General features: G+C 72.2%; 54 protein-coding genes (2 of these 54 cut by a window edge). 22 read left to right on the top strand and 32 right to left on the bottom strand.

Features of this window, described 5'->3' with window-relative positions; genetic code table 11:
* The 4 genes from ACYVF4_RS08430 to ACYVF4_RS08415 all read right to left on the bottom strand — a co-directional run.
* Nucleotides 1-937, bottom strand: the 5' portion of a protein-coding gene (locus ACYVF4_RS08430; protein ID WP_460721659.1) for a thiolase family protein. It extends 239 nt beyond the left edge of the window; the window shows 937 of its 1,176 coding nt (coding positions 1-937); the start codon lies at nucleotides 935-937; its stop codon lies beyond the left edge, outside the window.
* Entirely contained in the window at nucleotides 934-1,638 is a 705-nt protein-coding gene (locus tag ACYVF4_RS08425; protein ID WP_460721657.1) for a 3-oxoacid CoA-transferase subunit B, read from the bottom strand. Before ACYVF4_RS08425 ends, ACYVF4_RS08430 begins: the two co-directional genes overlap by 4 nt.
* A complete protein-coding gene (locus ACYVF4_RS08420; RefSeq protein ID WP_460721655.1) occupies nucleotides 1,635-2,378 on the bottom strand; it encodes a 3-oxoacid CoA-transferase subunit A in 744 nt (247 codons plus the stop codon). The genes ACYVF4_RS08425 and ACYVF4_RS08420 overlap by 4 nt, the downstream gene beginning before the upstream one ends.
* A gap of 78 nt (nucleotides 2,379-2,456) precedes the next feature.
* Entirely contained in the window at nucleotides 2,457-3,110 is a 654-nt protein-coding gene (locus tag ACYVF4_RS08415; protein ID WP_460721653.1) for a nucleotidyltransferase domain-containing protein, read from the bottom strand.
* 208 nt (nucleotides 3,111-3,318) lie between these two features.
* On the opposite strand from ACYVF4_RS08415, the gene purU reads away from it, so the two are divergent.
* Nucleotides 3,319-4,197 carry a formyltetrahydrofolate deformylase gene (gene purU / locus ACYVF4_RS08410; RefSeq protein ID WP_460721651.1) on the top strand — a complete coding sequence of 293 codons (879 nt, stop codon included), beginning with the start codon at nucleotides 3,319-3,321 and terminating at the stop codon, nucleotides 4,195-4,197.
* 17 nt (nucleotides 4,198-4,214) lie between these two features.
* Here the strand turns inward: purU and ACYVF4_RS08405 are convergent, their stop codons facing one another.
* Entirely contained in the window at nucleotides 4,215-5,135 is a 921-nt protein-coding gene (locus ACYVF4_RS08405; protein ID WP_460721649.1) for a serine hydrolase, read from the bottom strand.
* Between the two features lie 75 nt (nucleotides 5,136-5,210).
* The gene (locus ACYVF4_RS08400; protein ID WP_460721647.1) at nucleotides 5,211-7,187 is read right to left on the bottom strand and encodes a M13 family metallopeptidase; all 1,977 of its coding nucleotides are present in this window, start codon (nucleotides 7,185-7,187) and stop codon (nucleotides 5,211-5,213) included.
* Nucleotides 7,188-7,270: 83 nt separating this feature from the next.
* Here ACYVF4_RS08400 and ACYVF4_RS08395 point away from each other — a divergent pair, with 83 nt between their 5' ends.
* Nucleotides 7,271-8,596, top strand: coding sequence for an MATE family efflux transporter (locus ACYVF4_RS08395; RefSeq protein ID WP_460721645.1), 1,326 nt, complete (start codon nucleotides 7,271-7,273; stop codon nucleotides 8,594-8,596).
* A 106-nt stretch (nucleotides 8,597-8,702) separates the two neighbouring features.
* On the opposite strand, the gene ACYVF4_RS08390 is transcribed toward ACYVF4_RS08395, so the two are convergent.
* Entirely contained in the window at nucleotides 8,703-9,353 is a 651-nt protein-coding gene (locus ACYVF4_RS08390) for a TrmH family RNA methyltransferase (RefSeq protein WP_460721643.1), read from the bottom strand.
* Between the two features lie 87 nt (nucleotides 9,354-9,440).
* On the opposite strand from ACYVF4_RS08390, the gene ACYVF4_RS08385 reads away from it, so the two are divergent.
* The 3 genes from ACYVF4_RS08385 to ACYVF4_RS08375 are packed head-to-tail and all read left to right on the top strand — an operon-like array spanning nucleotide 9,441 to nucleotide 12,630.
* Nucleotides 9,441-10,586 carry a PP2C family protein-serine/threonine phosphatase gene (locus tag ACYVF4_RS08385; RefSeq protein ID WP_460721641.1) on the top strand — a complete coding sequence of 382 codons (1,146 nt, stop codon included), beginning with the start codon at nucleotides 9,441-9,443 and terminating at the stop codon, nucleotides 10,584-10,586.
* A 56-nt stretch (nucleotides 10,587-10,642) separates the two neighbouring features.
* A complete protein-coding gene (locus tag ACYVF4_RS08380) occupies nucleotides 10,643-11,962 on the top strand; it encodes an Nramp family divalent metal transporter (RefSeq protein WP_460721639.1) in 1,320 nt (439 codons plus the stop codon).
* A gap of 32 nt (nucleotides 11,963-11,994) precedes the next feature.
* Nucleotides 11,995-12,630: a metal-dependent transcriptional regulator gene (locus ACYVF4_RS08375; RefSeq protein ID WP_460721637.1), complete on the top strand. Its 636-nt coding sequence runs from the start codon at nucleotides 11,995-11,997 to the stop codon at nucleotides 12,628-12,630.
* Here ACYVF4_RS08375 and ACYVF4_RS08370 read toward each other — a convergent pair.
* A complete protein-coding gene (locus tag ACYVF4_RS08370) occupies nucleotides 12,620-13,579 on the bottom strand; it encodes an SDR family NAD(P)-dependent oxidoreductase (protein ID WP_460721635.1) in 960 nt (319 codons plus the stop codon). The two genes, ACYVF4_RS08375 and ACYVF4_RS08370, sit on opposite strands and share 11 nt — an antisense overlap.
* 100 nt (nucleotides 13,580-13,679) lie before the next feature.
* On the opposite strand from ACYVF4_RS08370, the gene ACYVF4_RS08365 reads away from it, so the two are divergent.
* Both ACYVF4_RS08365 and ACYVF4_RS08360 read left to right on the top strand, forming a co-directional pair.
* Nucleotides 13,680-14,489, top strand: coding sequence for an HAD-IIA family hydrolase (locus tag ACYVF4_RS08365; RefSeq protein WP_460721633.1), 810 nt, complete (start codon nucleotides 13,680-13,682; stop codon nucleotides 14,487-14,489).
* An 8-nt stretch (nucleotides 14,490-14,497) separates the two neighbouring features.
* A complete protein-coding gene (locus ACYVF4_RS08360) occupies nucleotides 14,498-15,070 on the top strand; it encodes a YdeI/OmpD-associated family protein (RefSeq protein WP_460721631.1) in 573 nt (190 codons plus the stop codon).
* A gap of 119 nt (nucleotides 15,071-15,189) precedes the next feature.
* Here the strand turns inward: ACYVF4_RS08360 and pyrE are convergent, their stop codons facing one another.
* Nucleotides 15,190-15,768 (bottom strand): orotate phosphoribosyltransferase, encoded by a 579-nt coding sequence (gene pyrE / locus ACYVF4_RS08355; RefSeq protein ID WP_460721629.1) that lies wholly within the window; start codon nucleotides 15,766-15,768, stop codon nucleotides 15,190-15,192.
* Between the two features lie 138 nt (nucleotides 15,769-15,906).
* Here pyrE and ACYVF4_RS08350 point away from each other — a divergent pair, with 138 nt between their 5' ends.
* From ACYVF4_RS08350 to ACYVF4_RS08340, 3 genes are all read left to right on the top strand, one after another.
* On the top strand, nucleotides 15,907-17,451 hold the full coding sequence (locus tag ACYVF4_RS08350; protein ID WP_460721627.1) for a Re/Si-specific NAD(P)(+) transhydrogenase subunit alpha: 1,545 nt from the start codon (nucleotides 15,907-15,909) through the stop codon (nucleotides 17,449-17,451).
* On the top strand, nucleotides 17,448-18,848 hold the full coding sequence (gene pntB / locus ACYVF4_RS08345) for a Re/Si-specific NAD(P)(+) transhydrogenase subunit beta (RefSeq protein WP_460721625.1): 1,401 nt from the start codon (nucleotides 17,448-17,450) through the stop codon (nucleotides 18,846-18,848). The genes ACYVF4_RS08350 and pntB overlap by 4 nt, the downstream gene beginning before the upstream one ends.
* 237 nt (nucleotides 18,849-19,085) lie before the next feature.
* Nucleotides 19,086-19,925, top strand: coding sequence for an exodeoxyribonuclease III (locus ACYVF4_RS08340; protein WP_460721623.1), 840 nt, complete (start codon nucleotides 19,086-19,088; stop codon nucleotides 19,923-19,925).
* Here ACYVF4_RS08340 and ACYVF4_RS08335 read toward each other — a convergent pair.
* Entirely contained in the window at nucleotides 19,922-20,521 is a 600-nt protein-coding gene (locus tag ACYVF4_RS08335; protein ID WP_460721621.1) for a DUF1016 N-terminal domain-containing protein, read from the bottom strand. The two genes, ACYVF4_RS08340 and ACYVF4_RS08335, sit on opposite strands and share 4 nt — an antisense overlap.
* A 62-nt stretch (nucleotides 20,522-20,583) precedes the next feature.
* On the opposite strand from ACYVF4_RS08335, the gene ACYVF4_RS08330 reads away from it, so the two are divergent.
* Together ACYVF4_RS08330 and ACYVF4_RS08325 are read left to right on the top strand one after the other, a co-directional pair.
* Nucleotides 20,584-21,468 carry an ABC transporter ATP-binding protein gene (locus ACYVF4_RS08330; RefSeq protein ID WP_460721619.1) on the top strand — a complete coding sequence of 295 codons (885 nt, stop codon included), beginning with the start codon at nucleotides 20,584-20,586 and terminating at the stop codon, nucleotides 21,466-21,468.
* Nucleotides 21,465-22,559, top strand: coding sequence for an ABC transporter permease (locus ACYVF4_RS08325; RefSeq protein ID WP_460721617.1), 1,095 nt, complete (start codon nucleotides 21,465-21,467; stop codon nucleotides 22,557-22,559). Before ACYVF4_RS08330 ends, ACYVF4_RS08325 begins: the two co-directional genes overlap by 4 nt.
* A gap of 247 nt (nucleotides 22,560-22,806) precedes the next feature.
* Here ACYVF4_RS08325 and ACYVF4_RS08320 read toward each other — a convergent pair whose 3' ends face one another.
* Both ACYVF4_RS08320 and ACYVF4_RS08315 read right to left on the bottom strand, forming a co-directional pair.
* Complete coding sequence (locus ACYVF4_RS08320) at nucleotides 22,807-23,211, bottom strand: VOC family protein (protein ID WP_460721615.1); 405 nt, start codon at nucleotides 23,209-23,211, stop codon at nucleotides 22,807-22,809.
* 87 nt (nucleotides 23,212-23,298) lie between these two features.
* Entirely contained in the window at nucleotides 23,299-23,814 is a 516-nt protein-coding gene (locus ACYVF4_RS08315; protein WP_460721613.1) for an ArsR/SmtB family transcription factor, read from the bottom strand.
* Nucleotides 23,815-23,871: 57 nt separating this feature from the next.
* Between ACYVF4_RS08315 and ACYVF4_RS08310 the strand changes: the two genes are divergently transcribed.
* From ACYVF4_RS08310 to ACYVF4_RS08290, 5 genes are all read left to right on the top strand, one after another.
* A complete protein-coding gene (locus tag ACYVF4_RS08310) occupies nucleotides 23,872-25,182 on the top strand; it encodes an MFS transporter (protein WP_460721611.1) in 1,311 nt (436 codons plus the stop codon).
* Between the two features lie 74 nt (nucleotides 25,183-25,256).
* Nucleotides 25,257-25,838 (top strand): nitroreductase family protein, encoded by a 582-nt coding sequence (locus ACYVF4_RS08305; RefSeq protein ID WP_460721609.1) that lies wholly within the window; start codon nucleotides 25,257-25,259, stop codon nucleotides 25,836-25,838.
* A gap of 151 nt (nucleotides 25,839-25,989) precedes the next feature.
* Nucleotides 25,990-27,120, top strand: coding sequence for a type III polyketide synthase (locus ACYVF4_RS08300; protein WP_460721607.1), 1,131 nt, complete (start codon nucleotides 25,990-25,992; stop codon nucleotides 27,118-27,120).
* Between the two features lie 143 nt (nucleotides 27,121-27,263).
* A complete protein-coding gene (locus tag ACYVF4_RS08295) occupies nucleotides 27,264-27,920 on the top strand; it encodes a methyltransferase domain-containing protein (RefSeq protein WP_460723086.1) in 657 nt (218 codons plus the stop codon).
* Nucleotides 27,913-29,157 carry an FAD-dependent oxidoreductase gene (locus tag ACYVF4_RS08290; protein ID WP_460721605.1) on the top strand — a complete coding sequence of 415 codons (1,245 nt, stop codon included), beginning with the start codon at nucleotides 27,913-27,915 and terminating at the stop codon, nucleotides 29,155-29,157. The genes ACYVF4_RS08295 and ACYVF4_RS08290 overlap by 8 nt, the downstream gene beginning before the upstream one ends.
* Nucleotides 29,158-29,338: 181 nt before the next feature.
* Here the strand turns inward: ACYVF4_RS08290 and ACYVF4_RS08285 are convergent, their stop codons facing one another.
* The 5 genes from ACYVF4_RS08285 to ACYVF4_RS08265 form a co-directional block, all read right to left on the bottom strand.
* A complete protein-coding gene (locus tag ACYVF4_RS08285) occupies nucleotides 29,339-30,181 on the bottom strand; it encodes a UbiA family prenyltransferase (protein WP_460721603.1) in 843 nt (280 codons plus the stop codon).
* A 20-nt stretch (nucleotides 30,182-30,201) separates the two neighbouring features.
* Entirely contained in the window at nucleotides 30,202-32,418 is a 2,217-nt protein-coding gene (locus ACYVF4_RS08280) for an ATP-dependent Clp protease ATP-binding subunit (protein WP_460721601.1), read from the bottom strand.
* A gap of 85 nt (nucleotides 32,419-32,503) precedes the next feature.
* Complete coding sequence (locus ACYVF4_RS08275) at nucleotides 32,504-33,469, bottom strand: GlxA family transcriptional regulator (RefSeq protein WP_460723084.1); 966 nt, start codon at nucleotides 33,467-33,469, stop codon at nucleotides 32,504-32,506.
* A gap of 213 nt (nucleotides 33,470-33,682) precedes the next feature.
* Nucleotides 33,683-34,936, bottom strand: a complete 1,254-nt coding sequence (locus ACYVF4_RS08270) for a glycosyltransferase (protein WP_460721599.1) — start codon at nucleotides 34,934-34,936, stop codon at nucleotides 33,683-33,685.
* Between the two features lie 5 nt (nucleotides 34,937-34,941).
* Nucleotides 34,942-36,159, bottom strand: coding sequence for a glycosyltransferase (locus tag ACYVF4_RS08265; protein ID WP_460721597.1), 1,218 nt, complete (start codon nucleotides 36,157-36,159; stop codon nucleotides 34,942-34,944).
* A 150-nt stretch (nucleotides 36,160-36,309) separates the two neighbouring features.
* On the opposite strand from ACYVF4_RS08265, the gene ACYVF4_RS08260 reads away from it, so the two are divergent.
* Nucleotides 36,310-36,903 carry a hypothetical protein gene (locus ACYVF4_RS08260; RefSeq protein ID WP_460721595.1) on the top strand — a complete coding sequence of 198 codons (594 nt, stop codon included), beginning with the start codon at nucleotides 36,310-36,312 and terminating at the stop codon, nucleotides 36,901-36,903.
* Complete coding sequence (locus ACYVF4_RS08255) at nucleotides 36,900-37,592, top strand: hypothetical protein (protein WP_460721593.1); 693 nt, start codon at nucleotides 36,900-36,902, stop codon at nucleotides 37,590-37,592. The genes ACYVF4_RS08260 and ACYVF4_RS08255 overlap by 4 nt, the downstream gene beginning before the upstream one ends.
* Before the next feature lie 199 nt (nucleotides 37,593-37,791).
* Here the strand turns inward: ACYVF4_RS08255 and ACYVF4_RS08250 are convergent, their stop codons facing one another.
* The 12 genes from ACYVF4_RS08250 to ACYVF4_RS08195 form a co-directional block, all read right to left on the bottom strand.
* Complete coding sequence (locus ACYVF4_RS08250) at nucleotides 37,792-39,426, bottom strand: fucose isomerase (protein WP_460721591.1); 1,635 nt, start codon at nucleotides 39,424-39,426, stop codon at nucleotides 37,792-37,794.
* Nucleotides 39,423-40,940 carry an FGGY-family carbohydrate kinase gene (locus ACYVF4_RS08245; RefSeq protein ID WP_460721589.1) on the bottom strand — a complete coding sequence of 506 codons (1,518 nt, stop codon included), beginning with the start codon at nucleotides 40,938-40,940 and terminating at the stop codon, nucleotides 39,423-39,425. The genes ACYVF4_RS08250 and ACYVF4_RS08245 overlap by 4 nt, the downstream gene beginning before the upstream one ends.
* A gap of 90 nt (nucleotides 40,941-41,030) precedes the next feature.
* Entirely contained in the window at nucleotides 41,031-41,927 is an 897-nt protein-coding gene (locus ACYVF4_RS08240; RefSeq protein ID WP_460721587.1) for a ribokinase, read from the bottom strand.
* A gap of 4 nt (nucleotides 41,928-41,931) precedes the next feature.
* Nucleotides 41,932-42,801, bottom strand: coding sequence for a dihydrodipicolinate synthase family protein (locus ACYVF4_RS08235; RefSeq protein ID WP_460721585.1), 870 nt, complete (start codon nucleotides 42,799-42,801; stop codon nucleotides 41,932-41,934).
* Entirely contained in the window at nucleotides 42,798-44,435 is a 1,638-nt protein-coding gene (locus tag ACYVF4_RS08230; RefSeq protein ID WP_460721583.1) for a tripartite tricarboxylate transporter permease, read from the bottom strand. The genes ACYVF4_RS08235 and ACYVF4_RS08230 overlap by 4 nt, the downstream gene beginning before the upstream one ends.
* The gene (locus ACYVF4_RS08225; RefSeq protein WP_460721581.1) at nucleotides 44,432-44,959 is read right to left on the bottom strand and encodes a tripartite tricarboxylate transporter TctB family protein; all 528 of its coding nucleotides are present in this window, start codon (nucleotides 44,957-44,959) and stop codon (nucleotides 44,432-44,434) included. Before ACYVF4_RS08225 ends, ACYVF4_RS08230 begins: the two co-directional genes overlap by 4 nt.
* Nucleotides 44,960-45,020: 61 nt before the next feature.
* A complete protein-coding gene (locus ACYVF4_RS08220) occupies nucleotides 45,021-45,989 on the bottom strand; it encodes a tripartite tricarboxylate transporter substrate binding protein (protein ID WP_460721579.1) in 969 nt (322 codons plus the stop codon).
* 89 nt (nucleotides 45,990-46,078) lie between these two features.
* A complete protein-coding gene (locus tag ACYVF4_RS08215) occupies nucleotides 46,079-46,747 on the bottom strand; it encodes a GntR family transcriptional regulator (protein ID WP_460721577.1) in 669 nt (222 codons plus the stop codon).
* 146 nt (nucleotides 46,748-46,893) lie between these two features.
* Complete coding sequence (locus ACYVF4_RS08210; protein WP_460721576.1) at nucleotides 46,894-47,880, bottom strand: LacI family DNA-binding transcriptional regulator; 987 nt, start codon at nucleotides 47,878-47,880, stop codon at nucleotides 46,894-46,896.
* A 5-nt stretch (nucleotides 47,881-47,885) separates the two neighbouring features.
* A complete protein-coding gene (locus tag ACYVF4_RS08205; protein ID WP_460721574.1) occupies nucleotides 47,886-48,695 on the bottom strand; it encodes a GntR family transcriptional regulator in 810 nt (269 codons plus the stop codon).
* Nucleotides 48,676-49,080 (bottom strand): D-ribose pyranase, encoded by a 405-nt coding sequence (gene rbsD / locus ACYVF4_RS08200; protein WP_460721572.1) that lies wholly within the window; start codon nucleotides 49,078-49,080, stop codon nucleotides 48,676-48,678. The genes ACYVF4_RS08205 and rbsD overlap by 20 nt, the downstream gene beginning before the upstream one ends.
* Entirely contained in the window at nucleotides 49,077-50,066 is a 990-nt protein-coding gene (locus tag ACYVF4_RS08195; RefSeq protein ID WP_460721570.1) for a ribokinase, read from the bottom strand. Before ACYVF4_RS08195 ends, rbsD begins: the two co-directional genes overlap by 4 nt.
* A gap of 88 nt (nucleotides 50,067-50,154) precedes the next feature.
* On the opposite strand from ACYVF4_RS08195, the gene ACYVF4_RS08190 reads away from it, so the two are divergent.
* Complete coding sequence (locus tag ACYVF4_RS08190; protein ID WP_460721568.1) at nucleotides 50,155-50,811, top strand: transaldolase family protein; 657 nt, start codon at nucleotides 50,155-50,157, stop codon at nucleotides 50,809-50,811.
* Here ACYVF4_RS08190 and ACYVF4_RS08185 read toward each other — a convergent pair.
* Nucleotides 50,795-51,484, bottom strand: a complete 690-nt coding sequence (locus ACYVF4_RS08185; protein ID WP_460721566.1) for a FadR/GntR family transcriptional regulator — start codon at nucleotides 51,482-51,484, stop codon at nucleotides 50,795-50,797. The genes ACYVF4_RS08190 and ACYVF4_RS08185 overlap by 17 nt on opposite strands.
* Nucleotides 51,485-51,548: 64 nt before the next feature.
* Here ACYVF4_RS08185 and ACYVF4_RS08180 point away from each other — a divergent pair, with 64 nt between their 5' ends.
* Complete coding sequence (locus tag ACYVF4_RS08180) at nucleotides 51,549-52,376, top strand: amidohydrolase family protein (RefSeq protein ID WP_460721564.1); 828 nt, start codon at nucleotides 51,549-51,551, stop codon at nucleotides 52,374-52,376.
* 15 nt (nucleotides 52,377-52,391) lie between these two features.
* Here the strand turns inward: ACYVF4_RS08180 and ACYVF4_RS08175 are convergent, their stop codons facing one another.
* Both ACYVF4_RS08175 and ACYVF4_RS08170 read right to left on the bottom strand, forming a co-directional pair.
* Nucleotides 52,392-53,162, bottom strand: a complete 771-nt coding sequence (locus ACYVF4_RS08175; protein WP_460721562.1) for an SDR family NAD(P)-dependent oxidoreductase — start codon at nucleotides 53,160-53,162, stop codon at nucleotides 52,392-52,394.
* Nucleotides 53,144-54,004, bottom strand: a complete 861-nt coding sequence (locus ACYVF4_RS08170; RefSeq protein WP_460721560.1) for a fumarylacetoacetate hydrolase family protein — start codon at nucleotides 54,002-54,004, stop codon at nucleotides 53,144-53,146. The genes ACYVF4_RS08175 and ACYVF4_RS08170 overlap by 19 nt, the downstream gene beginning before the upstream one ends.
* Nucleotides 54,005-54,133: 129 nt before the next feature.
* Between ACYVF4_RS08170 and ACYVF4_RS08165 the strand changes: the two genes are divergently transcribed.
* Nucleotides 54,134-54,935 carry the 5' portion of an L-fuconate dehydratase gene (locus ACYVF4_RS08165; RefSeq protein WP_460721558.1) on the top strand. 491 nt of this gene lie beyond the right edge of the window, so 802 of the gene's 1,293 nt are visible here — the first part of the coding sequence; it begins with the start codon at nucleotides 54,134-54,136; the stop codon falls past the right edge of the window.

The raw sequence follows: 54,935 nt of genomic DNA, 5'->3' as shown, positions 1-54,935 counted from the left end.
CGACGACATCGACCTGCGCCCACGTGCGGCCGGCCCGGGCGAGCGCCGTGTTCGCCGCCTCGATGGGGGCGATCGGGAAGTCGTCGGGATCGACGCCGTGCGCGCCGCGTCCGGCGATGCGGGCGAGCGGCTCGCCGTCGATCACGCCCTCACCGGCCAGCAGCACCGCCGATGCGCCGTCGTTGATCGACGACGAATTCCCGGCGGTGACCGAGGCGGCTGCATCCGTGGCGAACAGTGCCTTCAGGGTCGCCAGCTTCTCGATCGAGGTGTCGTCGCGGATCCCCTCGTCGCGCGCGAGGTCGACGCCGGGCACGGCGACGGTCTCGGCGTCGTACACGCCGGCCGCCCACGCCTCGGCGGCGAGCCGATGGGAACGCACCGCGAAGGCGTCCTGAGCGTCACGGTCGATGCCCCACGTGCGCGCGGTCCTCTCGGCCGCCTCGCCGTTCGAGATCGTCCAGTGCCCTGGGAGTGCGCGGTTGGTCATGCGCCAGCCGATCGCGGTGTTCCACATCGTCTGGTTGCCGACGGCGGGAAAGGGCTTCGCGGACTTCTCGACCACGTACGGCGCCCGGCTCATCGACTCGACCCCGCCGGTGAGGATGATGCCGGCATCCCCCGACTCGATCGCCCGCGACCCCTGGATGACCGCCTCGACGCTCGACGCGCACAGCCTGTTGACCGTCACACCGGTGACCGTCGTGGGGAAGCCGGCCAGCAGCGCGCCGAAACGGGCGACGTTGCGATTGTCCTCGCCCGCCTGGTTCGCGTCACCGAAGATCACGTCGTCGATGCGGGCCGGGTCGAGCCCGGTGCGCTCCACGGTCGCCTTCATCACCAGGGCGGCCAGATCGTCGGGACGGATGCCGGCGAGCGCGCCGCCGCCGCGCCCGAAAGGCGTCCGGACGGCGTCGTAGATGAAAGCGGCGGTCATGCGTCCTCCTCGCGGTTCGTCTGGCTCCGCTGGCTCAGCGACCGGCCGGCGTGCTCTGTGGTCGCACGGTGCAGTCGCAGGCCGGTGAGCTCGGCCAGGGATTCGACGGTGTTGTCGCCGAACACCTCGCGCACAGCGAAGCCGTCGGCGGTCCCGTCGAAGACGGCGTGGTCGGTGTAGACCCGCGTGACGCAGCTGACGCCGGTCACGGGGTAGGTGCACTCCTCGACCAGCTTGGACTCGCCCGACTTCGTCAGCAGGTCGGTCATGACGAACACCTGCTTCGCGCCGATCGCGAGGTCCATCGCACCGCCGACGGCGGGGATCGCCCCCGGCGCACCCGTGGACCAGTTCGCGAGATCGCCGGACTGGCTCACCTGGAAGGCGCCGAGCACGCACACGTCCAGGTGCCCGCCGCGCATCATCGCGAAGGAGTCGGCGTGGTGGAAGTACGCCGAGCCGGCGACCGCGGTGACCGGCTGCTTGCGGGCGTTGACGAGGTCGGGGTCGATCGCGCCGGGCGCCGGCGCCCCGCCCATGCCGAGCAGGCCGTTCTCGGTGTGCAGGATGATCTCGAGGTCATCGGGCAGGAAGTTCGCCACGAGCGTGGGAGCGCCGATCCCCAGGTTGACGTAGCCGCCCTGGGGGATGTCGGCGGCGATGCGGGCGGCGAGTTCGTCGCGCGAGATGCGGGTGGTCATGCGGCGTCCCGCCCGCGCAGCGGCCGGCCCTCGACGTCGACGCCGCCGACGAACGCACCGTCCTCGAGCCACGCACGCTCGCCGACGGCGACGACCCGGTCGACGAAGAGCCCGGGCGTGACGACCGCCTCGGGGTCGAGCGCGCCGAGCGGCACGATCTGATCGACCTGGACGATCGTGGTGGTGGCCGCGGTGGCCATGATCGGGCCGAAGTTGCGCGCCGTCTCGCGGTAGACGAGGTTGCCCCAGCGATCGCCGCGGTAGGCGCTGATGAGGAAGACGTCCGCCCTGATCGGGTACTCGAGCACGTAGTCGCGGCCGTCGATCCTGCGGGCCTCCTTGCCCTCGGCGAGCAGGGTGCCCACGCCGGTCGGGCTGAAGAAGGCGCCGATGCCGGCGCCGGCGGCTCGGATGCGCTCGGCGAGGTTCCCCTGCGGCACGACCTCGAGCTCGATCTCGCCCGCCCGGTACAGGCCGTCGAAGACCCACGAGTCGTGCTGGCGCGGGAAGGAGCACACGATGCGCCGCACGCGCCGCTCCGCCAGCAGGGCGGCCAGACCCACGTCGCCGTTGCCGGCATTGTTGCTCACGATCGTCAGGTCGCCGGCGCCCTGCGCGATGAGGGCGTCGATCAGCTCGACCGGCTGACCCGCGCGCCCGAAGCCGCCGATGAGCACCGTCGAGCCGTCGCGGATGCCGGCCACGGCGGCCGCGGCATCCGGCACTGTCTTGTCGATCATGACATTCACTTTGTACGCTGTGCGAACGGACGTCCGCACAGCGACTAAGTGTAGGGTAAGCGAGCGCTCGGCGTCCGGCTAGGTGGGCTTCTTGCGGTTCCAGCTCGCCTTGGCGGGGGCGAAGGGACTGCGCACGTGGATCGCCCACGTGGAATGCGGGTGGACACGGAGCAGCGCCGTCTCGTAGAAAGCGACAGCCTCGTCGGACAGCCTCGGCAGCACGGCGTCCTTGTCCAGGTCGTCCTCGGGCCGGGGGCGAAGCGCCTTCCACACCAGCTGCACCTCGGGAGCGCCGGTGGGGATGCCGTCGATGTCGAGCACCGCGCGATCCCACGGCAGCTGCAGCCGCGGGTCGCGCCGGTACAGCCAGGCCCGCTCGATACCGTCCTCGACGTTCACCTGAAGGACCCAGGCATCGGCCGCGTCGTCGCGCACGAGGACGGGCTGCACGTCGGCATCCGTCGCCTGATCACCCCACGCGACGAGCTCGGCATCCACCATCGCCCACGCGCTGAACTCGTCCGGCAGGGCGTCGATCAGCCCCTCGAGGTCGGCGGGCGTCGTGCTGACATCGATGTTGCCGCGAGGACGGATGGGTTCGCCGAGCCAGCGGTCCAGCGCCGCTCCCCCGGACAGCCACCACCGCGCGTCCGCGCCCGACAGCAGTTCCGCGACCCCGCGCGGGTCGAGCGGTCGCCAGGTGGTGTCGGGCGTCGGGGGCTGGCCGGGCATGAGCCGAGCCTACGCTCCGGCCCGCCCCGCGCGAGAAGCGCCCCGGCGCGCGAGACTCGTGCGCGTGTCGCGCGCCCGGCCGCTTCTCGGGGCGGGGTGCGTGCGGCCGCGGGCGCGGTGGCGCGCGCGGCGGCGGCGCGCAGCGGCGGGCGCGTCCGCGACCGGGCGGCGGCAACGGCATCCGTCGTGACACGGCAGAATCGAAGGCATGCCCGCTACGCCGCACCTGCTCGCCGACCACGCCTGCCTCATCGTGCACGGCAAGGACCAGCCTGGGATCATCGCGGCCGTCTCGGCGCTGATCACCCGCAACCGCGGCAACATCGTCGCGTTCGACCAGTACTCCGACGACCCGACCGGCGGGGCGTACTTCCAGCGCGTGGTGTTCCACCGGCCCGAACTGTCGGCGGCGCTCCCCGAGATCGAGGCCGACCTCGCCACCACCCTCGGCGACGGGTTCGACCTGGAGTGGACGATCACCGACCAGTCGATGCCGAAGCGCATGGCGATCCTCGCCTCGAAGCAGGACCACTGCCTGCTCGACCTGCTGTGGCGGCACCGCCGCGGCGACCTCCCGGTCAGCATCCCGATGGTGGTCTCGAACCACACCACCTCGGCCGAGGACGTGCGCTCGTTCGGCGTGCCGTTCTTCCACGTGCCGTCGGTGACGGGGCCCGACAAGTCGGCATCCGAGGCGAAGATCCTGGATCTGCTGCGGGGCAACGTCGACTTCGTCGTCCTGGCCCGCTACATGCAGATCCTGTCGCCCGATTTCCTCGCGCAGCTCGGGGTGCCGGTGATCAACATCCACCATTCGTTCCTGCCGGCCTTCATCGGCGCCGAGCCGTACAAGAAGGCCAAGGAGCGCGGGGTGAAGCTCATCGGCGCGACCTCGCACTACGTCACGAGCGATCTCGACGAGGGCCCGATCATCGAGCAGGACACCGTGCGGGTCACCCACGGCGACTCGGTGGCCGAGCTCGTGCGCCGCGGCTCGGACGTCGAGCGGCAGGTGCTCTCGCGCGCGGTGCTGTGGCACGCGCAGGACCGCGTCATCCGCCACGGCAACCACACGATCGTCTTCTGACGCGCCGCCGTCGCGGCTCAGTGCACGTACTCCATGAGCTCGGTGCCGAGTGTGTGGAACGCCTCGTGCGCGCGCACGCGGTGGAAGATCGACAGGTCGTCGAAGCACACGATGAGCGCGTAGGCGACGCCCGCGCGGGGACCCGCCAGCACGCCCGCTTCGACCCGGATGCCGGAGTCCCGGCCGGTCTTGCTCACGAAAAGCAGCCCGTGCTCGTCGTTCTCGTGGGCGAAGGGGTCGAGGCCCGTGGACGCGGCCACCAGTGACAGGTCGTGGTTGAGGCTCAGCCACTCGGCGACCTGCGCGCTCACGCCGGCCGAGACCGCGGTGGAGTTCACCAGCGCGGCGAAGAGCCCGGCGAGCTCGCGGGCGGTGCCGAGTGCGACCTGCGGCGCGTCGTCGGGCCCGCGGACATCGCGGAAGCGGTCCAGCAGCGCCGACCTGGCAAGCCCCAGCGACTCCAGCCGTGCGCGGACAGCGGGAAGACCCACGCGTTCGAGCAGGGCGTTCGCCGCGAGGGCATCGCCCACGGATGCCGCGAGCACGGCGACGTCGCGCAGCGGCAGCGCCGGCGCCTCGAGATGCTGCCACACCCCCGCCCCGCCGACCTGCGGCGCGGCCGAGCGCTCGACGATCTCGAGCGGATCCAGTGCACCGGACTCGAAGCCGGCCGCGACCTCGATCAGCAGCGGCACGACGCCGAGACCGGCGACGGGCAGAGTGACGAAGTCATCACCGGAGAGCACGACGGTTCCCCGGTCGAGGTCGGTGACGTAGACCGAGACCTTGGCACCCGACGAGGCCAGCTCGTCCAGCGCCTTGAGCGTCGCGGTGAAGGTGCGCCGCCCGATCGCGGCACGCTTCGAGGGCCGCCGGGAGCCTCGCCGCTGCCCCCGCAGCGACTCGGCCGCCTTGCGTGGTTCGGGTGGGAGGCCCACGGTCCTCCTTCCGCGAGTTCGGGTCTACACCAGGGGATCGCCTCTCGGCGCGATGCGGATTCTAGCCGCGCGGGGTCACCAGATGGTGACGCGCTGGTCGGGGTCCAGCCACAGCCGGTCCTCGGGGGTGACGTCGAAGGCAGTGTAGAACGCGTCGACGTTGCGCACGATCTGGTTGCAGCGGAACTCGTTGGGCGAGTGGGGGTCGATCGTCAGCAGGCGGATGGTCTCGGCATCCCGGCCCTTCTGCTGCCAGATCTGCGCCCAGCTCAGCAGCAGACGCTGGATGCCGGTGAGTCCGTCGATGACGGGACCATCGGCCGGCTCGCCGGCGGCCTCGAGCGAGAGCCGGTAGGCCTTGATCGCGATCCCGAGCCCGCCGAGGTCGCCGATGTTCTCGCCGATCGTGAGCGACCCGTTCACCCGATGCTCGTCACCGAGCCCCTGCGGCACGAGCTCGTCGTACTGCGCGATGAGCGACGCAGTGCGCTCCTCGAACGCGGTGCGGTCGGCGTCGGTCCACCAGTCTCGCAGCGATCCGTCCCCGTCGAACCGGCTGCCCTGGTCGTCGAAGCCGTGCCCGATCTCGTGGCCGATGACCGCGCCGATGCCGCCGTAGTTGGCCGCGGCATCCCGGGTCTCGTCGAAGAAGGGGTACTGCAGGATCGCCGCCGGGAACACGATCTCGTTCATCAGCGGGTTGTAGTACGCGTTGACCGTCTGCGGCGTCATGTACCACTCGTCGCGGTCGATCGGCTGGCCGATCTTGGCGAGCTGCCGGTCGTGCTCCCACACGTGCGCGCGGCGGACGTTGCCGCTCAGGTCGCCCGCGTCGATCTCGAGAGTGGAGTAGTCCTTCCACTTCGCGGGGAAGCCGATCTTCGGCGTGAACGCGTCGAGCTTGGCCAGCGCGCGCTGCCGCGTCTCGGGGCTCATCCACTCCAGGTCGGTGATGGAGCGGCGGTACGCCTCGATCAGGTTCGCCACGAGCTCGTCCATCGCGGTCTTGGCCGCCGGCGGGAAGTGCCGTTCGACATATACGCGGCCGATCGCCTCGCCGAGCGCGGCCTCGGTCAGGCTGACGCCGCGCTTCCAGCGCTCGCGGTTGACCGGGACGCCGGTGAGCTGGGTGCCGTAGAACGAGAAGTTCTCGGCGACGAAGTCGTCCGACAGGAACGGCGCCGAGGAGTGCACGACGGCGAAGCGCAGCCACGCCTTCCAGTCCTCGAGGCGGTCCTCGACGAGCAGGGTGCCCAGCCCCTCGAGGAAGCTCGGCTGGTAGACGTTCACCTCGGCGAACGCGTGCGGGTGCCCGGGGGCGAGGGCCGCCGTCCACGGGTCGAGGTCGACGCCGATGCGGTCCTGGACGTCGTCCCACGACAGCAGGTTGTAGGTGGCGACGGCGTCGCGGCTGCGCACCTTGTCCCAGTGGTGGGTCGCGAGCTCGGTCTCGAGACCGAACACCCGGTCCGCCGCGGCCGCGGCGTCCGCGACGCCGGCGAGCGACAGCATCCGCTCGATGTGTCCGCGGAACGCGGTGCGGGTGTCCTCGAAGTTGTCGAGCCGGTAGTAGCTCTCGTCGGGGAGCGAGAGCCCGCCCTGCACGAAGAACGGCACGTACCGGTCGGGCGAGCCGGGGTCGGGCTCGATGTAGAGGTGGATGATCGAGGCGACGCCGTCGCGCTCGAACTCGCCCGCGAGGCGCAGCAGCGCCGGGATCGAATCGACCCCGTCGACCTTCGCCAGCAGCGGCGCCAGCGGCTCGGCGCCGAGGGCGTTGATGCGCTCGGTGTCCATGAAGCTCGTGAAGAGGTCCCCGATCTTGCGGGCTTCGGTGCCCGCGTCGGCCGCCTGCGTCTCTTCGACGATGGCGTGGACGTCCTTCTCGGCCTGCTCGGCGATGAGGTGGAAGGACCCCCACCGCGCCTTGTCGTCGGGGATGGCGGTGCGCTCGATCCACGAGCCGTTGACGTGGCGGAACAGATCGTCCTGGGGGCGGATGTCGGCGCTGAACTCATCGAGCGCGAGACCCGAACGGAGGGCATCGGTCATCCCTCCACCCTATGCGGCACCCCCGACGGTGCGACCCCTTGACGCGGGGGAACGGATGTCGGCGGCGCCCGTAGCCTGGTGGGGTGAGGACCGCTCCCGACACGCTGAACCGCGACATCCTGCGGCTGGCCGTACCGGCCCTGGGCGCTCTCGTGGCCGAGCCGCTGTTCCTCATCGTGGACTCGGCGCTCGTCGGGCACCTGGGGGTGACGCCGCTGGCCGGCCTCGGGATCGCCTCGGCGGTGCTGCAGACGATCGTCGGGCTCATGGTCTTCCTCGCGTACGCGACGACCCCCGCCGTCGCGCGGCGCTTCGGGGCGGGCGATCCGTCCCGCGCGGTGTCGGTCGGCATCGACGGCATGTGGCTCGCCCTCGGGATCGGCGGCGTGCTCGCGCTCGGCGGCTACCTGGCGACGCCGTTCCTGGTTGCGCTGTTCGGCGCGTCCCCGGACGTCGCGGAGCAGGCGGTGACCTACCTCGGCATCTCGATGTGGGGGCTGCCGGCGATGCTCATCGTGTTCGCCGCGACGGGTCTGCTGCGCGGGATGCAGGACACGGTGACGCCGCTGTGGATAGCCGGCCTGGGATTCGGGTCGAACGCGCTGCTGAACTGGCTGTTCATCTACGGCTTCGGCTGGGGGATCGCCGGCTCGGCCGTCGGCACCGTCGTTGCGCAGTGGGGAATGGTCGCGGCGTTCGCCGTGGTCGTCGGCCGCCTCGCCCGCCGGCACGACGCCACCGTGAGGCCCCAGCGCGAGGGCGTCGGCGGGTCGGCCCGCTCGGGCGGCTGGCTGTTCCTGCGGACGGTGTCGCTGAGGGCGGCCCTGCTGGCGACGGTCGCCGTGGCCACGGGCCTCGGCACGGACGAGCTCGCCGGCTGGCAGGTGGCGTTCACGATCTTCTCGACCACGGCGTTCGCCCTGGACGCCCTCGCCATCGCTGCGCAGGCGCTCGTCGGGAAGGGACTCGGCGCCCGGGACGAGCCGCTCGTCGGCCGCGTGCTCGCGCGGACCGTGGCGTGGGGCGCGTGGTTCGGCGTCATCGTCGGCGCGGTCGTCGCAGCCCTCTCGGGCGTCATCGGCCTGGCCTTCACCGGCGACGGCGCGGTCGCCGCACTCGTGCAGCCTGCGCTGCTCGTGCTCGCCGTGGCGCAGCCGGTCTGCGGCGTGGTGTTCGTCCTGGACGGCGTGCTCATCGGCGCGGGCGACGCCCGCTACCTCGCCGTCGCCGGGGTGCTCAACCTCGTGCCGTTCGTCCCGGCGCTCGTGCTCGTGGCACTCCTGGCTCCGGCGGGCGCCGCAGGGCTGGCGTGGCTCGCGGTGGCGTTCTTCGGCGTCTACATGCTGGCGCGGCTGGCCACGCTCGGCTGGCGCGTGCGCGGCACGGCGTGGATGACCGCCGGGGCGTGAGCCGCGGCATCCGTCGCCGAGCCGCGGCATCCGTCATCGAGAAGCGCACGGGCGCGCGAAACGCACCGGAGTCATGCGCGCCGGGACGCGTCGCACGCCGGGGGCGTCAGGCCCAGCGGCGGCACCACTCGTACATGACGACCGCGCCGGCGGCGCTGGCGTTGATCGAGCGCGTCGAGCCGTACTGGGTGATCTCGATGACGGCGGATGCCGCGGCGAGTGCCTCGGGCGAGAGCCCCGGCCCCTCCTGTCCGAACAGCAGCACGCACCGCTCGGGAAGATCCGCGTCGGGCAGCGCGACCGATCCGTCGACGTTGTCGATGGCGATCACCGGGAGTCCCTCGGCGTCCGCCCACGCGGCGAAGGCCGCCACATCCTCGTGGTGTCGCACGTGCTGGTAGCGGTCGGTGACCATCGCGCCGCGGCGGTTCCACCGGCGGCGTCCCACGATGTGGACCTCGGCGGCGAGGAAGGCGTTGGCGCTGCGCACGATCGAGCCGATGTTCATGTCGTGCTGCCAGTTCTCGATCGCGACGTGGAAGCCGTGACGGCGCGCGTCGAGGTCGGCGACGATCGCGGCCATCGTCCAGTACCGGTACCCGTCGGCGACGTTGCGGGTGTCGCCGTGGGCGAGCAGCTCGGGGTCGTAGCGGGGGTCGTCCGGCCAGCCCTCGGGCCCGTCCGGCCAGGGACCGACGCCGTGCGCGGGCGCGGAGTCGGCGGCCGGGTCCGTCGAGTCGCGGGCAGGGCTGGTCACCGCCTCAGGGTAGCCGCCGCGTCCTGGGTGCGCCCGCCGCACTCGTAGGATGAAGGCCGGGGAGTTCATCACCGGGGGGTCGTGTACGTGTCAGCCGAAGAACACCGTCAGCGCGCCATCGAAGCGCTCGGCATCCTCGACACTCCTCCCGACGAACGCGTCGACCGCATCACGCGGATCGCCCAGCAGGCCTTCGGCGTGCCGATGGTCAGCGTCACCCTGATCGATCGCGACCGGCAATGGCGAAAGTCGCAGATCGGCCTCGGCGGCAACGAGGCCCCGCGCGAGGGCGCGTTCTGCGATGTCACCGTGCGCCAGGGCGACACGCTCATCGTCGAGGATGCCGCGATCGACAGCGTCTTCTCGACCAACCCGTTCGTCACCGGAGACCCCAACCTGCGCTTCTACGCCGGCCACCCGATCCAGGCGCCGTCCGGAGAGCACGTCGGCACGCTGTGCATCCTCGACACGACGCCCCGGCATCTCGACGACGCGCAGGTCGCGCTGCTGCGCGACCTCGCCGAGTGGGTGCAGGCCGAGATCGCGCAGGTCGACCAGATCGACCAGGCCTCGCTGGTGCAGCGTGCCCTCCTCCCCGCCGAGATGCCGGAGACTCCGGGGTACACGCTGGCCGCCGCCACGGTCGCCGCGGGCCAGATCGGCGGCGACATCTACGACTGGTACCGGCTGGGCGACCGGCTGCGCGTGACGCTCGCCGACGTCATGGGCAAGGGCATCGGGCCGGCGATCATCGCCTCGGCTGTGCGGGCGTCGCTGCGCACCGCACCGGATCGCCCGCTCGCGGCCGCCGTGAGCGAGGTCGACCGGCTTCTCGAGGACGACATCGGCGGCACCGGCGTGTTCGTCACCGCCTTCCACGCCGACGTCGAGCTCGCGTCGGGCGAGATCAGCTTCGTCGACGCCGGTCACAGCCTCGGGTTCATCCTGCGCGCCGACGACACGTGGGATTACCTGCGCTCCACGGGGCTTCCCCTGGGCATGGGGTTCGACGACGGCCGCGAGTCCGCACTCGCCGTGCTCCACCCCGGGGACGCCCTGCTGTGCTGCTCGGACGGCCTGCTCGACGTGCTTGACGGAGACCCGTTCGAGCATGTTCGCCGGGTGCTGCGGGCAGAGGGACCGCAGGGCGCGGTCGACGAGGCCGCGCGCCTGGCCCGCTCGCACCGCGGTGTCGACGACCTGACGGTGCTCGTGGTGCAGCGGGACCGCTGACCCCGCACCCGCGAGCGCACCTTTCGGCAGGCCGAAAAGTGCTCTAGCATTTCGGCGTGCCGAAAAATCGCCTCGCGTCTCCCCCCGCCCCGCTCGCGGGCCGCGCGCCGTCGGCCCCGAGGCTGGCCTGGCTGATCGGCCCGGCGCTGGTCGCGGGCGTGGCCTACCTCGACCCCGGCAACGTGGCCAGCAACATGACCGCCGGAGCCCGCTACGGCTACCTCCTGGTCTGGGTGGTCGTGATCGGCAACGTCATGGCCTGGCTCATCCAGTACCTGTCGGCCAAGCTCGGCATCGTCACCGGCCAGAGCCTGCCCGAGACGCTGGGGCACCGCATCCGCAACCCGTGGGCGCGACGCGCGTACTGGCTCCAGGCCGAACTCGTGGCGATGGCCACCGATGTCGCCGAGGTCATCGGCGGCGCGGTCGCGCTGTGGCTGCTCTTCGACATCCCACTGCTGTGGGGCGGAGTGATCACCGGCGCGGTGTCGATCGTGCTGCTGCTCGTGCAGTCCCGGCGAGGTCCGCGCACGTTCGAATTCGTCGTCATCGGCCTGGTCGCCATCATCGCGCTCGGGTTCACGTTCGGGGTCTTCCTCGCTCCGCCGGATGCCGGGGGTGTCGCCGGCGGCCTGATCCCACGATTCGAGGGGACCGACTCGGTGCTGCTCGCCGCGTCGATCCTGGGCGCGACGATCATGCCCCACGCCATCTACGCCCACAGCGCGCTGAGCCGTGACCGCTTCGCTCCCCCGGTCCGAGCCGAGGACCCCGGACCCGGCCCGCGGATCCCGGTGTCGCTCGAGAAGCTCCGCGGCATCTCGACCGATCGCCTGCTCACCGCCACGCGCTGGGATGTCACGATCGCGATGGCGATCGCGGGCACGGTGAACCTGTGCATCCTGCTGCTGGCCGCCGCCAACCTCGCAGGCGTGCCGGGCACCGACTCGCTCGAAGGGGCCTATGCCGCCCTGGATGCCGGGCTCGGCCCGCTCGTGGCGACGCTGTTCGCGGTGGGACTGCTCGCCAGCGGTTTGGCGTCGACGTCGGTGGGGGCGTACGCCGGGGCCGAGATCATGCACGGCCTCCTGAAGGTGCGGGTGCCGCTGCTGGCTCGGCGGCTCGTGACCCTCGTCCCCGCGCTCGTGATCCTCGCCGCGGGGGTCGATCCGACCCTCGCGCTCGTGCTCAGCCAGGTCGTGCTGTCGTTCGGCATCCCCTTCGCGCTGGTGCCGCTGGTGGCCCTCACCGCCAAGGCGGACGTGCTCGGTCGGCACCGCAACAGGGTCATCACGACGGCGGCGGGGGTGGCGGCATCCGTCTTCCTCATCACCCTCAACGCGATCCTGCTGTGGCTCCTTCTCACCGGAGCGTGAGCGCGCCTCGGAGCGCCCGGTAGCCTGGGGCCGTGGCTTCTCCCGCCTACGACGACTACCTCAAGACGATCTACCACCACACCGAGTGGCAGGGCGATCCGATCACCCCGTCGCAGCTGGCCGCCACGCTCGGCCTTGCGCCGTCGAGCGTGACCGAGATGGTGCGCAAGCTCGCCGCGCAGGGGCTGGTGTCGCACCGCCCGTACGGACCGATCTCGCTCACGGCCGCCGGTGAGCGGCGCGCCGCCGCCACCATCCGGCGCCACCGCCTGATCGAGACGTGGCTGGTGCGCGAGTTCGGGTACGCGTGGGACGAGGTGCACGACGAGGCGGAAGTGCTCGAGCACGCCGTCAGCGACCGGCTGCTCGAGGGCATCGACGAACGGCTCGGCCGGCCCCGGTTCGACCCGCACGGCGACGCGATCCCCGACGCCGATGGCCGCGTGCAGCGGGTGCCGTTCGTGCTGCTCGCCGACGCCGTCGCGGGGCACGAGGGCACGGTGCTGCGGGTCAGCGACCGCGACCCCGAGCTGCTGCGCGCCGTCGAGACCGCAGGCGTCGAGGTGGGTGCACGTGTGACGGTGACGGATGCCGGCACCCTGCGCCTCGGCGAGGCCGAGGTGACGCTCCCGCCGGGGTCGGCCGACGCCGTCTGGCTCAGCGCCTGACTCGCGCGGCCTTGTCGAACGGCCACCGCACACCGGTGGCGTCCTCGGCCGCCTGCCACAGCCGGATGGCGACGTCGGGGTCGCGCGCGAGCGCCGACGGCTGCTGACGCCGCGGCATCCCCTTGGTGAACAGGCTCGGACCCCAGTACTCGCCGCCCTCGACGTCGTCGTCGACGAGGGCGCGCACGAGGGACCACGCACCGTGCTCCTTGGACTGGGCGAGGGGTGTCTGCAGGTTGTCGATGAAGCGCTTGAGGCGGCGGGGCTCGTTGACGTCGCGGATGCCGACCGTGCGCCCGCCGATCGCGTAGCCGGGGTGGGCGACGACGCTGGTGACGTCCACGCCCGCCTCGTACATCCGCCGGTCGGCGTCGAACCCGATCGCGGCCGTGGCGAGCTTGGACTGCACGTACGCCCGCCACGGGGTGTAGTCGCTCTCGAGCTGCGGGTCGACGGGGTCGTACTTCCACAGCGACGTCGACACGCTCCCCACCCACACCATGCGACCGGCGGCGGCGGCGAGGGTGGTCAGCAGCGATCCGGCGAGCGCGAAGTGGCCGAGCACGTTGGTGGCGAGCACCAGCTCGTTGCCGTCCGCGGTGGTGCGGCGCACGTGCGGCGGGTGGACGATACCTGCGTTCAGCAGCAGGCCGTCCAGGCGCTTGCGGGAGCTCGTCGTGGCGGCGGCGGCGCGCACCGACCCCAGGTTGCTGGTGTCCAGCAGCAGGGTCTCGATGCGGGCGGGATCTGCATCCGTCACCCGCCGGTGGAGGGCGGCGCGGGCGGCGGCGAGCCGGTGCGGGTTGCGGCCGGTCATGATCACCCCGGCGCCTACGCGGGCGAGCTGCTCGGCGGCGAAGTACCCGAGTCCGGCGTTGGCGCCGGTGATGAGGTAGGTGCGTCCCGACAGGTCGGGAAGCTGCTCGGGGTCCCACCTCGTGCGCGCCACGGCTCCGACCCTACGCCCGGCTCCCGCACCCGTGGTCGCGCCACGACGGCGGATGACGCCGCGGGTGATGCCCCGCGCCGCCCGGCTCTAGGCTGGGCGCATGCCCTCGCGCACCGACATCGAATGCTGGCTGACGGACATGGACGGCGTGCTGGTGCACGAGAACGTCCCGATCCCGGGGGCCAGCGAGCTGCTGGAGCATTGGCGCGTCACCGGCACGCCCTTCCTGGTGCTCACGAACAACTCGATCTTCACCGCCCGTGACCTCAGCGCGCGGCTGCGCGCCTCGGGGCTCATCGTCCCCGAGGAGTCGATCTGGACCTCGGCGCTGGCGACGGCGGACTTCCTGCGCTCGCAGCTGCCGGGCGGCTCGGCGTTCGTCATCGGCGAGGCCGGGCTCACCACGGCGCTGCACGAGGCCGGCTTCATCATGACCGAGACCGATCCTGACTACGTCGTGGTCGGCGAGACCCGCAACTACTCCTTCGAGGCGATCACCAAGGCGATCCGCTTCATCGGCAAGGGCGCCCGGTTCATCTCGACCAACCCCGACCCGACGGGCCCCTCGACCGAGGGGGTGCTGCCGGCGACCGGCGCGATCGCGGCGCTCATCACCAAGGCGACCGGCATGGAGCCGTACGTCGTCGGCAAGCCGAACCCGATGATGTTCCGCTCGGCGCTCAACCGCATCGGCGCGCACTCCGAGACCACCGGCATGATCGGCGACCGCATGGACACCGACATCGTCGCGGGCATCGAGGCGGGCCTGCACACGGTGCTGGTGCTGACGGGCATCAGCGACCCGGCCGAGATCGAGAAATACCCCTTCCGCCCCAGCGAGGTGCTCGACTCCGTCGCCGACCTGCTGCCGCAGGAGCCCGTCGAGACCGAGCTGCCCGAAGGTCTCTGACCCGGCCGATGGGCGCGCTGGACGACGGCGAGCGGGTCCGCGCGGCGGACGCCGCCGCGTGGCGCGCATGGCTCGAGCAGAACCACGCGACCTCGCGGGGCGCGTGGCTCGTGCGACCGCGTCCGGGCTCGGACCAGCGCCTGGTCGGCTACGAGGACGCGATCCTGCAGGCCCTGTGCTTCGGGTGGGTGGACGGCCCGGTGCGGACCTTCGACGAGCGCGACAGCGGGCTGTGGTTCGCGCCGCGGCGGCCGACCAGCGGCTGGGCGGCGACCAACAAGGCCCGCGTGCTGCTGCTGGAGCAGCAGGGGCTCATGACGGATGCCGGGCGCCGGGCGATCGAGGTGGCCCGGCAGAACGGCTCGTGGTCGATGCTCGACAACTCCGAGGCGCTGCGCGAGCCCGCCGACCTCGCCGCGGCCCTCGACGCGAACCCCGCCGCGCGGGCGGCGTGGGACGCCTTCCCGCCGTCGAGCCGCAAGCAGGGCATCGCGCAGGTCGACACCGCCCGGCGGGCCGAGACGCGTGCGGCGCGCATCGCGAAAGTGGTGGCGGCAGCCGCCGAAGGGAGCCGCCCGTGATCAGCGACGTCGAGCAGAACCTGCTCTTCGGGGTCGCCTTCGTGACCCTGCTCGGCACCCTGGCGGTGTTCGTGTGGCAGTGGTGGCGGGGGCGCGGGCGGGACTGACCCCAGCCCGCGCTACTGCGGGTCGAGCCCCAGGTCGTCCAGGTCGATGGCGGCCAGCCACTGCAGGCCCTCGGCCTCGACGGCGGCCTGCGCGCCGGTCTTGCGGTCGACGATGACGGCGACGGCGACCGGCTCGGCGCCCTCGCGACGGAGCGCCTCGACGGCCTTCAGCGCCGACTGCCCGGTGGTCGAGGTGTCTTCGACCACGACCACGCGCTTGCCGGCGACGTCCGCGCCCTCGACCTGGCGGCCGCGGCCGTGGTCCTTGGGCTCCTTGCGCACGACGAAGGCGTCGAGCGGCTTGTGGGTGCGCGCCGACTCGTGCATGACGGCGTTGGCGATGGGGTCGGCGCCGAGGGTCAGCCCGCCGACGGCGACGATCCCGTCGACGTCGCGGATGAGGTCGAGCATGATGCGCCCGATCGACGGCGCGGCGCGGTGGTCGAGCGTCAGCTTGCGCATGTCGACGTAGTACGTCGCCTTCTTGCCGCTCGAGAGGGTGAAGTCGCCGTGGAACACCGCCTCGTCCTGGATCAGCGCGATCAGGTACTGGCGGTCGGCTTCGAGCGCGGGAGTGGAGGCGACGGTCATGGTGTCGAGTCTATAAATCCGGCGGATCTTCGCGCGTCACAACCCCCGCGGGCTCTTGCGCCGGCCGTAGAGTCATGCCAGACCGCGTCGCACCTGGTCCGTGGTCGGACGCGGGCGCGCATCCAGCAGGGAGCCTTCATGACCCGCATCGGCATCGTCGCCGAACCGGCCGGTGAGAACCGCGTCGCCGCGACCCCGCTCACCGTCGGCAAGATCCTCGCGCTCGGCTACGAGGTGGTGGTCGCCGCCGGCGCGGGGGCGGCATCCTCGTTGCCCGATTCTGCCTACACGGATGCCGGTGCCGCCGTCGTCGACCCGTCCACCGCGTGGGCGGCCGACGTGGTGCTGACGATCACGCCGCCCACGCCCGCCGACATCGCCCGGCTCCGCGACGGGGCCACCCTCATCGGCATGCTGTCGCCGGCGCTTCGTCCCGACCTCGTCGAGGCGCTCGCCACCCGCGGGATCACGGCGCTGGCGATGGACGCCGTGCCGCGCATCTCGCGGGCGCAGTCGATGGATGTGCTCAGCTCGATGGCGAACATCTCGGGCTATCGCGCGGTCGTCGAGGCCGCGCACGAGTTCGGCCGCTTCTTCACCGGACAGGTCACCGCGGCGGGCAAGGTCCCGCCGGCGAAGGTGCTCGTCGCAGGCGCCGGCGTCGCGGGCCTTGCCGCCATCGGCGCCGCCTCGAGCCTGGGCGCGATCGTGCGCGCGACGGACCCGCGGCCCGAGGTCGCCGACCAGGTCCGCTCCATCGGCGGGGAGTACCTGCCGGTCGAGGTCGGCGAGCAGATGGTCTCGAGCGACGGCTACGCCAAGGCCACGAGCGAGGCCTACGACCGCCGTGCGGCCGAGATCTACAGCGAGCAGGCCGCCGAGGTCGACATCATCATCACGACCGCCCTGATCCCGGGGCGCCCGGCGCCGCGGCTCATCACCGCCGAGGACGTCGCGAGCATGAAGCCCGGCTCGGTCATCGTGGACATGGCCGCCGCCCAGGGCGGGAACGTCGCCGGTTCCGTCGCCGGAGAGCGCGTCGTGACGGGCAACGGCGTCGTCATCCTCGGCTACACCGATCTGGCCGGGCGGCTCCCCGCCCAGTCCTCGCAGCTGTACGGCACGAACGTGCTGAACCTGCTGAAGCTGCTCACCCCCGGCAAGGACGGCCGCCTCGTTCTCGACTTCGACGACGTCGTGCAGCGCGGCGTGACGGTCGTGCGAGACGGTCAGGCGACGTGGCCCCCGCCGCCGGTCCAGGTGTCGGCGGCGCCTGCGCGGCCGGCCGCGGACGCGGCATCCGTCTCGCCCCCGGCGAAGACCGGCCTGTCGCCGGCGGTGAAGGCGGCGCTCGCGGTCGCGGGCATCGCGGTGCTGTTCCTCGTCAGCGCGGTCGCGCCCGAGCCGCTGCCGCAGCACCTGACGGTGCTGACCCTGTCTGTCGTCGTCGGCTTCTACGTCATCAGCAAGGTCACCCACGCGCTGCACACGCCGCTCATGAGCGTCACCAACGCGATCTCGGGGATCATCGTCGTCGGCGCGATCGTGCAGCTGACCGCGCCGGTCCTCATCGTGCAGATCCTCGCCGCGATCGCGGTGCTCGTGGCCAGCATCAACGTCTTCGGCGGCTTCGCCGTCACCCGCCGAATGCTCGGCATGTTCCAGAAGGGCGACGCCCGATGACCGCCACGTCCGTCGCGACCGCCGCGTACCTCATCGCCGCGCTGCTGTTCATCCTGAGCCTCGCGGGCCTCAGCCGCCACGACACCGCCCGGCGCGGGGTCACCTACGGCATCGTCGGCATGGCGATCGCGCTGGTCGCGACGATCTGGCTGACCGCGTCGTCGGCGTGGGGCGGGCCGCAGGCGGCGCTCGGCCTCGGCCTGCTGGTCGCGGCGATGCTCGTCGGCGCGGTCATCGGACTCTGGCGGGCGCGCAAGGTCGAGATGACCGGGATGCCGGAGCTCATCGCCCTTCTCCACTCGTTCGTCGGCGCCGCCGCCGTGCTCGTCGGGTGGAACGGAGCCCTGTACGACACCGGGCTCGAGGGCGCACTGGCCGACATCCACCACGCCGAGGTCTTCATCGGCGTCTTCATCGGCGCGGTGACCTTCACGGGGTCGATCGTGGCGTTCCTGAAGCTCTCAGGGCGGATGTCGTCGAAGCCCCTGGTGCTGCCCGGCAAGAACGCGCTCAACCTGGGCGCCCTCGTCGCGTTCGTCGCCCTGACCGTCTGGTACGTCATCTCGCCGGAGCTGTGGCTGCTCGTCGTCGTCACCGCCCTGGCCCTCGCCCTGGGCTGGCACCTGGTCGCCTCGATCGGCGGCGGGGACATGCCCGTGGTCGTCTCGATGCTCAACAGCTACTCGGGGTGGGCAGCCGCTGCGGCCGGCTTCCTGCTGAACAACGACCTGCTGATCGTCACCGGCGCGCTCGTGGGCTCGTCCGGTGCGTACCTGTCGTACATCATGTGCCGCGCGATGAACCGGTCGTTCCTGTCGGTCATCGCCGGCGGCTTCGGCATCGAGGCGCCTCGCGCAGGCGACGACGAGCAGGGCGAGCACCGCGAGGTCGACGCCGAGACCGTCGCCGACATGCTCACCGGAGCATCCACGGTGGTCATCACCCCCGGCTACGGCATGGCCGTCGCGCAGGCGCAGTACCCCGTCGCGGAGCTCACCGACAAGCTGCGCGAACGCGGCGTCGACGTGCGGTTCGGCATCCACCCCGTCGCAGGACGCCTGCCGGGGCACATGAACGTCCTGCTGGCCGAGGCGAAGGTGCCCTACGACATCGTGCTCGAGATGGACGAGATCAACGACGACCTCGCCTCGACCACCGTCGTGCTCGTCATCGGCGCGAACGACACCGTCAACCCCGCCGCCGCCGAAGACCCCTCGAGCCCCATCGCCGGGATGCCGGTGCTGCGGGTGTGGGAGGCCGAGAACGTCGTGGTGTTCAAGCGCTCCATGGCCTCGGGGTACGCCGGCGTGCAGAACCCGCTGTTCTTCCGCGACAACACCGCCATGCTGTTCGGCGACGCGAAGGACCGCGTAGAGGAGATCCTGCGCGCGCTGTAGGCGCGGCATCCGGCGGTCATGGCCCCTTCGGGGCCTCGTCCTCCCGCCGGCGACAGCGGGCGGAGGGGATGTCGCCGAAAACAGGACCCGAAACCGCGATCGGGTCCTCCCCTGCCCGACATCCCCTCCCCTCGCCGACGGCGGACGGAGGAGCGGGGGTTCGGCGCCGGTGACGAGGAGGCGGGGTCGCGTTCGCGACGGCGAGCGGAGGAGCGGGGCGCGAATAGGCTGGATCCCATGCGCCTCGCGACCTGGAACGTCAACTCCATCCGCGCCCGCGTCGACCGGATCGTCGACTTCGCGGTGCGCGAGAGTGTGGACGTGCTGGCCATGCAAGAGATCAAATGCAAGGCCGAGCAGTTCCCGTACGAGAAGTTCGAAGAGGCCGGGTACCACGTCGAGGCCCACGGCTTCTCGCAGTGGAACGGCGTCGCGATCGCCAGTCGTGAGCCGATCGACGACGTCGAGACCGCCTTCCCCGGGATGCCGGGCTTCGCCAAGGGCCACGAAGGCCCGGATGCCCCGCAGGAGGCCCGCGCGCTGGGTGCCACCGTCGACGGGGTCAGGGTGTGGAGCCTGTACGTCCCCAACGGCCGCGCCCTCGGCGACCCGCACTACGACTACAAGCTGCACTGGCTGAGGGCGCTCGAGGAATACACCCGCTCGACCCTCGCGGCCCACCCCGACCTGCCCCTCGCCCTCGTCGGCGACTTCAACATCGCACCGACGGATGCAGACAACGGCGACCCCGCGGTCGTGCCGGGCTTCTCGACCCACGTCTCGCCGCTCGAGCGCGACGCGTTCGCCGCGCTGGAATCCGCGGGCCTGCAGGACGTCGTGCGGCCGCTGGTCCCCTCGGGGTTCACGTACTGGGACTACAAGCAGCTGCGCTTCCCCCGCAACCAGGGCATGCGCATCGACTTCATCCTCGGCTCGGCGGCCCTCGCCGACGCCGTCGCCGGAGCGGCGATCCACCGCGAGGAGCGCAAGGGCGACGGCCCGAGCGACCACGTGCCGGTGGTCGTCGACCTCGACCTCGAGGGCCCGGACGACGACGACCGCCCGATGATCTTCTAGCCGCCCCCGACGGCGAGGAACCCCGCGGTGTGCGGGTACCGCGACAGCTCGTGCGCGAGCGGCGAATCGTGGCGCGCGAGGGCGGCAGCGAAGTTGCCGGGCTCGTCGTCGTCGCTCTCGTGCAGCTGCGCGGTGATCGCCTCGAGCAGCTGGGCGCGACTCCAAGTGTTCTCGATGTCCTTGCCGGCGTACCACTCGCGCAGCGCCTGATCGTCGAGCTTGTCCAGCAGCACCACGATGTGGCCCCACGGCAGCTGGCCGACCGGCTGCTGGGCGATGCCTCGGCGCTCCGGCCAGCACAGCGCGAACGTCCGCATCGCGTACAGGTTCGACCGCGAGAAACCCTGCATCGTCGGGAACTGGCGCGCGAGATCCTCGGCCATCTGCGCGACGATTCCGGTCCCCCACCCTGCCGTCCGCTGCTTCCCGACGATCGTCGCACCGATCCGCCAGTACAGGGCGACCAGCTCGGCGTTCGCACGCCGCTGCAGAGTGAACCGCGCGTCCCGCACCTGGCGCGTCATCGCCTCGACGGTGGCGGCGTAGTCGGCGGGCTCGGCAGCGCCCGGGGGTTCGGCGGGTTCGGCATCCGTCATCACGCCAGCATGTCTCACCGGAACGACTGCGCGGTAGTCCGCGTCGCCGTACCGTGGACGCCATGCTGCAACTTCAGGGGATCACCAAGAGCTACGGCGAACGCCGCGCGCTCGACGACGTCTCGTTCACCGTGCGGCCCGGACGACTGACCGGTTTCGTCGGCGGCAACGGCGCGGGCAAGACGACCGCCATGCGGATCGTGCTGGGGGTGCTCTCGCGCGATGCCGGCCGCGTCACGCTCGACGGCGCCGAGGTGACCGCCGCCGACCGGCGGCGGTTCGGGTACATGCCCGAAGAGCGCGGGCTGTATCCGAAGATGAAGGTGCACGAGCACATCACGTATCTCGCCCGCCTGCACGGCTTCGCCAAGGCGGATGCCGCGTCCCGCGCGCAGGATCTGCTGGAGCAGCTGGGGCTCGGCGAGCGACTGAGCGACAACGTCGAAGCACTGTCGCTGGGCAACCAGCAGCGGGCGCAGATCGCCGCGGCGCTCGTCCATGACCCGGACGTGCTGATCCTCGACGAACCGTTCTCGGGGCTGGATCCCCTCGCGGTCGACGTCGTCGCCGGCGTGCTGCAGCGCCGCGCCGAGGCCGGCGCTGCCGTGCTGTTCTCGTCGCACCAGCTCGACGTCGTCGAGCGGCTGTGCGACGACCTCGTCATCATCGCCGGCGGCGCGATCCGGGCTGCCGGCACTCGCGAGGATCTGCGCCGGCAGCACTCCCGCCGCCGCTTCGAGCTGGTGTCCGCCGGGGATGCGGGATGGCTTCGCGACGAGCCCGGCATCCAGGTCGTGGAGTTCGACGGCGGCTACGCCGTGTTCGACGTCGACACGGACCAGACCGCCCAGCGGGTCCTGCGACGCGCCGTCGAGCAGGGCGACGTCGCGAGCTTCGCACCGCGGCATCCGTCACTCGCCCAGATCTTCAAGGAGGTCATCCGATGAGCGCTGGCTCCGTCCCGCCACCCAGCGCCGCACAGAGCACGTGGCTCGTGGCCGAGCGCGAGATCGGCTCGAAGCTGCGCAGCAAGGCGTTCGTCATCTCGACCGCAATCCTGCTGATCGGGGCGCTCGCGATCGTCCTGTGGGGCGGCTTCTCGGCCGCCTCGGACAGCGGCACCCCGGTCGCGGTGACGAGCGACGCCGAACGCTTCGTCGAGGACGTCCCCGGCCTCGAGGTCACCGCGGTCGACGACCGGGCAGCCGCCGAGGCGCTCGTGAAGGCCGGCGACGTCGACGCCGCGATCGTCGGCGACCCCGCCTCGCCGACCGGCTTCGCGGTGCTGGTGGAATCCACGCCGCCGACGCAGCTGCTGCTGTCGCTGGCGCAGGTGCCGCCGGTCGAACTGCTCGATCCGGATGCCGGCGCCGCGGCCCTCGGCTACATCGCCGCCGTCGGGTTCGGAGTGGTCTTCCTCATGGCGGCATCCCTGTTCGGCGGCACCATCGCGCAGAGCGTGGTGGAGGAGAAGCAGACGCGCGTCGTGGAGCTGCTGATCTCAGCCATTCCGGTGCGGACCCTGCTGGCGGGCAAGGTGATCGGCAACACCGTCCTGGCGATGGGCCAGATCCTGCTGCTCGCCGCCATCGCGGTCGTCGGGCTCGCCGTGACCGGCCAGACGGAACTGCTGCAGGGCCTCGGGGCGCCGATCGCGTGGTTCGCGGTGTTCTTCCTGTTCGGGTTCGTGCTGCTGGCGTCGCTGTTCGCCGCGGCGGCGTCGATGGTGTCCCGCCAGGAGGACATCGGCTCGACCACGACACCGCTGACGATGCTGGTGATGGCGCCGTACTTCCTCGTGATCTTCTTCTTCGATGACCCCGTGGTGCTGGGGATCATGTCGTACGTGCCGTTCTCGGCACCGGTGGGCATGCCGATGCGCCTCTTCCTCGGCGAGGCGCAGTGGTGGGAGCCGCTGCTGTCGCTGACGATCCTCGCGCTCACCTGCGTGGGCGCGATCGCCGTGGGAGCGAAGATCTACCGGAACTCGCTGCTGCGGATGGGCGGGCGCGTGAGGCTGCGCGACGCCCTCCGTTGACTGGCCGCGCCGCCGCCGCGTGCCGCGTGCCGCCGCCGCGTGCCGCCGCCGCGTGCCGCCGCCGCGTGCCGCCCGCGTCCTCGCCGCACGCCCCCAGACCCGACCAGATCACGTGATGCGCACGAGATCACCCGCTGTTGACGGTTCGCAACGGGTGATCTCGTGCGCATCACGTGATCTGGTCAGGAAAGAAGGGCACGAGCGATGGCGGCGGGACGCGACGGCGGCGGGACGGGACGGCGCGGGGTCACTCCACCATGCCGGCGACCATCTGGCCCACGGCGATGACGTTGCCCGCGGGGTCGCGGAACCACGCGATGTCGGGCCCGTCCTCGAACCCGCGCGAGATCCCCTTCTCGTCGGTGCCGTAGTCCGGGTCGGTGTAGATCTTCGTGACGATCCCGCGTCCGTTGAGGTCGTCCACGGCCGCTTCGACGTCATCGACGGCGAAGTTGAGCACCGTGAAGGACGCCGGTTCGTGGTTGGACTTCTCGTACACGAAGATGTGCCCGCCCGACGCGAGCGCGATCGTCATGCCGCGCATGTCGGAGTCGACGCGGACCGGCAGGCCCAGGGTCTCTCCGTAGAAGCGCGCCGCTTCGTCGATGTCGTTCACCGAGAAGCTGCTGAAGGGTTTGTCGGTCGTGAACATGTCCGCCTCCTCAGGCTGGTTGCCCCTCCACCGGCAACGATCCTCCGAAGCCGGGGGGTTGTCCAGAGGGGTGGATGCCGGTGCGGATCAGTCCCCGGCGGCGGGCGGGTTGAGGTCGGGATGGGTCATCACGACGAGCGAGTAGGGGTCGCCGCCGGGGTCGGGTCCGCGCGCCTTGAACTCGGTCAGCAGGTCGAACAGGCGCTGGTCGAGCTCGGCCTTGTGCTCGGGGTTCAGCCGCAGCCCGAGCCACGACACGTCGACCTGCTCGGGGTCGACGCCCTCGAGCTGCTGGCGGACGGTCTCGATGATGACCACGGACTGGTTCGGGATGCGGGTGCGCCAGGACAGCCCGGTCGCGCGGTAGGGCACCTCGCGCGCACCGCGGGTGCCGGTGCGCTCGGGCTGCGGCTCGAGCATGCCGGCATCCACGAGCGTACGCACGTGATGGAGCATCGTGCCCGGGTTGATCCCGAGCAGCTCGGCGAGCTCCTTGTTGGTGCGGGCGTCGAACGCGCACAGCCGCAGCACGCGCAGTCGCAGCGGCGAGGCCAGCGCGCGGGCGACGAATTCGGCGTGCTCGCCGTCGTCCCGGACCTCCATACGCCGATCATAGGGCAGTGATTGACAACACTCAATCAGTGGCGCAGACTGATCGACATGTCCCAATCGGTCGCGCCTCCACCCGCCCGCCGCGGCCCGTCGCTGTGGCGCGACGCCAACTTCCTGACGATGTGGGGCGGGCAGGCGCTGAGCCAGTTCGGCGCGCAGATCACCGAGCTGGCGATCCCGGTCCTGGCCGTGCTGCTCCTGGACGCGACGGAGTTCGAGGTCGGCGTCCTCACCGCCGCGAACGTCGCGGCGTTCCTGCTGATCGGCCTGCCCGCGGGGGCGTGGATCGACCGCGTCCGCAAGCGCCACGTGATGATCGCCGCGGATGCCGTGCGCGCCGTCGCGCTGGCGTCCCTGCCGCTGCTGTGGTGGGCGGGGATGCTCGAGGTGTGGCACATGATCGCCGTCGCCTTCGTGATGGGGATCGCGACGGTGTTCTTCGACGTGTCGTACCAGTCGATCGTCCCCTCGCTCGTGCGCGGCGACCAGATCGCCGAGGCCAACGGCAAGCTCGAGTCCACCCATCAGCTCGCCGGCATCGCCGGACCCGCCGCGGGCGGCTGGCTCGTGGCGGTGCTCACGGCGCCGCTGGCGATCCTCGCCACCGTCGGCACCTACCTCGCCTCGATGGTCGCGCTGCTGTTCACCCGGGACGACGAGCGGCTCGCGCCCGCGCACGAGCACGCGCCGCTGCTCGCGTCGATCGCCGAGGGCCTGCGCTGGGTCTTCGGCAACCGGCTGCTGCGCCGCATCGTGGCGACCACGTCGGTGTCGAACTTCTTCAGCACGCTGACCTTCACGCTGCTGCCGGTCTTCCTGCTGCGCGAGCTCGGGCTGACCCCCGCGGCGATGGGCGTGATCTTCTCGCTCGGCGCCGTCGGAGGCCTGTGCGGCGCCGTCGCCACGCCCCACATCGTGCGCTGGATCGGCGAGGCCCGCGCCATCCCGGTGAGCTCGATCGGGTTCTCGGTGGTGGGCCTGGCCCTTCCCGCCGTCAGTCTCGTGCCCGACCTGGCGTTCGGCCTGCTGGTCGCGCAGGGCTTCCTCGGCACGTTCACCGTGCTGCTCTACAACATCACGCAGGTCACGTTCCGCCAGCGGATCACCCCGCGGCGGCTCCTCGGGCGCATGAACGCCTCGATCCGGTTCGTGGTGTGGGGCGTCATGCCGATCTCGGCCCTGCTGGCCGGCGGCCTCGGCTCGTGGATCGGAACCGTGCCGACGCTGTGGATCGGCGCCGTCGGCGGCGTGCTGTCGGCCCTTCCGGTGATCATCGGGCCGTTCTGGGGCATGCGAGAGCTGCCGGATGCTGCGCCCGCCGACGAGCCGGAGCAGACGGCATCCGTCATTCGGGAATGAATACGCTGACCCATTCCGTTGCATAGATCGGGCCGACGGCGTCCCGATTGACCGCAACGACCAGGGAGTCAGCCATGACCATCGTCACCGACCGCACCGCCGACACCGACGCCCCGATTCTGGACGTCCTCGCCGAGCGCTGGAGCACCCGCATCTTCGACGCGCAGGCGCCGATCGACGAGTCCGCCCTCGCGAGCGCTCTCGAGGCCGCGCGCTGGACCCCCACCGCCGCCAACCTGCAGCCGTGGCGGGTCATCGTCGCCCGCCGCGGAACGGACGCGCATGCCCGCGTCCTGGACACCCTCGCCGGCTTCAACAGTGCGTGGGCCGGCGACGCCGGAGCCCTCGTCGTCTTCGTCGCCGAGATCGAGCGCGACGGCCAGCCCCTGGACTGGGCGCTCTACGACACCGGCCAGGTCGCCGCCCACTTCACCGTGCAGGCCCACGCCGACGGCCTGTCGACCCACCAGATGGGCGGCTTCGACCGCGCCGCGCTGGCGCAGGCGTTCGAACTGCCCGCCGAGTTGACGCCCGTGACCGTCATGGCCGTCGGCGAGCTGGGCGACATCCGCACCGCCTCGGACGAGCTGCAGTCGCGCGAGAACGCCCCCCGCACCCGCCGCGCGCTGGACGAGTCCGTCCTCGTCGACGCGTGATCCCGCCGGGCGCCGGATCCTGGTGACCCGGCGCCCGCGGCCGCGCCCCGGTGCACCCCGCCCGGCGCACCCGGCCCGGCGCCCGTAACGAGCTCGGACCGATCGCGCAACGGCGGCCCGCTCGGACGCCCGCGCGTGCTTAGGTGAGTGCATGACCGCGCGCATCCTGTCGATCGGCACCGCCGTCCCGCCGACGATCGTGTCGCAGGGGCGCGTGCGCGACTTCTTCGCCGGCCGCCCCGGCATCGACCGCCGCACGCAGCGGCTCATCCACGCCGCGTTCGACGCCGCCGCCATCGACCGCCGCCACACCGTGCTGCCGCAGCTGGCGGATGCCGCCGCGGCCCCGCGGGACCTCGCCGGCGGGGAGCCCGGACCCTCCTTCGTCGACGGCGACGTGCTGCTGTCGCCCACCACCGGGCCCCGCAACGACCTGTACACCGCGGCGGCGCCGGCATTGACGGCGGATGCCGCGCGGCAGGCGCTGGACGAGGCCGGGGTCGCGGCATCCGATGTCACGCACGTCGTGACCGTGTCGTGCACCGGCTTCTTCGCCCCGGGGCCGGACTACCGGCTCGTGCGGGACCTCGGGCTGCCGACCGGGGCCGAGCGCTACCACTTGGGGTTCATCGGGTGCGCCGCGGCGCTTCCCGGACTGCGGATGGCCGCGCGCATCACCGCGGCCGAACCCGACGCCGTGGTGCTCGTGGCGTGCACCGAGCTGTGCACGCTCCACGTGACCGGCTCGACCGACCCGCAGCAGATCGTGGCGTCGTCGGTGTTCGCCGACGGCGCCGCGGCCGCCGTCGTCACCGCCCGACCCGAGCTCGCCCGCGGCGCCTCGCTCGAACTGGAGCGCTTCGCGACGGCGCTCACGGGCGACGGCGAGCGCGACATGGTGTGGACGATCGGCGACCACGGTTTCGACATGACCCTGTCGGCCGAGGTGCCGCGCATCGTCGGGCGCGAGATCCGGGGCGCGGTCGAGGCGTTCCTCGGTGACGACCCGCCGCCGGACGCGTGGGCGGTGCACCCCGGCGGGCGCAGCGTGCTGGATCGCGTCGAGGCGGGTCTCGAGCTGGATGCCGGCGCCCTGCAGGCTTCGCGCGCGGTGCTGCGCGACCACGGCAACATGTCCAGCGCGACCATCATGTTCATCCTGCGCGCGATGCTGCACGACCCGCAGCTGGCGGCGGGCGCGCGGATCGCGGGGCTGGCGTTCGGACCGGGGCTCACCGTCGAGTCCGCGCTGCTGACCAAGCGTGCGGCGGGGGCCACGTGAGCGGGCGGGCGATGGCGCGGGCCGGCGCGTCGGCGCGGGGTTCGTCGCGGCTGGGTTCGTCGGGGCTGGGTTGGTCGCGGTTGGGTTCGTCGGGGCTGGGTTGGTCGCGGTTGGCGGCCCGCGCCGTGGACCTGCGGGAGCTCATGGACGACCCGAACTGCGACCCCGACCGCCTGCGGGCGACGCTGCGGCGCTTCGACACCGTCAACCGGCTCGTCGCGGGGTGGGGCACGGTGTACCGGACGCACGTGCGGCCGTACCTGACCGCCCTCGGCCGGCCCGCGCGGGTGCTCGACGTCGGCGCCGGCGGCGGCGACGTCGTGGCGCGCCTGGCCGACCGCGCGGCCGCCGACGGACTGTCGGTGCAGTGGACGGGCGCCGACCCCGACCCCCGCGCCCTCGAGGTCGCCGCCGCGCGGAGCGTGCCCCCGAACGTCGAGTTCGTGCGCGCCGACGCCCGCACGCTGGCCGCGGCCGACGAGCGCTACGACGTCGTGCTGTCCAACCACGTGCTGCACCACCTCGGCGCCGACGAGCTGGCGGAGTTCGCCGAGGCGACCGTCCGGGCGGGCACGGGGCTCGTGCTGCACGGCGACATCGAGCGCAGCCGCACCGCGTACGGGCTCTACGCCGTCGGGATCACGCCGCTGGCACCGGGGACGTTCCTGCGCACCGACGGGCTCCGCTCCATCCGGCGCAGCTACCGGGCGCCCGAGCTCGCCGACGCCCTGGGGGGCCGGTGGCGCGTCGAGCGGCCGGCGCCGTTCCGCCTGCTCGCCGTGCGAGACCTCCGTGCCTGACGTCCTCGTCGTCGGCGCCGGCCCCGTGGGCCTGCTGGCCGCCGCCGAGCTGTCGCGCCTGGGCGCCGAGGTCGAGATCCTCGAGCGCCGCCCGGTGGCGGGCGCGGGCAGCCGGGCCATCGGCATCCATTCGGCCGTGCTGTCGGCGCTCGAGACCTCGGGGATCACCGAGCAGCTGCTGGACGGCGCCGCCCGCGTGCGGACGGGGCTCGCCCGCGCCCGCGGGCGCACGCTCGGAGTCGTGCGCTTCGACCGGATGGCGGCGCGGTTCCCGTTCGTGGCGACGCAGCCGCAGGTGGTGACCGAGGCGGTGCTGGCGGGCCGCGCGCCCGAGCCCCTGCGCGGCGCCCACGTGACCGCACTGCTGCCACGCAGCGATCGCGTGCGCGTGCGATACGCGATCGGCGGGCGACCCGCCGAGACCGACGCCGCGGTCGTCGTCGTCGCGTCGGGCTGGGGGAGCCGGGACCTCGTCTATCGCGAGTCGACGCTCGCGCGCACGACGTATCCCGACCGGTACGTGATGACGGATGCCGCGGCCTCGCCCGCCGCCGACCCCGCCGTGGCGGTGGTCGACCTGGACCCGTCCGGCGTGCTGGAGTCCTTCCCGCTGCCCGGCGGCCTGCGGCGGTACGTCGCCTGGGACGGGGTCGCCGCGGACGGGCGGGGCGGCGGTGCGAGGGACGTGCGGGGCGACGCAGGCGGGCGGGGCGACGCAGGCGGGCCGGGGGACGGCGTCGGTCGGGGCGACGGCGTGGGTCGGGGCGACGGCGGGGCGGACGCCGCGGCGCGATTGCGGGCGGCGGTGGCCGCGCGCGACGGCGTGGCTGCCGCCGGGATCACGGAGGCGTCGACGTTCGGGGTGCGGCGCGTGCTCGCGCCGGCGCTGCGCCGCGGGCGCGTCGTGGTGGTCGGCGACGCCGCGCACGAGGTGAGCCCGATCGGCGGGCAGGGGATGAACCTCGGCCTGCTGGATGCCGTCACCCTCGCACCGCTCATCGCCGGGTGGCTGCGCTCGGCGCAGGAGCCGGCGCTCGCGCTCGCGCGCTGGGAACGCCGCCGGCTGGCCTCGGCGCGTCTGTCGGCGCGGCTCGCGGCGCTGAACACGAGGCTCGGGCGGGCTCTTCCGGACTCCGAGGCGCGGGTGCGCGAGACGCTGGTGCGCGCGATGCTCGGGCCGCTGACGGCCCCGGCCTTCGCCCGCGCCTACGCGATGGGTTTCGACCGCGACGCCTGACCCCCGACACCCCGCCCCCGGCATCCGCCCCTCTCTCACCCCCCGCCACCCCGCTTCATCGCGTACGGATCACGTGATCTGCACGAGATCACCCGATCCGGACGGTCATTACCGGGTGATCTCGTACGCATCACGTGATCCGTGACACATGAACGCGTGCGCGCGAGCGCGCGGGGCGCCGCTAGGCGAGGGGGGAGGAGGTCAGCACGAGGTGGGCGGCGAGCAGCAGGGCGGCGAGCATCCCGAGGCGGAACAGCCACCGCGACCGCGGGCGCGCGAGCGCGAGGCCGAGGGCCACCGCGGCGACGCCGACCACCGCGGCGAAGAACACCCACGCGAGCGCCCCGGCCGCTCCGGCCCCGACCAGCACGACCATCGCCACCGCGATGACGGCCGCCACGGCGAGCGCCCCCGACGCACGGGCGCCGAGCCGATGGGGCAGACCCCGGATGCCGGTGCGGGCGTCGTCGTCCAGATCCGGCAGGACGTTCAGCAGGTGGACGGCCGCGCCCAGCACGGCTCCGGCGGCCGTCGCCCACGCCGGGGCGAGCGCGGGCTCGCGCGCCGACAGCGTCGCGAGCGACGGCAGGAGTCCGAAGCTCACCGCGAACGGGACCACCGAGAACGCGGTCGCCTTGAGGCCGGCGTTGTACGCCCACGCCGACGCGAGCGCGAGGGCGTGGGCCGCCAGCATCCCGGGTCCGAGCAGCACCGAGAGGACCAGTGCGACCGCCAGGGCGCCGATCGCGGCGGCCCACGCCACGCCGACCGTCGCGTCGCCGCGGGCGAGCGGCTTGTCGGTGCGCCCGACGGCGCGGTCGCGGGCGACGTCGATCGCGTCGTTCGAGATGCCGACCGACACCTGTCCGGCCAGGACCGCGACCACGAGCAGCAACAGCCGCCACGGTTCGAGCCCGGCGGCGAGTCCCAGGGTGAGAGACAGGACCGTGACGACGAGCGTGGGCCCGGGGTGCGTCGACGCCCACAGGGCGCCTGCCACCCGGACCCACGACGCGCTCGTCACGCTCGATGGTCCCACACGGCTCAGTCCTCTTCGAGGATGGCCTCGATCACCTCGTCATCGTCGTCGGCGACCGGCGGTGCCGGCTTCGGGCCGGCGCTCGTGAGCACGAGCTGCGACCCGTCGGCCGCGACGTCCACGGTCACCAGGTCGCCGTCGACGACGCCGCCCGACAGCAGCGCCATCGCGAGACGATCCTGGATCTCGGACTGGATGAGGCGCCGCAGCGGCCGCGCCCCGAACACCGGGTCGTACCCCCGCTCGGCCAGCCACGTGCGGGCGTCGGGCGTGACGCCCAGCTCGAGGCGACGGTCGCGCAGCCGGCGCTGGAGGGCCTCGACGGCGAGCTCGACGATCTGGGCGAGGTCGTCCTGCGTGAGCGCCTGGAACACCACGATGTCGTCGAGCCGGTTGACGAACTCCGGCTTGAACGCCTGGCGCACCAGGGTCTGCACCTGCTCGCGCTTGACGTCGAACGACAGCGTCGGGTCGATGAGGATCGGCGAGCCGAGGTTCGAGGTGAGGATCAGGATGACGTTCTTGAAGTCGACCGTCCGGCCCTGGCCGTCGGTCAGGCGCCCGTCGTCCATGACCTGCAGCAGCACGTCGAAGACCTCGGGGTGGGCCTTCTCGACCTCGTCCAGCAGCACCACGCTGTAGGGACGGCGGCGCACCGCCTCGGTCAGCTGACCGCCCTGCTCATAGCCGATGTAACCCGGAGGGGCGCCGACCAGGCGCGAGACGGTGTGCTTCTCGCCGTACTCCGACATGTCGATGCGGACCATCGCGTGCTCGTCATCGAAGAGGAACTCCGCGAGCGCCTTCGCGAGCTCTGTCTTGCCCACGCCGGTGGGCCCGAGGAACAGGAACGAGCCGGTCGGACGGTTCGGATCGCTGATGCCCGCGCGGCTGCGGCGCACAGCGTCGGCGACGGCCTTGACCGCCTCTTTCTGGCCGATGAGCCGCTTGCCGAGCTCGGCCTCGAGGTGCACGAGCTTCTCGGTCTCGCCCTGCAGCAGACGACCGACCGGGATGCCGGTCCATGCGGCGATGACGGCGGCGATGTCCTCGTCGGTCACCTGTTCGTTCACCATGCGCTCCTCGGCGCTGGTCGCCTCGGCGCGCTCGGCTTCGTCGATCTCGTGCTGCAGACGCTTGATCGTCTCGTATTCGAGCTTCGAGGCGCGCTGGTAGTCGCCCTCGCGCAGGGCCCGATCGCGGTCGGTGACGGCCTGGTCGTACTGCTTCTTCAGCTCGCCGACGCGGTTCAGTCCCGCGCGTTCGCGCTGCCACCGCGCCTCGAGGTCCTTCAGCTCGGCCTCGGCCGTGTCCATCTGCTCGCGGAGCTTGCCGAGACGCTCCTTGGATGCCGCATCCTTCTCTTTCTTGAGGGCGAGCTCTTCCAGGCGCATGCGGTCCACCTGCCGGCGCAGCTGGTCGATCTCGATGGGGCTGGAGTCGATCTCCATCTTCAGCCGGCTCATCGCCTCGTCGATCAGGTCGATCGCCTTGTCGGGCAGCTGGCGGCTGGGGATGTAGCGGTTGCTGAGCGCAGCGGCGGCCACGAGCGCGCCGTCGCTGATGGTGACGCCGTGGTGCGCCTCGTACCGGCCCTTCAGTCCGCGGAGGATCGCCACGGTGTCCTCGACGCTGGGCTCGCCGACGTACACCTGCTGGAAGCGGCGCTCGAGGGCGGCATCCTTCTCGATGAACTCGCGGTACTCGTTGAGCGTGGTCGCGCCGATGAGGCGCAGCTCGCCGCGGGCGAGCATGGGCTTGAGCATGTTCGAGGCGGCCACCGACCCCTCACCGCCGCCCGCGCCCATGAGCACGTGCAGCTCGTCGATGAAGGTGATGATGCGCCCGTCGGACTCGGTGATCTCTTTCAGGACGCTCTTCAGGCGCTCCTCGAACTGGCCGCGGTACATGGCCCCGGCGACCAGCGCCGAGATGTCGAGGGTGACCAGCTCTTTGTCCTTGAGCGACTCGGCGACGTCGCCCGCGACGATGCGCTGGGCGAGACCCTCGACGACGGCGGTCTTGCCCACACCGGGCTCGCCGATCAGGACGGGGTTGTTCTTGGTGCGCCGCGTCAGCACCTGGCTCACCCGGCGGATCTCGCTGTCGCGACCGATCACCGGGTCGAGCTTGCCCTGACGGGCGCGGTCGGTGAGGTTGATCCCGAACTGCTCGAGGGCGCTCTGCGCGTCCTCCTGTCCGGGCTGCTGCGTGGCGTTCATGTGTCTCCTGAGTCGTGTTGCTCGACCAAACTTGAGTCGAACAGGCTCAACTTTACCAGCAGCCCGCCGTCGCGGCAACGGGGCGTCAGGCGACGGCGTCGCCGGCGCAGCTGAAGCGCGCACGGTACGCCGTCGGGGTGAGCCCGAGCACCCGCGCGAAGTTCTGCCGCAGCACGGCGGCCGAGCCGAAGCCGGCCTCGTAGGCGATGCGATCCAGACCGAGGTCGGTGTTCTCGAGCAGCCGCTGCGCGTGCAGGATCCGCTGGCGGCCGAGCCACGCCGCGGGCGTCGTGCCGAAGTCCGCCTTGAACCGCCGCGCGAAGGTCCGCGGCGACATGTGCGCCCTCGCCGCGAGCTGGTCGACGGTGAGGTCCTGCCGCAGGTTCTCGAGCATCCAGTCCGTCACCGGCGCGAGCGACTGCGAGGGCGTCAGCGGCATCGGCCGGTCGATGAACTGCGCCTGGCCGCCGTCGCGCTGCGGGGCGACGACCATGCGCCGCGCGATGCGGTTGGTCGCCTCTGCGCCGAGCTCCTGCCGCAGCAGGTGCAGGCACGCGTCGAGCCCGGCGGCGGTGCCGGCGCTGGTGATGATGCGGCCGTCCTGCACGTAGAGGACGTCGGGGTCGACGTCGATCTGCGGGTACATCTGCTGCATCGTCTCGGCGTACATCCAGTGGGTGGTCGCGCGACGGCCGTCGAGCACCCCGGATGCCGCGACCACGAACGCCCCGCTGCAGACGGTGAGCACCCACGCGCCGCGGTCGACCGCGCGTCGGATCACGTCGGCCACCCGGCGGTCCACGCTCGCCCAGGCGCTCCGCGGCACCGGCGTCACCACGACGAGGTCCGCCTCGTCGGCGAACGCGAGGTCGTGATCGACGTTGATCGAGAACGCGATGTTGCTGGGGACGGCGCCGGGCTCGGGCGTGACGATGCGGAAGTCGAAGTTCTGGATGCCGTCATTCGAGCGATCGAGCCCGAACGCCTCGCACGCGAGGCCGAACTCGAACGGCGCGAAGCCGGGCTGGACGATGACGGCGACGGTCTGCATGAGGTCCTCCGAGAGGCTGGCAGGATTCGGGCGAAGCGTGTCCATCCTGCCACTCGTGGCAGTCGCCGTGCAAGCGTAGCGTTCCTGCCATGTTCACGTTCATCCTCTTCGCGGCCCTGGCCGCCGCCGGCCTGGTCGGCACATTCGCCGCCCTGCCGCTCGACGGCTACCGCCGCCTGCCCACCCGGCATCCCTGACCCGGGCTCACGCCGCTCAGCCCAGCGCGCCCCGGTAGACCTCGAGCATCGCGTCGGTCCGGGACGACTGCCGGAACCGCTCGCGCACGGTCGGGTCGGGCTGGGGCGCGGCTCCGGCGGCCACATCGGCGGCCGCCCGGCGCAGCGCCTCGGCGAGGGCGTCGACCGAGGAGTCGGCGACGCGCCACGCGCCGGATCCCAGCTCGCCGCCGATGTCGGGGTCGCTCACGATCGCGGGAGTCCCGAGCGACGCCGCCTCGAACACCGTCATCCCCTGCGTCTCGAAGCCGATCGAGGTCTGCACGACGGCGTCGGCCGCCGCGATCCTGCGGAGCGTCTCGGGGTACGGCAGCCGGCCGGCGAACACGACGGATGCCGTCGGCCGCCGCCGCTCGATCAGGCGCCGGGCCGCCGCCTCGTCGGCGCCGCCGCCGATCAGCTCGACCTCGGCTGCGATCCCCGACGCGGCGAGCGCGTCGAGGAAGGGCAGCAGCCGCTTCTCGGCGCTCATGCGCCCGAGCCACACGAACCGGGGCGGGCCGGCCGGCCGCTGGGCCGGCGCGTCGGCGAGGACGGCGTCCAGCAGGTCGTCGTCGATGCCGTTCCACACCACCTCGACGCGGCGCCGGGCGCCGGTGGCATCGTCGGTGCCGAAGGGCCCGGCGGGGACGACCCCGTGCTCCTCGAGCCGGCGGGCGAAATGGGCCGAGGGGGCGGTGACCGCCTGCGAGCGCGCGGCGAAGCGGCGCAGGAACGACCACCCGTCGTGGCCGGGCTCGTCGTCCACCGGCATCCCGAGCGCCCTGCGCTGCCACGCGTTGAGCGCGCGCAGCACGAGTCGCGGCGCCGGCGTCGTGGCCTCGATGCCGACGTCCACACGGTTGTGCATCGTGTGCACGACGGGGATGCCGTGGCGCGTGGCCAAGCGATGGCCCATGAACCCGCCCCAGAAGTCCGCCTGCACGTGCACGAGGTCGACGGGGGGCCGGCCCGCGAGCGCCCGGTCGACGAAGCGGTCGGCGCGCGCGCCCGGCCACGAGAACGAGTACTCTCGGTCAGCGGTGATGGGGATCGACGGCAGGTCGATGTAGGCGGGTCCCGCAGCGGCGCGCGCGGGGACCGCCGTCTTCGCCCGGGGCCCGTGCATGGCGGGCGCGACGATCGTGACGGTGTGCCCGGCCCGCTCGAGGTAGCGGCGCTGCAGCCGCATCGACACCTGCGCGCCGCCCAGCGACTCCACGTGCTGGTCGGCGAACATCAGGATGTGCACGCGGGCTACTCCGGGACCGGCTCGCCGCGGTACAGCGCCTCGAACGTCTCGAGGGTGCGGGTCATGTCGTGCACCTTCACCCCGTCCAGCGATGCCTGCTGCATCCGCCGGCGCTCGTCGGGAGTCTGGCGCAGCACGCGGTTGAGCTTCGCGGCGAGGTCGTCGACGTCGCCCGGGCGGAACAGGAAGCCGTTCTCGCCGTCGTGCACGAGGTGCGGCAGCGCCACGGCGTCGGCGGCGACGATCGGCAGGCCCGACGCCATCGCCTCCATCGTCGCGATGGACTGCAGCTCGGCGATCGAGGCGATCGCGAAGACGCTCGCCCGGGTGAGGTAGCCGCGCAGCTCCTCGTCGGTGGTGTGCCCGTGGAAGCTCACCCGCGAGGCCAGGCCCAGCTGGTCGGCGAGCTCCTCGAGGTTGCGCCGCTGGTCGCCGTTGCCGATGACGTCGAAGTGCACGTCCAGCGCCGGGTCGAGCTTGGTGATCGCCCGAAGCACGACGTCGATCTGCTTCTCGGTCGTCAGGCGCCCGACGAACACGATCCGGTTGGCGTCGCGGGGCGTCAGGTCGGCGGTGTAGTTCTTCGCGTCCAGGCCGCAGCTGACCGGCAGCACGCCGTCGATGTCGATGGTGTTCTCGAGGAAGTCCGCGGCCTTGCGGGTCGGGGTGGTGACCGCACGGGTCAAGTCGAAGGTGCGCTTGGCGTCGTCCCACGCGAGCTTGACGAACATCTTGTCCAGCACCGGCGGCAGGGTGGTGAAGTCCAGGACGTTCTCGGCCATCACGTGGTTCGTCGCCACGATCGGGATGCCGCGCTTGTGGGCCTCGCGGGCGAGCCCGCGGCCGATGACGATGTGGGACTGGATGTGGACGACGTCGGGCTTGACGGCATCCAGTGCCCTGCGGGCGTAGAACTTCGACATCCACGGCAGCACGAAGGTCAGCCAGTCGTGGGGCAGCCAGCGCCACGACGGCAGCCGGTGCATGGTGAGCTGCTCGCCCTCGATCACCTCGGTGAACACCCCGTGCTCGCGGTGCGTGCGGCTGGGTGCCATCACGTGCACCTCGTGGCCGCGGGCGACCAGGCCGGCGGCGAGGCGCTCGGCGAAGCGGGCGGCGCCGTTCACGTGCGGCAGGAACGTGTCCGCGCCGATGAGGATCGTCAGGGGACGGGAGCCCGCGGCGGGGGCGGCGGAATCGTCGGGCGTCGCGGTATCAGTCACGGGATGTGTGGACCTGTCTGTGCGTCGAGGGCGCGAATGCGAGGGGTCTTCGGCGCGCGGCATCCACTGTACCCGAGCGGCGCTGCACGCCCGGGTGCCCCGCCGCAGGCGCCCGGCGAGCGCCCGGCGTCACCGACGTACGCTGGAGGCATGCCCCGACTGCAGGCCGACGCCGCCCCCGACCGCTGGGTTCCCGTGACCGAGTCCCTCGGGTGGCGCGGGCGACGCCACCGCAAGGCCGCCATCCGGATGCTGCTGACCCAGGCCGGCCGGGCCGTCGGGCACACCGAGCGCCCCGGCAGCGGCGTGGCCGCGTGGGCGATGAGCCAGGCGGCGCCGTTCCTGATGAAGCGGGCCGCCGGGCGCGTGCTGGCGTGGGTGTGGAAGAGCGACCCCGACCTGCTCGTGGTGATGGCGCAGGTCCAGCGCGCGACGAACGAGCTGCGGGCGGCTCGCGCGATGATGCCCATGGAGTACGACGACACCGAGTCGTTCCGCAACCCCCACCTCGGCGAGGGCGAGAAGCTCGCCATGCCCCTCCCCCGCGACGAGCGCACGCCGCCGTTCGCGACCTACACGTGGGACACCGGATCCCACTTCGTCACCGTCACCGCCGTGTGCTCCGACCGCGAGCGGTTCGGCACCGTCATCGGCGCCGTCGACGACCTCGCCCGCACCCTGCGCCTCGTCGACGACCTGCCGCTGGGCGAGACCCCCGGCGTCCTGCGGATCGGTCCGGCGTGAGCGCCGGCATCCCTTCGACCATGACGGATGCCGAGCGGCGCCGTCGACGCAAGCGCCTGCTGTCGTGGGTGCCCACGGCGATCGCCGCGCTGCTGTGCGTAGGCGTCATCGTCGGGGCGGTCGTCGTCGGCGGCTCGTGGTGGAGCGAGCCCGAGCCCGAGGCCGCCACCGACCAGCAGGCCGAGGACGGCTCGTCGCTGTTCACGCAGACCGGCGTGGACTTCCTCACCCGGCAGGGCGAGCTGCGGGTCAAGCTGCGCGAGGACGGCCTGTCGGCCGAGCAGCTCGGGCTCGAGCCCGACGGCGAGCGCACGATCGAGCCGCTCGTGCCGGTGACCGCGATCATCCTCGGCGAAGAGGGCACTTTCAGCATCGAGCTCATCGACGCGTTCACCCTCGTCACCGAGGACGGCGAGCTCGCCGCCGTGGTGACCTCGCCGCAGGGACGGCCGACGTGGGCGAACGCGATGTCGTCGTTGCGGTCGGTGGCGCCGTCGTGGGGGTGGAGCCCCGAGCAGCTCACGCAGCTGAACGAGGACCTGCTCGCCGCGCAGCGGCAGGACGGCGACGCCTACAGCGCCGAGCTGCCCATGGTCGAGTCCAAGGGCGCCCGCGTGGGCGCGCGCCTGGACGTCGACACCCGCAGCTCGAGCGTCGCGCTGACCTACACCTTCCGCACCCTGGAGTAGCCCGCGCCCGCCGCCCCCGGCATCCCCCGCACTCTCGCGCCCCCGCGCGCTCGCCGCGCCTCTCCGCGCCTCTCCGCGTCCAGATCACGTGATACGCACGAGATCACCCGCTACGGACGGTCCGCAACGGGTGATCTCGTCGACATCACGTGATACGTACGGGATGCCGGGGGTGCAGGCGCGACGCGCGGGGCGGGGGTCAGGCGATGGCGACGCGGCCGACGAGGTTGACCTTGATGCCGACGCGGTCGAACATCGCGGCCTTGGCCAGCAGGGCCTTGTCGGCGGTCTCGGCATCCGGCGCATAGACCATCTGCGCATGGTTGGCCTTGTGACGGGCCATGAACTGGTCGCGGGTGACGTCGTGCAGCACCACGTGCGCGATCGGCCACTCCGGGTTCGTGGCCTGCTTGCGCCGCTCAGTCTCTTCGGCGGGCAGCTCGATGACCGAGCCGCGGAAGATGTCGGCCTGCAGGATGCTGTCGGCGATGAACACGCGCGAGATCACGACCTCGCCGGGCTTCGAGACGCCGTTGATCGTCGAGCCGCCGGCGGGGAAGAACACCGGCCCCTGGCGCCAGCCTTCGGCCTTGTCCCAGCCGCCGAGGTGCGATGCGGGGACCGAGCCCGAGATCTCGTACACCCACACGAACTGTCCGTCGTAGTCCTCGCCCCAGCGCACGTCGTGCAGGGTGTTGTCGGGAACCAGGCCCATCGCCGTCCACACGCGGTCGGTGATCAGCGCGTCCACCGCGACGCCCTCGTCCGCCTCGTTGAAGTGCGGGAAGGCGCGGCCGGCGAACAGCTCACGCGACCCGTCGCGCGAGAGCACCGGGGGCCGTTCGGTGGAGTTGAGGACGCCTTCGGCGAGGTCGGATGCCGGCACCAGGTCCTTCAGGCCCTGCTGGTACTGGATGCCGACGGCATCCAGACCGAAGTCGTCGGCGATGCGCAGCGCGGCGATGTACATCTTCATCTGCCACCGCACCTGCGCCTCGGTGAGCTCGGTGGCCTCGTCGGTCCCGAAGCGGAACGTCATCCCCCGGTCCACGAGCCAGTCGCGGGCGGCGTCGGCTTCGGCATCCGTCACGTTCAGCATCTCGGCGTACAGCGCCGACTGCGACAGGCGCTCCTTGTAGATGCCGGTCCGGTTGAGCAGCTCGTCGTCGAAGATCGCGTTGTACATGCCCATGCAGCCCTCGTCGAACACGCCGATGATGGCCTTGTCCGCCAGCAGCTGGTCGCCGAGGGCCCGGCCGAGGGAGACCTCGTCGGTGTCGGGCAGGGCCGGGAGCGGGCGCACGTGCGAGGCGTCGTGGGTGATGCGGCCGGTCTCGGTCCACTCCTTCAGTCCGGCCTTGAACCAGTCGTCGGTGAAGTCGACCGACCAGATGGTGGCGTAGTCCTTGCCCATCTTGGTCAGGCCCGCGTTCAGGCCGAGAAGGCCCACGAGTCCCGGCCAGTCGCCGGCGAAGTTCGCGACGGTCAGGAGGGGTCCCTGGTGCGTGCGCAGGCCCGCGAGCACGTGGTGGGAGTACTGCCAGACCGCCTCGGCGACGATGAGGGGCGCGTCGACGGGGATCGTCTTGAACACCTCGAGTCCCATGCGCTGGCTCGAGATGAAGCCGTGGCCGGTCTCGGGGTCGACGTCGTTGGCGCGGGTGACGCTCCAGCCGAGGTCGGCGAGCGCGGCGGTCACGTCGGCTTCCATCTGGGCCTGCGTCGGCCAGCCGGCGGTGTTGGCCGACTCGCGCAGGTCGCCCGAGGCGATGAGGTAGGCGGTGCGGCTCGCGGCGGCGGGGCGCTCCGCCGCAGCGGGGAACGAATAGGTCATGAACGGTTTCCTTCCGTGCGTTGGTGTGCGGCCAGGACGTGCACGACGTCGCGGGTGCCGCGGTAGAGGTCGATGTAGAGCCCGAACAGCTCGTCGTAGCGCTCGCGCTTGGCCGGGTCGGGGGTGATGGTGGTCTCGGTGGGGTTCCACCGCTCGATGCGCGGGGTCTCGCCGTCGGGCGCGACGGCGGATGCCGCGAGGAACGCCGCTCCGTAGCTGGCGCCGATCGTGATGCGCGGCACCTCCTGGACGAGCCCGGTGACGTCCGACACCGTCTGGAGCCACAGTCGCCCCTGGGTGCCGCCGCCGACGGCGACAATGCGGGTGATCTCGGCGCCGGCGGCGCGCATCGTCTCGACGTTGTGGCGCACCCCGAACGCGGTGGCCTCGAGCGCGGCCCGGTAGAGGTCTCCGCGGGTGTGGTCGAGGGTGAGGCCGGCGATGACCCCCCGCGCGTCGGGGTCGAGGATCGGAGTCCGCTCCCCCGCGAAGTAGGGGAGCATCAGCAGGCCGCGGGCGCCGGGTCCGGACGCGTCGGCCTCGGCGAGCAGGTCGGTGAAGTCGCCGCCGGCGACCCCCTTGATCCAGCTCGTCAGGGCGCCCGAGGTCGCCAGGCCCCCCGCGAGGTTCCGCGTGCCGGGGAACGCCCCCACGGTAGTCCACATCGAGGGCGTGCGCAGCGTCTCGGGTCCGGTCGCCACGAGGAACATGGTCGAGCCGTACATCAGCATCAGGTCGCCGAGGCCGTGGGCGCCGGCGCTCACCGCCTCGGTCCAGGCGTCGATCGTCCCGGCGATCACGGGAGTGCCCGACGGGATGCCGGTGGCCGCCGCAGCCGTCTCGGTCACGGTGCCGGCGACCTCGCCCGCCCAGCACAGGCGCGGCTGCTCGATCCCGGGGGCGATCCGCTCCCAGTTGGCGTCGTGCCACGCGCCGGAGTCGATGTCGTACAGCGGCGTCGCCTGGCTCGCGGACTGGTGGTCCAGGACGTACTGGCCCGTGAGCTTGCGCGCGAGCCAGGATGCCGGCATGAACAGCCGGCGCGCACGGGCGTAGTCGCCGGGCTCCTCGTCGGCGACCCAGGCGATCTTCGGCCCGGCGGCCTGGGTCGTCAGCGACGAACCGCCCACCCGCACGATCTCGTCCGCGCCCAGCACGGCGGTCAGCCGCTCGATCTGCGCGACCGCCCGCGTGTCGACGCCGTAGAGGATCGCCGGGCGCACCGGCTGGTCCTCCTCATCGGCGAGCAGGACACAGGGTCCCATGCCGCTGACGCCGACGGCGATGACGCGGGACTCGTCGCCGGCGGCGACCGCATCGCCCAGCAGGCGGCTGCTGAGCGTGACGAACTCGTTCCACCACACCCCGGCATCCATCTCGACGTGACCGGGACGAGGACGCGCCACGTCGTGCGCGAGCGTCGCGGTGGCCAGGACTGCGCCGGTGCGGGCATCGACCAGCACGCCCTTGGTGCTGGATGTGCCGACGTCGACGCCCAGTACGCAATCAGCCATGATCGGTCACCTCCGTGGTGTCGTGTCGAGCGTATCGTGAAATCGATTTCAATGCGAGTGTGCGGAAAGGGATCCGCAGTGGTCTCCGGGTCAGCCGGCGGCGAGCAGCGCGTCGATCTCGTCGCGCGCGGGCATCGAGTCCGCCGCGCCCGTCCGCGTGACCGCGATCGCGGCCGCCGCCGTCGCGGCATCCAGCGCCGCCGCGAAATCCTCGCCCGAGGACAGCCACGCCACGAGCACCCCGACGAAGGTGTCGCCCGCGGCGGTCGTGTCGACGGCCTTCACGCGGCGCGGCTGCACGGTGGCGACGACCGCGCCGCCTTGCGCCACGAGCGCGCCCCGCTCGCCGAGCGTGACCACGACGGTGCCCGCGCTGCGGCTCAGAGAGTTGGCCGCCGCCTCGGCGGTGGCCTCGCCCGAGAGCTCCATGGCCTCGCGCTCGTTGGGCAGGAGGATGTCCGCCAGCCCGATCAGCTCGCGGGACTCGTCGGCGACCGGCGCCGGGGTGAGCACGGTCGTGACGCCGCGGTCCCGCGCGTAGGCGAGCGCGGTCCGCAGGAGCGCGTGTGGCCGCTCGAGCTGGACGACGAGGTGCGATGCGCCGTCGATGGCGGCGCGGTCGGCGTCCGACAGGGCGGACTCGGCATTCGCGCCCGGCACCACGACGATCGCGTTCTCGCCGTCGTCCGTCACCGTGATCTGCGCGATCCCGGTGGCGGCGCCGACCCGCCGGAGCGCGGTCGTGTCCACGCCCTCGGCAGCCAGCCCGTCGGCCAGCCGCGCACCGAAGTCGTCCGAACCGACAGCACCGATGAAGGCGACATCCGCCCCCGCCCGCGCGGCCGCGACGGCCTGGTTCAGCCCTTTGCCGCCGGGTCCGGTGGAGAAGTGGGAGCCGAACATCGTCTCGCCCGGCCGCACCCAGCGGGGCTGCCTGACGACGAGGTCCATGTTGGCGCTTCCGAGCACCACGACGCGACCGCGCATGCGATCAACGATACGTCGTGAGGACGCGTTCGATCGCGGCGACCGCATCGCCGTCGGGTTCGACCAGCGCCATGCGGCAGACGCCGTCGGCGACGCCCATCGCGCGGTACGCGGCCTTCATGCGGGCCATGTCTCCGCCGATGACCGACACGACGTCGTCCACAGCGGCCTGCGCGGACCGCAGTACGGTCTCGTCGCCGCCGTCGGCGGCCGCGGCGAGGTCGCGGAAGGGCTTCGGCAGCACCGAGGACACCCCCGAGACGACACCCTGCGCACCGGCCCGCCCGGCGGCGACGAGGTCGCGGTCGGCCCCGGTGTAGATGATGAAGTCCTGGGGCACGACGGCACGGTAGGCCGAGATGTCCGCGAGCTCCAGCTCGCTCACCTTCGCGCCGACGACCGCGGGCAGCTCCGCGAGGCGGGCCATCAGCGCGGGGCTGACCTGGATGCCGCTTCGCCGCGGATACACGTACACGTACAGGGACCCGTCTCCGACGGCGTCCGCGACGGCCGCGAAGTAGTCGTACACCGCCTCCTCGGGCGAGGCGAGGTAGTACGGCGTGAGGGCGGCGAACTCCGTCGCGCCGAGTCGCTTGGCGATCCCCACCCGGCGCACCGCCTCGTAGGCGCTCGGCTGCCCGACGTGGACGATCACGCGCATGCTGCCACCGAGTTCGGCCAGGGCGGCGGCTACGAGCGCCTCGAACTCGGCGTCGTCGACCGCGGGGAACTCGCCCGTCGTCCCGAGGACGAAGGCGCCCTCGTTGCCGGAGCCGGCGACGTACCGGAAGATCGACCGGCTGCCCTCGAGGTCGAGGGACCCGTCGCGGTGGAAGCTCGTCGGGATCGCGGTGACGATGTCTCGTCGGGTCATGAGGGGTTCTCCTTGGTGGGTCGCGGGTGTGCGGCCTCGATGTCGTCCGCCGTGCGGACGACGCCGGTGCGGGGGTCGGGCAGCGCGTCGATCGCGCTGTGCTTGGCCTCGATGTCGGCGAGCGTGTCGTCGTCGAGGATCGAGTCGGCGAAGGTTCCGCCCCGGCCGCGAGCGCTGCGGATCGCCGGGATGGCGATCGAGAGAACGGCGAGCACCAGCAGTGCGATCGCGATGGGGCTGACGACCTCGAAAAACGGCCGGGTGGGAAGGATCGCGAGGGTGCGGGCGAGGTTCTCCTCGGCCAGCGGCCCGAGCAGAAGACCGAGAACGACGGGCCCGGCGGGGACGGACAGCCGCTTGAGGAGGAGACCGATCACCCCGAAGACCAGCATCGTCACGACCGTCGAGAGGCTGTTCGACGTGGCGTAGGTGCCGATGATGCAGAAGACGAGGATCCCGCTCCACAGATACGGCTGCGGGACGTCGAGCAGCTTCACCATGCCGCGCATGCGGACGAGGCTGATCCCGAGCGACAGGATGGTCGCCAGGAGCATGATCCCCGTGATCGAGACGACGAGGTCGGGTCGATCGGCGAACAGGCTGGGACCGGGGGTGATGCCCCAGATGATCATCGAGCCGATCATGACCGCCATGACGGAGTCGCCCGGGATGCCGAGGGCCATGGTCGTCGTGAGCGATCCGCCGAGCGTCGCACTCGACGCGGTGTCCGAGGCGGTCACGCCCTCGATCGATCCCTTGCCGAACAGGTCGGGCCGCTTGGAGACCTTGCGCGCGCGCTCCCAGCCGATGAGGCCGGCGATGTCGCCGCCCGCGGCGGGGATGAGGCCGACGCCGAGCCCCACGCCGCCCGAGACCGCCAGCGCGCGCCGGGTCTGGCGCAGCTCGCCGCGCGTCGGCCACCAGCGGCCGAGGCTCGAGATAGGACGGGTCTTGCCGGTGTGGTGGGTCAGCAGCTGGTCGAACAGCTCGGCGATGCCGAACAGCCCGATGATCACGGCGATGAAGTTGAAGCCCTCGACGAGCTCGAGCACCCCGAAGGTGAAGCGCTGGTCGGCCGTGGCCGAGTAGGTGCCGACGGTGCCGAGCATGAGCCCGAACAGGCCGGCGAGGATGCCCTTCAGCATCGACTTCGACGAGATGCCGATCATGACGGCGATCCCGAAGACGACGAGGGCGAAGAGCTCGGGGGAGCGGAAGTAGTCGCGGGCGAACGTGGCGACGGGCACGGCGGCCACCGCGAACAGCACCAGCGAGGCGAGGATGCCGACCGCGGACACCAGCGCAGAGATCGTCAGCGCCAGACCTGCCCGCCCCTGCTTGGCCATGGGATAGCCGTCCAGGGTGGTCGCGATGGACGCGGGGGTTCCGGGGGTGTTGATGAGGATCGACGGGACACGGTCTCCGAAGTTCGCCGCGACGTAGATGGTCAGCAGCACCGCGAGCCCCTGGATGGGCTCGAGGGTCATGGTGAACCCGGCGGCGAGCGCGACGGCCATCGTGGCGGTGACCCCGGGGAAGGCACCTACGAGGAACCCGAGGAAGAGTCCGACGAGAAGCGAGACGAGGACCGAGAAGTCCAGCAGCGAGGAGATCCCCTCGAGGATGACGTTCATAGCGGGACCCTCAGCAGCATTCCGAACAGGACGTAGATGAAAGCGGTCAGCACGACCGGGTACAGGATCAGCGCCCACCATCTGCGGGCGCCGAACAGGATCATCAGGGCCAGCAGATAGAGCGCGGTGACGATCGGGAACAGCTCGAAGCGGTATCCGAACGCGATGACCGAGCCCGCCGACCAGACCAGGATGTAGGCGAGCGTCAGGGCAGACGCGACGCTCACCCGCAGGATGCCGCCGGGCTGGGCGCGGTCGAGGTCGTCGCGGTCGCGGGCCGGGCGGACGAGGGCGATCGCGAGCACGATGACGGCGACGGCCACCCCGGCGACCCCGAGCAGCGTGGGCCAGAATCGCGCGTCGATCTGCCCCGGCGCCGCTTGCTGCCGGAGCACGATCTGCGTCGAGAGGAACAGGTACGCCGCGGTGACACCCACGGCGACGAGGCCGAAGGCGATCTCGAGGGGGCGCGAGGGGGCGGCGGAGGCCGATGGCTCGGCCGGCGCGTGATTCGTCGACGACATGGTCATCCTCTTCTGCGACGGGTGGGGGCGGATCATCGACCCGCCCCCACCGATTCGCATGTCAGCCGAGCAGGTCCTGGAAGCGGGCGAACTCGTCGTCGACGAACGCCGTCCACTCCGCGGAATCGCGGTAGACGACGAGGTTGCCGGCGTCCTCCTGGAACTGCTGGTACGCGTCGCTGGCGACGGCCTCGCCGATGGCGGACTCGAGGGTCTGCTTGACGTCGTCGGGCAGGCCCGCGGGCGCGTAGATCCCTCCCCAGCCGCCGAAGACGATGTCGGATCCGATCGCCTCGCCCGCGGTGGGGACGTCGGGGGCGTCCGGGTGACGCTCGTCGTGGAGCACCGCGAGGATGCGCACGGCGTCGCCCTGCGCGAGTGCCTCACCGAGGCCCGACACCGCGGCATCCGTCTCGCCGGACGCCGCCGCCGAGACCGCAGTCGCGCCGCCGTCGTAGGGGACGGGCGTGAACGAGCCGCCCGTCTCGGCCGCGAGGCCCCGCGTTGCGGCCTCCCAGATCGAGCCTGCGCCGGAGTTCGCGACCGTCACGTCGCGGTCCTGCGCGGCGGCGACGAGGTCCTCGAGCGAGGTGATGTCGCTGTCCGCGGCGACGGTGACGACGCCCGGCGCGAGCATGATCTGACCGAGCAGGTCGTAGTTCTCAGGCAGGACGTCGGCGCCCTGAGTCGTGTTCAGCATGGCGATCTCGACGGGCGCGAAGCCGAGGACGTATCCGTCGGCGGGCTGCTGGCCGACGTACTCCATCGCCAGGGCGCCCGCGGCGCCCGGCATGTTCTCGGGGATGACGCTGACGTCGAGGATGCCCTCGAGCTCGGTCGCCAGAGCGCGTGAAGAGAGGTCCGACCCGCCCCCCGGGTTCGCCTGGATGATGAGGCGGATGTCCTTCTCGGGGAAGTCGCTCTCGGCGGCGCCGGGCTCGTCGACCTTCGAGCAGGCCGAGAGGACGAGTGCGGTGGCCGCGATGGCCGCGGTGGCGGCGACGAGGCGGGCGATGCGCGTACGGGGCATCTTTGCTCCTCAGGAGTGCAGGAGCCGACCCTGTTGTCGGCTGATTCGACCGTAGCAGTGTTGACTGTTAACAGTCAACACTGGCCGGATCAGTGCTCTTGCCGCGCGGCGATCTCGAGCATCATGCGCTCTTCGGCGCCGGCCAGATGATCCTCGAGAACCCGGGATGCCGCCTCCAGATCGCCCGAGCGCATGACGGCGTAGAGGCGATCGTGGGCCGCCGCCGCTTCGTGCAGGTCCTCGTCGTGGTTGACCGTGACCTCGAGCAGGCTGGTGAAGGTCGGCAGATACTGCCGCCACGCGCCCTCGAGGCGAGGGTGATCGGCGAGCGCGTAGATCTGCGCGTGGAAGTCGAGGTCGGCTTCCAGGAACGCCGCGTGGTCCGACCCGTCCGCCGCCTGCAGCATGCGCGAGACGGCCTCGCGCATGCCGCGCCAGCGCGCGTCGTCGCCCACTCTCATGGCGCGCTGGAGGGCGAGCTGCTCCAGCGCCTGGCGCAGGCTGTACAGCTGCTCGACATCGGCGGAGGTCAGCCCCGTGACATAGATCCCGCGCGGCTTGTGCACCTCGATCAGCTTCTCGAAGTTCAGTTGGGTGATCGCGTCGCGGACGGGCCCGCGGCTGACCTGGAACTCCTCGGCGAGCCCCTCTTCTGTGAGCCGGTCCCCGGGCCGCAGGTCGCCCCGGACGATGCGCTGCCGCACGATGTCGGCGATCTGCTGCCCCAACGATGCCGCCCTCTGCAGCGTTCCCGCCATCTTCGTCTCCTGTCGACAGTCAACAGAGTACGGCGCGGGAGAGGGTTCGGGGAAGCGGGCGCATACCGGGGGCGCGTTTCGTCTCGCTTCGCTCGCTCAACGACCGGGTCGGGGCGACAGGCTGCGTTTCGTCTCGCTTCGCTCGCTCAACGGCCGGGGGCGGGGTCGGCGGGGCGGACCTTGCCGTGCAGGACGACGGAGCGCGTGGGGCCGGCCTCGCCGCCGATCCGCTCGAGCAGCATGCGCGCCGCCGACATCCCCATCTTGCGGGCGGGCAGGCGGACGACGGTCACGGCCGCGGGCGGCAGCGTCGTGTAGGGCAGCGAGCCGATGACCGCGACGCCGACGCGGGGCGGGGTGAGTCCGCGCTCGGCCAGCCGCTGCAGCACGCCCACGCCGATGAGGTTGTTCCCGGCCACGAACGCGTCGGGCGCGTCGGGCGCGTCGAGCAGCTCGTCCACGCCGTCCCGGCCGCCGTCGACGCGGAAGGGCGCGTGTCGCAGCAGCGCGGGCGAGGGATCGGCGCCCCGGGCGGCGAGGGCGTCGGCCCAGCCGGCGGCGCGATCGCGCGCGGTCTCGATGGACTCGGGCCCGGTGATGCACGCGATCCGCCGGTAGCCGGCATTCCACAGCTGCGTCGTCGCGAGCGCGCCGGCCTCACGGTTGGCCATCACGACGGAGTCGACGTCGTGGGCCGTCCGCCGGTCGACCGCCACCACGGGGCGCCCGCCGCCCGCGAACGGCGACACGTCGCTGTCGGGGTCCGCGGCAGCGATGACGACGCCGGCCATATGGGCGGATGCCGCGACCGACAGGTAGCCGGCCTCCTTCTCGAGGTCTCCGTCGGTGTTGCACAGCATCACCGAGTAGCCGGCCGCCGAGGCGACGTCCTCGATGCCGCGGGCCATCTCGGTGAAGTACGGGTTCTCGATGTCGGGGATGACAAGCGCGATCGCGTGGGCGTTCTGCGTCCGGAGCGTCCGCGCCGTGCGGTTCGGCACGAACTTCAGCTCGTCCACGGCGCGCCGCACCGCCTCGGCCTTCGCGGGTGAGACGGGGATGCCGTTGAAGACGCGCGAGACCGTCGCCGGAGACACCCCGGCCCGCCGCGCGACGTCGTAGATGGTGGCCACGGCCGTCACCCGGCGGCGGACAGGCCGGTGGGCACCAGCGTCGCCTGGACGAGTTCGGAGCGCAACTGGAACTCGAACCGGCTACGGTCGCCGCGGTGGTACGCCGTGAAGTACTCGAAGGGCGCCCCGCTGTGGTCGCGGCTCACGCTGCGCAGGTGCAGCAGAGCGGTGCCCTCGGGGATGCCGAGCATCTCGGCCTGCGCGGCCGTCGCGACGGTGGCCTCGGCCGAGCGCACCCCCGACGCGGCGCTGACGCCGTGCTCGGCCAGCAGCCGGTACAGCGAGGCGTCACGCAGGTCCGCGCCGAAGGTGAGGGCGCCCACGGCCTCGGGCATGTAAGTGGTCGACAGCGACCACGGCTCGCCGTCGACGTAGCGCAGCCGCTCGAGCACCACCACCGGGTCGCCGGGTGCCAGCTCCAGCGCCTCGGCGACGTCGGCGGGTGCCGGCATCCGCTCATGGCTCAGCACGTCGCTGCGCACGTGGCCGCCGCGGCGCTCGACGTCGTCGTACAGTCCGATGAGCGAGTGCATGAGCGCCTCGCTGGTCTTCGGGCGGGCGACGAAGGTGCCCTTGCCCTTGACCCGCTCGATGATGCCCTCGTTCTCGAGCTGGCCGAGGGCCTGCCGCACGACGGTGCGCGAGATGCCGTACTGCTCGCACAGGCGGTGCTCGCCGGGCAGCAGGTCGCCGGGCTTGAGGCTGTGCGTGGCGATGCCGTCGAGGATCAGCCGGCGCAGCTGGTCGTACATCGGCGACGGCGACGACCGGTCGATGACCGCCGCCGGCTCAGGGTCAGTATGCGACGCCGGCATGGAGGATCACATTGGCGTAGGGGGTGTACTCGCCCGAGCGCACGAACGCGCGCGCCTGGTGGGTGAGGCGCTTGAAGTCCACGTGCGGCACCAGTTCGATCTCGATGCCGAGCGGGTCGAACCGGTCGTGCAGGGCGGCGAGCACGTCGGGGCTGACCTCGGCGACCTCGGCCGAGACCGTGGCGCCCTCGACGACCATCTCAGCCAGGACGGTGTCCAGGACGTCGAAGAACGCGGGCGCCCCGGGCCGGTAGGCGAGGTCGATGCGCTCGCTGCCGGCGGGGATCGGCAGGCCCGCGTCGGTGACGACGATGAGGTCGGTGTGGCCGGTCTCGCTGATGACACGGGACAGCGCCGGGTTGATGGTGGTGCGGGTGCTTCTCATCGCGCGGCCTCGCTTTCGTGCTCCATCGTGAGGGATGCCGGACGCCCCGAGGCCGTCCGCAGCTGTTCGACCTGCGCGCGCAGCGGCAGGCTGGGCGAGGCCCCGCGGATCGTGACGGCGAGGGCTCCCGCCGCCGCGGCGAGCCGCACCGCGTGCTGGAGCGTCTCACCCTCGGCGAGCGCGGCGCCGAGGTACCCCGAGAACGCGTCGCCCGCGGCGGTGGTGTCCACGGCTGTCACCGCGAAGGGCTCGATCAGCTCGGCGCCGTCGGCGGTGACCAGCATCGCGCCGGCGCCGGCGAGGGTGATTACCGCGGCCGTGACCCCGCGGTCCAGGAACCACCGGCCCGCGCGCTCGGCGCCGGCCGGGTCGGTGACCGCGATCCCGGTGATGCGGGCCGCCTCGCTCTCGTTGGGGGTGATGACGTCGATCGAGGCCCATACGTCGTCGGGCAGGTCCGCAGCGGGCGCCGGGTCGAGCACGACGGTCAGCCCGCGCTCGCGCCCGGTCTTCACCGCGTGGCATGCGAGCTCGACGGGGATCTCGAGCTGCGTGAGCAGGACGGTGGCCCGGCCGGCGAGGGCGTCGAGCGCGGCGTCGATCTGCTCGACGCTCAGGGCGGCGTTGGCCAGCGGCACCATGACGATGTCGTTCTGGGCGGACGCGTCGACCCGGATGTGGGCGATGCCGGTCGGGCCGGGAACGGTCCGCAGGTGATCCAGGTCCACGCCGGCCTCGGTGAGACCGTCCACGATCATGTCGTGGAACAGGTCGCTGCCCACGCACCCGATGAAGCTCGTGCGGGCACCGGCGCGTCCGGCCGCCACCGCCTGGTTGGCCCCCTTGCCGCCGAGGACGAGCGTGAAGTCGTCGCCGAGGATCGTCTCGCCCGGCACCGGCAGGCGCTGCGAGAAGGTGGTCAGGTCGGCGGTCACGCTCCCCACGACGGCGACGCCGTGTGCGGGGCGGGAATCGGGGCTGGGCATGAGACCTCCCGGATCTTTGACTTCGCCGTCAGCTGTCATTACATTATCGGAGCAGAACCTGTAATGACAGGACGAGCCGAGGAGTCCGATGCGCGCCGCCCCCGTCCTCTACGTCGACAGCGCGGACGTCGATGCCGTCGCTCCCCTTCTTCGCGACGGGCTGGTGCGGGGCGTGACGACGAACCCGACGATCCTCGAGCGCGGGGGTCAGCGCCTGAGCGACCTGCCCGCGCTGTACGAGCGGTGGACCTCGGAGGGCGCGTCCGAGGTGTTCTTCCAAAGCTGGGGCGACGACTCCGCCGAGCTGCTCGCCAACGCGCGCCACCTGCTCGCGCTCGGCGACCGCGTGTCGGTGAAGGTTCCGGCGACCCGCGCCGGGTTCGCCGCCACCCGCGTGCTGGTGGACGAGGGCGCCGAGGTGCTGGTGACGGCGGTGTACTCCGCCGCCCAGGCTCTGGCGGCGGCCTCTCTCGGCGCCCGGTACATCGCCCCCTACCTCTGCAGGCTGAACGACGCGGGGGTCGACGGCGCGGCGCTCATCGAGCGGATGCAGGGGGTGTGCGTCGGCAGCGGCACGGACGTCCTGGCGGCGAGCCTGCGCAGCCCCGACGATCTGGTGACCCTGCGCGAGGCCGGGGTGTCGTATTTCACCGCGGCGCCGGCCGTCCTCGACGCGGTCTTCCACGACGACACCAGCGACCGCTCGGCGGCGGAGTTCGCCGCGGCGATCAGTCGCCTTCGCTGATCCCGGCGGCGCGGCGCAGCCAGCGCTCCACGCCGGCGACGTGGGCGGTGGCGAGCGCCGCGGCGAGATCCGCATCGCCGTCCTCGATGGCCTCGACGATCGCGCGGTGCTCGGCGAGCGTCCGGGTCACCGCCCCGGCTTCGGTGACGCCGCGCCACACCCTCGCGCGGACGGTGGCGCTGCTGAGCGAGTCCAGCAGGCTGGCCAGGTAGGCGTTGCCCGAGATGGCGGCCACCCTGGCGTGGAAGCGCAGGTCGTGCGCGACGAGGGCCTCGACATCGGTGGTCGGGGCGATCCCGTCCACCTCGGCGGTGAGCTCGGCGAGGTCGGCGGCCACCCTGCGCCGCGCCGCCGCGGCCGTCGCGTGGGACTCCAGGACCCGGCGGACCTGGAACACCTCGAGCAGCGAGGTGTCGTCGTGCAGGTCGACCATGAACGAGATCGCCTCGAGCAGCAGCGCCGGTTCGAGGCTCGTGACGTAGGTGCCGTCGCCGCGGCGGACGCTCAGCACCCGGATGACCTCGAGGGCCTTGACCGCCTCGCGCAGCGAGTTGCGCGAGAGCCCCAGGCGCTCGGACAGCTCTTTCTCGGGCGGCAGCCGGTCCCCCGGCTTCAGCTCGCCGCTGACGATCATCGCCTTGATCCTCTCGATCGCCTGATCCGTGAGCGCCATGACGCCCATGCTAGACGTCCGACGTCTGGGTCGGGCGCGCGGTGCGACGGGCCACAATGGGGTCATGCGCCTGCTCGACAGCCATCTGCACCTGTGGGACCCCGCCGTGCTGGAGTACGCGTGGCTCGACGGCCCCCTGCGGGCGCGCTTCGACGTCCCCGAGCTGCAGGACGCCCTGGCTTCGGCGCCGCCCGCGCAGCGCGCGTTCGTGTTCGTTCAGGCCGAGTGCCGGGCCGATCAGACGCTCGCCGAGGTCGACTGGGTCGGCGAGCGCGCCGGGCGTGCGGGGATCGTCGGCATCGTCGCCCGCGCCGCGCTCGAGCGAGGAGCCGCCGTCGCCGCCGATCTCGAGGCGCTGCGGTCGCGGAGCCTGGTGGCAGGGGTCCGACGTCTGCTGCAGGACGAGCCGGTGGGCTTCGCCGTGAGCGACGCGTTCGTCGCCGGGGCCCGCGCGACGGCGGGGGCCGGGCTGACCTTCGACGCCTGCATCCGCCCGCACCAGCTCGACGACGTCGCGCAGCTCGCCGACGCCGTGCCGCAGCTCACGATCGTGCTCGATCACCTCGCCAAGCCGACGGTCGGCGGCGAGGTCGGCGCGGCGTGGCGAGCGGGGCTGGCGCGCGTGGCCGAGCGGCCGAACGTGGTCTGCAAGCTGTCGGGGCTGCCGGCGGAGGCGGGGCCCGGCTGGGATGCCACGCTGGTGGCCCCGTACCTCGACGCGGCCGCCGAGGCGTTCGGCCCCGGACGCCTGCTCTTCGGCGGCGACTGGCCGGTCTCGGGCCCGTACGGCGAATGGGTCTCGGCCGTGAGCCGGTGGGCGACGCGCCTCAGCGCGGACGAGGCAGACGCCGTGCTGTGGGGCAACGCCCACCGCGTGTACGGCCTGGGCTGAGCCCGGTACGGGGGCTCAGCGCTCCGGCCGCAGGCGCAGCTGGCCCATGCCCCCGTCGACCTCGATGACGGTGCCGGTGGTCGATCCCGCGCCAGGGCCGACGAGGTAGCGCACCGCTTCGGCGACCTCTTGCGGCGACACCAGCCGGCCGTGGGGCTGGCGAGCCTCGAGGGCAGCCCGCTCCGCGGCGGGGTCGGATGCCGCGGCGAGCAGCCGCGCCACCCACGGGGTGTCGGCGGTCCCCGGGTTCACCGCGTTTACACGGATGCCCTCGCGCAGGTGGTCGGCGGCCATGGCGCGGGTGAGCGCGGCGACCGCGCCCTTGGACGCGCTGTACAGGGCGCGCTGCGGCAGCCCGGCGGTCGCCGCGATCGACGAGATGTTGCAGATCGCCGCGTGCGGCGAGGAGCGCAGCCACGGCAGCGCGGCGGCGCTGACGCGGGCGATCCCGGTGACGTTGATCGACAGCACGCGCGCCCACTCCGCGTCGTCGTTGGCGGCGACGTCGCCCACCGCCCCGATGCCGGCGCAGTTGACGACGATGTCGATCCGGCCGAAGTGCTCCGCGGCCTCGCGGACGGCGGCGTCCACTCCCGGCCGGTCCGACACGTCCACCCGGATGCCGTGGGTGCGGGGGTCGGCGGCGGACGGGTCGAGGTCGAGCACCGCGACGCGGGCACCGTCGGCGATCAGCCGCTCGGCGACGGCCGCGCCGATCCCCGAGGCGCCGCCGGTGACGACGGCGACGAGGTCGGACAGCGCCCCGGTCACGACGAGGCCTCCCACGCCAGCATCCGCTGCCGCTGCCGCCCGAGACCCTCGATCTCGATCTCGACGACGTCACCGGGGGCGAGGTAGGGGAAGCGGCCCGACAGCGCGACACCCTCGGGCGTGCCGGTGAGGACGAGGTCGCCCGGCTCGAGGGTCAGGTACTGCGACAGGTGCCACACGATCTCGTCGACGGGGAAGATGAGATCTGCGGTGGTCGAATCCTGCCGCGCCTCGCCGTTGACGTAGCTGCGCAGCCTCAGGTCGCGGGCGTCGACCTCGTCGGCGGTGACCAGCCACGGGCCGACGGGGCTGAAGCCGGGCGCGCACTTGCCCTTCGACCACTGGCCGCCCGAGACCTCGAGCTGGAAGGCGCGCTCCGACAGATCGTTGGCCACGACGTAGCCGGCGATGTGGGCCGCGGCATCCGCGGGGCTGTCCAGGTAGGACGCGCGCTCGCCGATGACGACGCCCAGCTCGACCTCCCAGTCCGTCTTCGCGCTGCCGCGGGGGATGACGACGTCGTCATCCGGGCCCGACACCGTGTTCGGCGTCTTCAGGAAGATGATCGGCACCTCGGGCGGCGCCGATCCCGACTCGGCCGCGTGGGCGGCGTAGTTCATGCCCACGCAGATGACGGCCGACGGACGCGCGATGGGGGCGCCGACCCGCAGCTCCGCGGCGCCGTCGAGAGGCGTCAGCGCGCCCTCCGCGATCGCCCGGCCCACCACGGCGACCGGATCGGCTGCCAGGAACGCGCCGTCGACATCGGATGTCACGGGGCGCAGGTCGAGGTGCCGGCCCTCGTGGACGACCACGGGGATCTCGTGTCCGCGCGGCCCGAGGCGTGCGAATTTCATGGCTCTCCTTCGCGAAGGGGCGTCGGCGCACGGGGTGCGCGCCGAGGTCAGACCCTCGTTGACACTATAGACATCGGATGTTTAAACTGCGAGCGCCGATCGAATCCCAGTGGCAGACAAGGACTTCCCATGACCCGCATCGTCCGGCTCGAGACCACCGACGTCCGCTTCCCCACGTCGCTGAGCCTCGACGGCTCCGACGCGATGAACCCGGACCCGGACTACTCGGCCGCCTACGTCCGCGTCGTCACCGATGCCTCCGACGAGAGCGGTCACTCCTTCGTGTTCACCATCGGGCGCGGCAACGACGTGCAGGTCGCCGCGATCGCCGCCCTCGCCGGCCACCTCGAGGGCCGCGAGCTCGAGCCGCTGCTGGACGACATGGGCGGCACGTGGCGCGAACTCGTCGGCGACTCGCAGCTGCGGTGGCTCGGGCCCGAGAAGGGCGTCATGCACATGGCCATCGGCGCCGTGGTCAATGCGCTGTGGGACATCAAGGCCAAGCGCGCGGGCCTGCCGCTGTGGCAGCTGCTGGCGCGCATGACCCCCGAAGAACTGGTCGGCCTGGTCGACTTCCGCTACCTGACGAACGCGCTCACGCCGGCCGAGGCCCTCCAGATCCTGCGCGCCGCCGAACCGGGCCGCGCCGGCCGCGAGGCGGAGCTGCTGGCCACCGGGTACCCGGCGTACACGACCAGCCCCGGCTGGCTCGGGTACTCCGACGAGAAGCTGGCGCGCCTGTGCCGCGAGGCGCTCGAGGACGGCTTCACCCAGATCAAGCTGAAGGTCGGCGCCGATCTCGACGACGACGTGCGCCGGCTGCGGATCGCTCGCGAGGTGTGCGGCGAGGGCTTCCCCATCGCCATCGACGCGAACCAGCGGTGGGAGGTCGACGAGGCGATCCGGTGGGTCACCGCCCTCGCCCCCTTCG

It is taken from the genome of Microbacterium aureliae, from assembly GCF_054780155.1.
The sequence above is the reverse complement of the archived record's forward strand: the minus strand, read 5'-3'. Positions and strand labels throughout refer to the sequence as shown.

What these genes read in the sequence shown, in the direction of transcription:
- ACYVF4_RS08240 (WP_460721587.1), bottom strand. Translation starts at nt 41,927, where the DNA reads ATGCGCGGTCGCGTCGTGGTGCTCGGAAGCGCCAACATGGACCTCGTC.
- ACYVF4_RS08190 (WP_460721568.1), top strand. Translation starts at nt 50,155, where the DNA reads ATGCGCGCCGCCCCCGTCCTCTACGTCGACAGCGCGGACGTCGATGCC.
- ACYVF4_RS08305 (WP_460721609.1), top strand. Translation starts at nt 25,257, where the DNA reads ATGACCATCGTCACCGACCGCACCGCCGACACCGACGCCCCGATTCTG.
- ACYVF4_RS08400 (WP_460721647.1), bottom strand. Translation starts at nt 7,187, where the DNA reads ATGACCGATGCCCTCCGTTCGGGTCTCGCGCTCGATGAGTTCAGCGCC.
- ACYVF4_RS08365 (WP_460721633.1), top strand. Translation starts at nt 13,680, where the DNA reads ATGCCCTCGCGCACCGACATCGAATGCTGGCTGACGGACATGGACGGC.
- ACYVF4_RS08220 (WP_460721579.1), bottom strand. Translation starts at nt 45,989, where the DNA reads ATGCCCCGTACGCGCATCGCCCGCCTCGTCGCCGCCACCGCGGCCATC.
- ACYVF4_RS08425 (WP_460721657.1), bottom strand. Translation starts at nt 1,638, where the DNA reads ATGACCACCCGCATCTCGCGCGACGAACTCGCCGCCCGCATCGCCGCC.
- ACYVF4_RS08215 (WP_460721577.1), bottom strand. Translation starts at nt 46,747, where the DNA reads ATGGCGGGAACGCTGCAGAGGGCGGCATCGTTGGGGCAGCAGATCGCC.
- ACYVF4_RS08205 (WP_460721574.1), bottom strand. Translation starts at nt 48,695, where the DNA reads ATGCCGGCGTCGCATACTGACCCTGAGCCGGCGGCGGTCATCGACCGG.
- ACYVF4_RS08180 (WP_460721564.1), top strand. Translation starts at nt 51,549, where the DNA reads ATGCGCCTGCTCGACAGCCATCTGCACCTGTGGGACCCCGCCGTGCTG.
- ACYVF4_RS08310 (WP_460721611.1), top strand. Translation starts at nt 23,872, where the DNA reads ATGTCCCAATCGGTCGCGCCTCCACCCGCCCGCCGCGGCCCGTCGCTG.
- ACYVF4_RS08295 (WP_460723086.1), top strand. Translation starts at nt 27,264, where the DNA reads ATGGACGACCCGAACTGCGACCCCGACCGCCTGCGGGCGACGCTGCGG.
- ACYVF4_RS08315 (WP_460721613.1), bottom strand. Translation starts at nt 23,814, where the DNA reads ATGGAGGTCCGGGACGACGGCGAGCACGCCGAATTCGTCGCCCGCGCG.
- ACYVF4_RS08350 (WP_460721627.1), top strand. Translation starts at nt 15,907, where the DNA reads ATGACCCGCATCGGCATCGTCGCCGAACCGGCCGGTGAGAACCGCGTC.
- ACYVF4_RS08325 (WP_460721617.1), top strand. Translation starts at nt 21,465, where the DNA reads ATGAGCGCTGGCTCCGTCCCGCCACCCAGCGCCGCACAGAGCACGTGG.
- ACYVF4_RS08170 (WP_460721560.1), bottom strand. Translation starts at nt 54,004, where the DNA reads ATGAAATTCGCACGCCTCGGGCCGCGCGGACACGAGATCCCCGTGGTC.
- ACYVF4_RS08280 (WP_460721601.1), bottom strand. Translation starts at nt 32,418, where the DNA reads ATGAACGCCACGCAGCAGCCCGGACAGGAGGACGCGCAGAGCGCCCTC.
- ACYVF4_RS08360 (WP_460721631.1), top strand. Translation starts at nt 14,498, where the DNA reads ATGGGCGCGCTGGACGACGGCGAGCGGGTCCGCGCGGCGGACGCCGCC.
- ACYVF4_RS08330 (WP_460721619.1), top strand. Translation starts at nt 20,584, where the DNA reads ATGCTGCAACTTCAGGGGATCACCAAGAGCTACGGCGAACGCCGCGCG.
- ACYVF4_RS08225 (WP_460721581.1), bottom strand. Translation starts at nt 44,959, where the DNA reads ATGTCGTCGACGAATCACGCGCCGGCCGAGCCATCGGCCTCCGCCGCC.
- ACYVF4_RS08250 (WP_460721591.1), bottom strand. Translation starts at nt 39,426, where the DNA reads ATGACCTATTCGTTCCCCGCTGCGGCGGAGCGCCCCGCCGCCGCGAGC.
- rbsD (WP_460721572.1), bottom strand. Translation starts at nt 49,080, where the DNA reads ATGAGAAGCACCCGCACCACCATCAACCCGGCGCTGTCCCGTGTCATC.
- ACYVF4_RS08320 (WP_460721615.1), bottom strand. Translation starts at nt 23,211, where the DNA reads ATGTTCACGACCGACAAACCCTTCAGCAGCTTCTCGGTGAACGACATC.
- purU (WP_460721651.1), top strand. Translation starts at nt 3,319, where the DNA reads ATGCCCGCTACGCCGCACCTGCTCGCCGACCACGCCTGCCTCATCGTG.
- pntB (WP_460721625.1), top strand. Translation starts at nt 17,448, where the DNA reads ATGACCGCCACGTCCGTCGCGACCGCCGCGTACCTCATCGCCGCGCTG.
- ACYVF4_RS08245 (WP_460721589.1), bottom strand. Translation starts at nt 40,940, where the DNA reads ATGGCTGATTGCGTACTGGGCGTCGACGTCGGCACATCCAGCACCAAG.
- ACYVF4_RS08235 (WP_460721585.1), bottom strand. Translation starts at nt 42,801, where the DNA reads ATGACCCGACGAGACATCGTCACCGCGATCCCGACGAGCTTCCACCGC.
- ACYVF4_RS08185 (WP_460721566.1), bottom strand. Translation starts at nt 51,484, where the DNA reads ATGGCGCTCACGGATCAGGCGATCGAGAGGATCAAGGCGATGATCGTC.
- ACYVF4_RS08300 (WP_460721607.1), top strand. Translation starts at nt 25,990, where the DNA reads ATGACCGCGCGCATCCTGTCGATCGGCACCGCCGTCCCGCCGACGATC.
- ACYVF4_RS08340 (WP_460721623.1), top strand. Translation starts at nt 19,086, where the DNA reads ATGCGCCTCGCGACCTGGAACGTCAACTCCATCCGCGCCCGCGTCGAC.
- ACYVF4_RS08195 (WP_460721570.1), bottom strand. Translation starts at nt 50,066, where the DNA reads ATGCCCAGCCCCGATTCCCGCCCCGCACACGGCGTCGCCGTCGTGGGG.
- ACYVF4_RS08335 (WP_460721621.1), bottom strand. Translation starts at nt 20,521, where the DNA reads ATGACGGATGCCGAACCCGCCGAACCCCCGGGCGCTGCCGAGCCCGCC.
- ACYVF4_RS08420 (WP_460721655.1), bottom strand. Translation starts at nt 2,378, where the DNA reads ATGATCGACAAGACAGTGCCGGATGCCGCGGCCGCCGTGGCCGGCATC.
- ACYVF4_RS08260 (WP_460721595.1), top strand. Translation starts at nt 36,310, where the DNA reads ATGCCCCGACTGCAGGCCGACGCCGCCCCCGACCGCTGGGTTCCCGTG.
- ACYVF4_RS08275 (WP_460723084.1), bottom strand. Translation starts at nt 33,469, where the DNA reads ATGCAGACCGTCGCCGTCATCGTCCAGCCCGGCTTCGCGCCGTTCGAG.
- ACYVF4_RS08230 (WP_460721583.1), bottom strand. Translation starts at nt 44,435, where the DNA reads ATGAACGTCATCCTCGAGGGGATCTCCTCGCTGCTGGACTTCTCGGTC.
- pyrE (WP_460721629.1), bottom strand. Translation starts at nt 15,768, where the DNA reads ATGACCGTCGCCTCCACTCCCGCGCTCGAAGCCGACCGCCAGTACCTG.
- ACYVF4_RS08415 (WP_460721653.1), bottom strand. Translation starts at nt 3,110, where the DNA reads ATGCCCGGCCAGCCCCCGACGCCCGACACCACCTGGCGACCGCTCGAC.